At 71.1% G+C, this 56,231-nt stretch carries 51 protein-coding genes, 1 tRNA gene and 2 pseudogenes (2 of these 54 cut by a window edge); 20 read left to right on the forward strand and 34 right to left on the reverse strand.

All coding sequences use genetic code 11. From position 1 onward, the window contains the following. The 6 genes from ACGFH8_RS09000 to ACGFH8_RS09025 form a co-directional block, all read left to right on the forward strand. On the forward strand, window positions 1-1,196 hold the 3' portion of the coding sequence (locus ACGFH8_RS09000; RefSeq protein ID WP_393365423.1) for an ABC transporter substrate-binding protein. 184 nt of this gene lie to the left of the window's left edge; 1,196 of the gene's 1,380 nt are visible here — the last part of the coding sequence; the start codon falls outside the window, past its left edge; its stop codon occupies window positions 1,194-1,196. Between the two features lie 87 nt (window positions 1,197-1,283). Beyond that, window positions 1,284-2,240, forward strand: coding sequence for a carbohydrate ABC transporter permease (locus ACGFH8_RS09005; RefSeq protein WP_393365425.1), 957 nt, complete (start codon window positions 1,284-1,286; stop codon window positions 2,238-2,240). Window positions 2,241-2,251: 11 nt separating this feature from the next. Beyond that, window positions 2,252-3,139: a carbohydrate ABC transporter permease gene (locus tag ACGFH8_RS09010; protein ID WP_393365427.1), complete on the forward strand. Its 888-nt coding sequence runs from the start codon at window positions 2,252-2,254 to the stop codon at window positions 3,137-3,139. Window positions 3,140-3,279: 140 nt separating this feature from the next. Then, a complete protein-coding gene (locus ACGFH8_RS09015) occupies window positions 3,280-4,899 on the forward strand; it encodes a glycoside hydrolase family 13 protein (protein ID WP_393365429.1) in 1,620 nt (539 codons plus the stop codon). 144 nt (window positions 4,900-5,043) lie between these two features. Then, entirely contained in the window at window positions 5,044-7,959 is a 2,916-nt protein-coding gene (locus ACGFH8_RS09020) for a discoidin domain-containing protein (protein ID WP_393365431.1), read from the forward strand. Between the two features lie 189 nt (window positions 7,960-8,148). Continuing rightward, the gene (locus ACGFH8_RS09025) at window positions 8,149-11,853 is read left to right on the forward strand and encodes a discoidin domain-containing protein (protein ID WP_393365433.1); all 3,705 of its coding nucleotides are present in this window, start codon (window positions 8,149-8,151) and stop codon (window positions 11,851-11,853) included. A 1-nt stretch (window position 11,854) separates the two neighbouring features. Here ACGFH8_RS09025 and ACGFH8_RS09030 read toward each other — a convergent pair whose 3' ends face one another. After that, the gene (locus ACGFH8_RS09030) at window positions 11,855-12,655 is read right to left on the reverse strand and encodes a crotonase/enoyl-CoA hydratase family protein (RefSeq protein WP_393365435.1); all 801 of its coding nucleotides are present in this window, start codon (window positions 12,653-12,655) and stop codon (window positions 11,855-11,857) included. Between the two features lie 195 nt (window positions 12,656-12,850). On the opposite strand from ACGFH8_RS09030, the gene ACGFH8_RS09035 reads away from it, so the two are divergent. Continuing rightward, window positions 12,851-13,705 carry a DUF2231 domain-containing protein gene (locus ACGFH8_RS09035; RefSeq protein WP_393365436.1) on the forward strand — a complete coding sequence of 285 codons (855 nt, stop codon included), beginning with the start codon at window positions 12,851-12,853 and terminating at the stop codon, window positions 13,703-13,705. A gap of 513 nt (window positions 13,706-14,218) precedes the next feature. On the opposite strand, the pseudogene ACGFH8_RS09040 reads toward ACGFH8_RS09035, so the two are convergent. The 12 genes and pseudogenes from ACGFH8_RS09040 to ACGFH8_RS09095 all read right to left on the reverse strand — a co-directional run. Beyond that, a pseudogene (locus ACGFH8_RS09040) lies at window positions 14,219-15,298 on the reverse strand (LysM peptidoglycan-binding domain-containing protein); the annotation flags it as partial. Window positions 15,299-15,312: 14 nt separating this feature from the next. Then, window positions 15,313-15,759, reverse strand: coding sequence for a pilus assembly protein TadG-related protein (locus ACGFH8_RS09045; protein WP_393365438.1), 447 nt, complete (start codon window positions 15,757-15,759; stop codon window positions 15,313-15,315). After that, entirely contained in the window at window positions 15,756-16,223 is a 468-nt protein-coding gene (locus tag ACGFH8_RS09050; protein WP_393365440.1) for a TadE/TadG family type IV pilus assembly protein, read from the reverse strand. The genes ACGFH8_RS09045 and ACGFH8_RS09050 overlap by 4 nt, the downstream gene beginning before the upstream one ends. Further along, window positions 16,220-16,666 (reverse strand): TadE family protein, encoded by a 447-nt coding sequence (locus ACGFH8_RS09055; RefSeq protein WP_393365442.1) that lies wholly within the window; start codon window positions 16,664-16,666, stop codon window positions 16,220-16,222. Before ACGFH8_RS09055 ends, ACGFH8_RS09050 begins: the two co-directional genes overlap by 4 nt. 5 nt (window positions 16,667-16,671) lie before the next feature. Beyond that, the gene (locus ACGFH8_RS09060; RefSeq protein WP_393365444.1) at window positions 16,672-16,908 is read right to left on the reverse strand and encodes a hypothetical protein; all 237 of its coding nucleotides are present in this window, start codon (window positions 16,906-16,908) and stop codon (window positions 16,672-16,674) included. Window positions 16,909-16,933: 25 nt separating this feature from the next. After that, a complete protein-coding gene (locus tag ACGFH8_RS09065; RefSeq protein WP_393367035.1) occupies window positions 16,934-17,803 on the reverse strand; it encodes a type II secretion system F family protein in 870 nt (289 codons plus the stop codon). A 58-nt stretch (window positions 17,804-17,861) separates the two neighbouring features. After that, window positions 17,862-18,808, reverse strand: a pseudogene (locus ACGFH8_RS09070) (type II secretion system F family protein). Further along, window positions 18,769-20,310, reverse strand: coding sequence for a CpaF family protein (locus tag ACGFH8_RS09075; protein ID WP_393365445.1), 1,542 nt, complete (start codon window positions 20,308-20,310; stop codon window positions 18,769-18,771). The pseudogene ACGFH8_RS09070 and the gene ACGFH8_RS09075 overlap by 40 nt, the downstream one beginning before the upstream one ends. Further along, window positions 20,300-21,100, reverse strand: coding sequence for a ParA family protein (locus tag ACGFH8_RS09080; RefSeq protein ID WP_393365447.1), 801 nt, complete (start codon window positions 21,098-21,100; stop codon window positions 20,300-20,302). The genes ACGFH8_RS09075 and ACGFH8_RS09080 overlap by 11 nt, the downstream gene beginning before the upstream one ends. 2 nt (window positions 21,101-21,102) lie before the next feature. Next, window positions 21,103-21,762, reverse strand: a complete 660-nt coding sequence (locus ACGFH8_RS09085; protein WP_393365449.1) for an SAF domain-containing protein — start codon at window positions 21,760-21,762, stop codon at window positions 21,103-21,105. Continuing rightward, on the reverse strand, window positions 21,759-22,721 hold the full coding sequence (locus tag ACGFH8_RS09090) for a hypothetical protein (protein ID WP_393365451.1): 963 nt from the start codon (window positions 22,719-22,721) through the stop codon (window positions 21,759-21,761). Before ACGFH8_RS09090 ends, ACGFH8_RS09085 begins: the two co-directional genes overlap by 4 nt. Further along, window positions 22,715-23,281 (reverse strand): hypothetical protein, encoded by a 567-nt coding sequence (locus ACGFH8_RS09095; RefSeq protein ID WP_393365453.1) that lies wholly within the window; start codon window positions 23,279-23,281, stop codon window positions 22,715-22,717. The genes ACGFH8_RS09090 and ACGFH8_RS09095 overlap by 7 nt, the downstream gene beginning before the upstream one ends. A gap of 874 nt (window positions 23,282-24,155) precedes the next feature. On the opposite strand from ACGFH8_RS09095, the gene ACGFH8_RS09100 reads away from it, so the two are divergent. Next, window positions 24,156-24,830 (forward strand): prepilin peptidase, encoded by a 675-nt coding sequence (locus ACGFH8_RS09100; protein WP_393367037.1) that lies wholly within the window; start codon window positions 24,156-24,158, stop codon window positions 24,828-24,830. Between the two features lie 339 nt (window positions 24,831-25,169). On the opposite strand, the gene ACGFH8_RS09105 is transcribed toward ACGFH8_RS09100, so the two are convergent. Beyond that, entirely contained in the window at window positions 25,170-25,799 is a 630-nt protein-coding gene (locus tag ACGFH8_RS09105; protein WP_393365455.1) for a phosphatase PAP2 family protein, read from the reverse strand. Between the two features lie 170 nt (window positions 25,800-25,969). On the opposite strand from ACGFH8_RS09105, the gene ACGFH8_RS09110 reads away from it, so the two are divergent. Further along, on the forward strand, window positions 25,970-28,369 hold the full coding sequence (locus ACGFH8_RS09110) for a glycoside hydrolase family 65 protein (protein ID WP_393365457.1): 2,400 nt from the start codon (window positions 25,970-25,972) through the stop codon (window positions 28,367-28,369). Window positions 28,370-28,404: 35 nt separating this feature from the next. Here ACGFH8_RS09110 and ACGFH8_RS09115 read toward each other — a convergent pair whose 3' ends face one another. Continuing rightward, window positions 28,405-28,869, reverse strand: coding sequence for a hypothetical protein (locus ACGFH8_RS09115; protein ID WP_393365459.1), 465 nt, complete (start codon window positions 28,867-28,869; stop codon window positions 28,405-28,407). A gap of 173 nt (window positions 28,870-29,042) precedes the next feature. Here ACGFH8_RS09115 and ACGFH8_RS09120 point away from each other — a divergent pair, with 173 nt between their 5' ends. Next, a complete protein-coding gene (locus tag ACGFH8_RS09120) occupies window positions 29,043-30,206 on the forward strand; it encodes a low temperature requirement protein A (RefSeq protein ID WP_393365461.1) in 1,164 nt (387 codons plus the stop codon). On the opposite strand, the gene ACGFH8_RS09125 is transcribed toward ACGFH8_RS09120, so the two are convergent. After that, window positions 30,190-30,834: a TetR/AcrR family transcriptional regulator gene (locus ACGFH8_RS09125; RefSeq protein ID WP_393365463.1), complete on the reverse strand. Its 645-nt coding sequence runs from the start codon at window positions 30,832-30,834 to the stop codon at window positions 30,190-30,192. The genes ACGFH8_RS09120 and ACGFH8_RS09125 overlap by 17 nt on opposite strands. 80 nt (window positions 30,835-30,914) lie before the next feature. On the opposite strand from ACGFH8_RS09125, the gene ACGFH8_RS09130 reads away from it, so the two are divergent. Then, window positions 30,915-31,814 carry an alpha/beta fold hydrolase gene (locus ACGFH8_RS09130; RefSeq protein ID WP_393365465.1) on the forward strand — a complete coding sequence of 300 codons (900 nt, stop codon included), beginning with the start codon at window positions 30,915-30,917 and terminating at the stop codon, window positions 31,812-31,814. Window positions 31,815-31,840: 26 nt separating this feature from the next. Here ACGFH8_RS09130 and ACGFH8_RS09135 read toward each other — a convergent pair whose 3' ends face one another. Further along, window positions 31,841-32,713: a LysR family transcriptional regulator gene (locus ACGFH8_RS09135; RefSeq protein ID WP_393365467.1), complete on the reverse strand. Its 873-nt coding sequence runs from the start codon at window positions 32,711-32,713 to the stop codon at window positions 31,841-31,843. A gap of 130 nt (window positions 32,714-32,843) precedes the next feature. Here ACGFH8_RS09135 and ACGFH8_RS09140 point away from each other — a divergent pair, with 130 nt between their 5' ends. From ACGFH8_RS09140 to ACGFH8_RS09150, 3 genes are all read left to right on the forward strand, one after another. After that, on the forward strand, window positions 32,844-33,455 hold the full coding sequence (locus ACGFH8_RS09140) for a dihydrofolate reductase family protein (RefSeq protein ID WP_393365469.1): 612 nt from the start codon (window positions 32,844-32,846) through the stop codon (window positions 33,453-33,455). Then, window positions 33,452-34,399: a GNAT family N-acetyltransferase gene (locus ACGFH8_RS09145; RefSeq protein ID WP_393365471.1), complete on the forward strand. Its 948-nt coding sequence runs from the start codon at window positions 33,452-33,454 to the stop codon at window positions 34,397-34,399. The genes ACGFH8_RS09140 and ACGFH8_RS09145 overlap by 4 nt, the downstream gene beginning before the upstream one ends. Before the next feature lie 89 nt (window positions 34,400-34,488). Then, window positions 34,489-35,046 (forward strand): GNAT family N-acetyltransferase, encoded by a 558-nt coding sequence (locus ACGFH8_RS09150; RefSeq protein WP_393365472.1) that lies wholly within the window; start codon window positions 34,489-34,491, stop codon window positions 35,044-35,046. A gap of 85 nt (window positions 35,047-35,131) precedes the next feature. Here the strand turns inward: ACGFH8_RS09150 and ACGFH8_RS09155 are convergent, their stop codons facing one another. The 3 genes from ACGFH8_RS09155 to ACGFH8_RS09165 all read right to left on the reverse strand — a co-directional run bounded on the left by ACGFH8_RS09155 (window position 35,132) and on the right by ACGFH8_RS09165 (window position 39,848). Next, complete coding sequence (locus ACGFH8_RS09155; protein ID WP_393365473.1) at window positions 35,132-37,171, reverse strand: ABC transporter permease subunit; 2,040 nt, start codon at window positions 37,169-37,171, stop codon at window positions 35,132-35,134. Continuing rightward, entirely contained in the window at window positions 37,168-38,598 is a 1,431-nt protein-coding gene (locus tag ACGFH8_RS09160; protein ID WP_393365474.1) for an extracellular solute-binding protein, read from the reverse strand. The genes ACGFH8_RS09155 and ACGFH8_RS09160 overlap by 4 nt, the downstream gene beginning before the upstream one ends. Window positions 38,599-39,077: 479 nt before the next feature. Beyond that, the gene (locus ACGFH8_RS09165) at window positions 39,078-39,848 is read right to left on the reverse strand and encodes an IclR family transcriptional regulator (protein ID WP_393365476.1); all 771 of its coding nucleotides are present in this window, start codon (window positions 39,846-39,848) and stop codon (window positions 39,078-39,080) included. Window positions 39,849-40,123: 275 nt separating this feature from the next. Between ACGFH8_RS09165 and ACGFH8_RS09170 the strand changes: the two genes are divergently transcribed. The 4 genes from ACGFH8_RS09170 (at window position 40,124) to ACGFH8_RS09185 (ending at window position 43,027) form a co-directional block, all read left to right on the forward strand. Further along, window positions 40,124-41,407 carry an acyltransferase family protein gene (locus ACGFH8_RS09170; protein ID WP_393365478.1) on the forward strand — a complete coding sequence of 428 codons (1,284 nt, stop codon included), beginning with the start codon at window positions 40,124-40,126 and terminating at the stop codon, window positions 41,405-41,407. Next, the gene (locus ACGFH8_RS09175) at window positions 41,404-42,048 is read left to right on the forward strand and encodes a DUF3995 domain-containing protein (protein ID WP_393365479.1); all 645 of its coding nucleotides are present in this window, start codon (window positions 41,404-41,406) and stop codon (window positions 42,046-42,048) included. The genes ACGFH8_RS09170 and ACGFH8_RS09175 overlap by 4 nt, the downstream gene beginning before the upstream one ends. Before the next feature lie 279 nt (window positions 42,049-42,327). Continuing rightward, window positions 42,328-42,756: a DUF4279 domain-containing protein gene (locus tag ACGFH8_RS09180; RefSeq protein WP_393365481.1), complete on the forward strand. Its 429-nt coding sequence runs from the start codon at window positions 42,328-42,330 to the stop codon at window positions 42,754-42,756. A 196-nt stretch (window positions 42,757-42,952) separates the two neighbouring features. Beyond that, window positions 42,953-43,027, forward strand: a tRNA-Lys gene (locus ACGFH8_RS09185). A 135-nt stretch (window positions 43,028-43,162) separates the two neighbouring features. Here ACGFH8_RS09185 and ACGFH8_RS09190 read toward each other — a convergent pair. From ACGFH8_RS09190 to ACGFH8_RS09205, 4 genes are all read right to left on the reverse strand, one after another. Beyond that, complete coding sequence (locus ACGFH8_RS09190) at window positions 43,163-43,663, reverse strand: cupin domain-containing protein (RefSeq protein WP_393365482.1); 501 nt, start codon at window positions 43,661-43,663, stop codon at window positions 43,163-43,165. A gap of 145 nt (window positions 43,664-43,808) precedes the next feature. Beyond that, a complete protein-coding gene (locus ACGFH8_RS09195; RefSeq protein ID WP_393365484.1) occupies window positions 43,809-44,354 on the reverse strand; it encodes an SRPBCC family protein in 546 nt (181 codons plus the stop codon). Between the two features lie 7 nt (window positions 44,355-44,361). Then, window positions 44,362-45,306 (reverse strand): NADP-dependent oxidoreductase, encoded by a 945-nt coding sequence (locus tag ACGFH8_RS09200; protein WP_393365486.1) that lies wholly within the window; start codon window positions 45,304-45,306, stop codon window positions 44,362-44,364. A 71-nt stretch (window positions 45,307-45,377) separates the two neighbouring features. Further along, entirely contained in the window at window positions 45,378-46,232 is an 855-nt protein-coding gene (locus ACGFH8_RS09205; RefSeq protein ID WP_393365488.1) for a helix-turn-helix domain-containing protein, read from the reverse strand. A gap of 237 nt (window positions 46,233-46,469) precedes the next feature. Here ACGFH8_RS09205 and ACGFH8_RS09210 point away from each other — a divergent pair, with 237 nt between their 5' ends. Beyond that, on the forward strand, window positions 46,470-47,552 hold the full coding sequence (locus ACGFH8_RS09210; protein ID WP_393365489.1) for an NAD-dependent epimerase/dehydratase family protein: 1,083 nt from the start codon (window positions 46,470-46,472) through the stop codon (window positions 47,550-47,552). 9 nt (window positions 47,553-47,561) lie between these two features. Here the strand turns inward: ACGFH8_RS09210 and ACGFH8_RS09215 are convergent, their stop codons facing one another. The 8 genes from ACGFH8_RS09215 to ACGFH8_RS09250 all read right to left on the reverse strand — a co-directional run bounded on the left by ACGFH8_RS09215 (window position 47,562) and on the right by ACGFH8_RS09250 (window position 54,256). Then, on the reverse strand, window positions 47,562-48,764 hold the full coding sequence (locus tag ACGFH8_RS09215) for a hypothetical protein (RefSeq protein ID WP_393367039.1): 1,203 nt from the start codon (window positions 48,762-48,764) through the stop codon (window positions 47,562-47,564). Window positions 48,765-48,832: 68 nt separating this feature from the next. Further along, a complete protein-coding gene (locus ACGFH8_RS09220; RefSeq protein WP_393365491.1) occupies window positions 48,833-49,582 on the reverse strand; it encodes a ZIP family metal transporter in 750 nt (249 codons plus the stop codon). A 54-nt stretch (window positions 49,583-49,636) separates the two neighbouring features. Beyond that, complete coding sequence (gene eis / locus ACGFH8_RS09225; RefSeq protein ID WP_393365493.1) at window positions 49,637-50,827, reverse strand: enhanced intracellular survival protein Eis; 1,191 nt, start codon at window positions 50,825-50,827, stop codon at window positions 49,637-49,639. A gap of 59 nt (window positions 50,828-50,886) precedes the next feature. Continuing rightward, on the reverse strand, window positions 50,887-51,579 hold the full coding sequence (locus tag ACGFH8_RS09230; protein ID WP_393365495.1) for an ABC transporter permease: 693 nt from the start codon (window positions 51,577-51,579) through the stop codon (window positions 50,887-50,889). Further along, window positions 51,576-52,421, reverse strand: a complete 846-nt coding sequence (locus ACGFH8_RS09235; RefSeq protein WP_393365496.1) for an ATP-binding cassette domain-containing protein — start codon at window positions 52,419-52,421, stop codon at window positions 51,576-51,578. Before ACGFH8_RS09235 ends, ACGFH8_RS09230 begins: the two co-directional genes overlap by 4 nt. Next, entirely contained in the window at window positions 52,418-52,756 is a 339-nt protein-coding gene (locus tag ACGFH8_RS09240) for a PadR family transcriptional regulator (protein ID WP_393365498.1), read from the reverse strand. Before ACGFH8_RS09240 ends, ACGFH8_RS09235 begins: the two co-directional genes overlap by 4 nt. A gap of 103 nt (window positions 52,757-52,859) precedes the next feature. Continuing rightward, on the reverse strand, window positions 52,860-53,579 hold the full coding sequence (locus ACGFH8_RS09245) for a PP2C family protein-serine/threonine phosphatase (RefSeq protein ID WP_393365500.1): 720 nt from the start codon (window positions 53,577-53,579) through the stop codon (window positions 52,860-52,862). 116 nt (window positions 53,580-53,695) lie between these two features. Continuing rightward, complete coding sequence (locus ACGFH8_RS09250; protein WP_393365502.1) at window positions 53,696-54,256, reverse strand: helix-turn-helix domain-containing protein; 561 nt, start codon at window positions 54,254-54,256, stop codon at window positions 53,696-53,698. Between the two features lie 58 nt (window positions 54,257-54,314). On the opposite strand from ACGFH8_RS09250, the gene ACGFH8_RS09255 reads away from it, so the two are divergent. Continuing rightward, window positions 54,315-55,622: a benzoate/H(+) symporter BenE family transporter gene (locus tag ACGFH8_RS09255; protein ID WP_393365503.1), complete on the forward strand. Its 1,308-nt coding sequence runs from the start codon at window positions 54,315-54,317 to the stop codon at window positions 55,620-55,622. Between the two features lie 68 nt (window positions 55,623-55,690). Here the strand turns inward: ACGFH8_RS09255 and ACGFH8_RS09260 are convergent, their stop codons facing one another. Continuing rightward, complete coding sequence (locus tag ACGFH8_RS09260; protein ID WP_091395802.1) at window positions 55,691-56,062, reverse strand: hypothetical protein; 372 nt, start codon at window positions 56,060-56,062, stop codon at window positions 55,691-55,693. 102 nt (window positions 56,063-56,164) lie between these two features. Then, a protein-coding gene (locus ACGFH8_RS09265) for a hypothetical protein (RefSeq protein ID WP_393365505.1) crosses the window boundary here: on the reverse strand, window positions 56,165-56,231 show its end. The gene runs 185 nt beyond the window's last position; 67 of the gene's 252 nt are visible here — the last part of the coding sequence; its start codon lies off the right edge, out of view; its stop codon occupies window positions 56,165-56,167.

A 56,231-nucleotide genomic window follows, 5' to 3' on the forward strand; every position in this document is an offset into this window, starting at 1 on the left:
ACGTCGTCGAGTTCCAGCGGCAGAACCCGGACATCGTCGTCAAGAGCGTCAGCGTCGGCGAGCAGTGCAACAACCCGCCGGACTTCACCGCCCGCCTCGCCGGCGGCACCGTGACCGACGTGTTCTACGGCTACATGACCGACCTTCAGCAGGTGCTGGACTCGGGCCAGGCGATGGACATCACCCAGTACGCCAACAAGGACACGATCTCCACCTGGGACAGCGTCGACCCGGCGCTCAAGGAGGTCTTCACCGACGGCGGCAAGCTCTACGCCGTGCCGGTCAAGAACTACTCGATGGGTCTGGTCTACAACAAGGCCCTGTTCCAGCAGGCCGGGCTCGACGTCAACAACCCGCCGAAGACCTGGGCCGACGTCCGGGCCGCCGCCAAGAAGATCTCCGCACTCGGCAACGGCATCGCGGGCTACTCGGAGTACAGCGCCGGCAACACCGGCGGCTGGCACTTCACCTCCCTGCTCTACTCGCAGGGCGGCCGCGTGCTGACCGAGGACGGCAAGAAGGCCGACTTCAACAACGCCCAGGGCAAGCAGGTCCTACAGAACATCAAGGACATGCGGTACGGCGACAACAGCATGGGCGCCCGTCAGTTGCTGCAGTGGGGTGACCTGCTCACCAACGCCGGCGCGGGCAAGGTCGGCATGTTCATCGGCGCACCGGACGCCACCCAGGCGATCGTCAGCCAGTTCCAGGGAAAGTTCCAGGACTGGGCGATGGCTCCACTGCCTGGCCAGGACGGTGCGGCGAAGGGGACGCTCGGCGGCGGAGAGGGCTACTTCTTCAAGAAGGACCTGACCCCCGAACAGGTCAAGGCCGGCATGAAGTGGATCGCGTACCAGAAGCTGACGCCGGGCAAGGGCCAGTTCGACTACGTGCGGGCCAAGCCGCAGAACTACCCGGTGGGTCTGCCCCAGCCGCTGCTCTTCGCCAACGGCAGTGCGGCGCAGAAGCAGGAGCTGGAGCTGCGCAAGGCGAACGCGAACGTCGACACGGCGAACTTCGCGCTCTTCGAGGCCACCCCGGTGCCGATCAAGGGTGAGCCGCGCAACGCGCAGGCGGTCTACGCGGTGCTGGATGCCGCGATGTCAGGGGTGCTGACCAACCCGAACGCGAACATCGACGCGCTGCTCAAGACCGCCGAGGAGAAGGTCAACAAGCTCCTCGCCGCGGAGAGCTGACCGATCGTGTGGGGGCCGGGACGCCGACCCGGCCCCCACACCGTCCGCACCACGTCGTCGACGTCACCGACTCAACCAGGAGTTGCCTTGGCGATCACCACCGTCCCGGAGACCCCCAGGAAACCGGGCCGCCCGCCGTCGCCGTACTCGGCGGGGCCGCAGCGCACAAGCCTCGGCCGCAAGGTACGGGACAACCTCACCGGGCACGCGTTCCTGATCGGCGCGGTGCTCTGCTTCGTCGTCTTCTCCTGGTACCCGATGGTCCGCGGCGTCGTGATGAGCTTCCAGCGGACCCGGCGCGGCGAGACGACCTGGGTGGGCTGGGACAACTACTCCCGCATCATCGACGACCCCAGCTTCTGGACGGCCTGGCAGAACACCTTCTACTTCACGGTGCTCGCGCTCGTCCTCGGGTACGTGGTGCCGTTCTTCGTGGCGGTCCTGCTCAACGAGTTCCGGCACGCCAAGGGGTACCTGCGGATCCTTGTCTACCTGCCGGTGATGCTGCCGCCCGCCTCCGCGCTCTACCTCTTCAAGTTCTACGCGTACGACCCCAGCGAGGCGGGGCTCTTCAACGCGATCCTCAAGGCGCTGCACCTGCCCACCTCGCAGTGGATGCAGTCGCCGGAGATGACGATGCCGGCGATGGTGATCGCGTCGACCTGGATGAACATGGGCGGCGCCGTTCTCATCTACCTGGCGTCCCTGCAGGGCATCCCCGGTGAGCTCTACGAGGCGGCCGAACTCGACGGTGCCGGGATCTGGAAGCGGATCCGTCACGTGACGATCCCGCAGACCCGGCTGATCCTCGCGCTCCTGGCGATGATCCAGATCGTCGCCACGATGCAGCTCTTCATCGAGCCCCTGATCCTCGCCAACGGTGCGGGCGCGGAGGACTCCGCGACCACCGTGGCGTACCTCATCTACCAGCACGGGTTCTTCCAGAACGACCTCAACGGCGCCGCCGCACTGGGCGTGATCATGCTCGTGGTGCTGGCTGGCTTCTCCGCCGTGTACCTGCGGCTGAGTGCGAAACAGGACTAGGACGGCGAGGAATGGCACAGGAATCCGGCACCCGGACCCTCATCTCCCATGCCCAGCTCAGTCGGGGGCGCGGCAGGATCATCTACTGGACGCTGCTGGTCGTCGTCGTGGCGGGATTCACTCTCGTCTTCCTCGGGCCGCTCTACTGGATGGTGACCGGCGCGCTCAAGTCCGGCCAGGAGATCGCGCAGACCCCACCGACGCTGTTTCCGAAGGACCCCCAGCCGCAGAACTACATCGACGCCTGGAACAACCTGGAACTCGCCAAGCTGCTGTTCAACACGTTCTACTACGCGATCGGCGCGGTGCTGTTCCAGCTCGTCCTCGATGCGGCAGCCGCGTACTCCCTGTCCAAGCTCCGGCCGATCTTCGGCAACGTGATTCTCGCGCTGATGCTGGGCACGCTGATGATCCCGGCGATGGTTCTCATCGTCCCGCAGTACGTAACAGTTATCGACCTGCCGATCGTGCACCTCAACCTGCTCGACTCGCCGTTCGCTATCTGGTTGCCCCTGGTGGCGAACGCATTCAACATCTTCCTGTTGAAGCGGTTCTTCGACTCGATTCCGGAGGAGTTGATGGCCGCCGCCCTGGTGGACGGGGCGACGTCGCTGCGTACGCTCTGGTCGATCATCCTGCCGATGTCCCGCCCGATCCTCGGCGTCGTCGCGATTCTGGCCATGACGGCAGTCTGGAAGGACTTCCTCTGGCCGAAGCTGGTCATGCCCTCGCCGGAGACCCGGACGGTGAGCGTCGGCATCTACTCCTTCGCGGGCGGAACCCCCGAGAACGTGGTGATCGCCGCGTCGGTCATCGCCGCGATCCCGACAGTTATCGTCTTCCTGATCTTCCAACGCAACATCATGTCCGGTCTGACCACGGGCAGCATCAAGGGATAGCCGGCACCGCATCCTCCCGCGCGGCGAACAACGACAGTTCGCCCGACACATAACCAGGTCCGGCGAACCCGCCGACGTACTGACGCAGAAAGCAGGTGCTCGTGTCCACAGCTGACAGAAGTCCGTGGTGGCGTGGAGCCGTGATCTACCAGGTGTATCCCCGGAGCTTCGCCGACGGTAACGGCGACGGCATCGGTGACATCGCCGGCATCCGGTCCCGGCTGAACCACCTGTCCGCGCTCGGCGTCGACGCGATCTGGTTCAGTCCCTGGTATCCCTCGCCGATGGCCGACGCCGGCTACGACGTGTCCGACTACCGCGACATCGACCCGGTCTTCGGCAGCCTGACCGAGGTCGAGGCGCTGATCGCCGAGGCGCACGCGCTGGGCATCCGGACCATCGTCGACGTGGTGCCGAACCACTGCTCCGACGCGCACCCCTGGTTCCAGGCGGCGCTCGCCGGCGGGCCCGGAGCGCCGGAACGGGACCTGTTCTGGTTCCGGCCGGGCCGGGGCCCGAACGGCGACCAGCGGCCCACGGACTGGGTCGGCGAGTTCGGCGGCGAGACCTGGACCCGCACCACGAACCCGGACGGCACCCCCGGTGACTGGTACCTGCACCTGTTCGCCCCGCAGCAGCCGGACTTCAACTGGGACCACCCCCGGGTACGTGCGGAATTCGAGGACATCCTGCGGTTCTGGTTCGACCGGGGCGTGGACGGCATCCGGATCGACTCGGCCGGGCTCCTGGTCAAGGACGGCGAGTTGCCCGAGGTCCGACCGGACCACCCGCACCCGTTCCACGACCTCGACGGCGTGCACGACATCTACCGGGGCTGGCGTCGGGTCGCCGACGAGTACGCCGACCGTGCGTTGATCGGTGAGGTGTGGCTGCCGGACCGGCAGCGCTTCGCCAACTACCTGCGCCCGGACGAGCTGCACGCCGCGTTCAACTTCGACTTCCTCGGCTGCGCGTGGGACGCCTCGGCGCTGCGCGAGAGCATCGACGGGACGCTGAGCGCGCACGCGCCGGTCGGCGCACCGGCCACCTGGGTGCTCTCGAACCACGACGTCACCCGGCACGTCACCCGCTACGGTCGGGCGGACACCCGGTTCAGCTTCGCCGCCAAGCGCGAGGGGACCCCCACCGACCTGGAGCTGGGCACCCGTCGGGCCCGCGCCGCCGCGCTGCTCTCGCTGTCGCTGCCCGGCGCCGCCTACGTCTACCAGGGCGAGGAGCTGGGCCTCTACGAGGTCGAGGACATTCCGTACGCGCTGCGGCAGGACCCGATGTGGGAGCGGTCCGGCCGGATCGACCCGGGCCGGGACGGCTGCCGCGTACCCCTGCCCTGGGCCGGTGACGAACCGCCGTTCGAGTTCAGCCCCGCCGGCGCGGCGGCGCCCTGGCTGCCCCAGCCGGCCGACTGGAAGGACCGGACGGCACGCGCGCAGACCGGCGACTCCGCCTCGATGCTGGAGCTGTACCGGGCGGCGATCCAGGCGCGGAAGGCCGACCCGGCGCTCGGTGACGGTGAGCTGACCTGGCTGCCCGCCCCGGACGGGGTGCTCGCCTTCAGCCGTGGCGGTGGCTTCAGCTGCCTGGTCAACCTGTCCGCCGAGGCGGTGCCGATGCCAGTGCAGGGGGAGTTGCTGCTGGCCAGCGGACCACTCGACGACGGGTTGCTGCCGTCGGACACCGCGGTCTGGCTGCGTACCGCCGAATCCACCGACGTGCCGCGCGCGGCGGACGGCCCGGCCTGACCTGACTCTGCTCGCCGTGGTGCCGGCGGCTCGTCCCGGCCGCCGGCACCACCTCACCCACGGAAAGGAGGACCGGGGGGAACGCGTCACACCGCACCGACACGGGGGGATCTGGCCTGCCTGACGAAAGGGAGAGCGCAGCTCATGGCCAACCACACCACCGGCACCCCGCACCACCTCCGACACCCGACCCGGGCAGGGTTGGCCGCCATCGCCGCCACCCTGCTCGCCACCACCTCGGTGACAGTCCTCGCGGTCACCGGCACCGCGACTCCGGCCTCGGCGGCCGGGTTGTCCCCCTTCGATATTTCCGGCCGGGGCGCCACCGTCCCGTTCGTCGAGCAGGAGGCGGAGGAGGCCGCCCACAACGGCTCGAAGATCGGCCCGGACCGGCGCTACGGCACGCTGCCGTCCGAGGCGTCCGGCCGGGAGGCGGTCACCCTCGACAGCGTCGGTGAGTACGTCGAGTTCACCCTCACCGCTCCGGCCAACGCGGTCACCTTCCGGTACAGCCTGCCGGACAGCCCGTCCGGGACCGGCCGGGACGCCGCCATCGACCTGCGGGCCAACGGGTCGCTGCTGAGGTCGGTCCCGGTGACGTCGAGGTACGGCTGGTACTACGGCGGATACCCGTTCAACAACAACCCGGGCGACACGAACCCGCACCACTTCTACGACGAGACCCGGGCGATGTTCGGCAGCACTCAGCCGGCCGGCACGAAGATCCGGTTCCAGGTCTCCTCGACCGCCCAGTCGCCCTCGTTCACCATCGACCTGGCCGACTTCGAGCTGGTCGCCCCGGCGATCAGCAAGCCCTCCGGTGTGCTCGACGTGGTGACCGACTTCGGCGCCGACCCGAGCGGCGCGACCGACTCGACCGCGAAGTTCCAGGCGGCCGTCGACGCCGGCAAGGCCCAGGGCCGGGCGGTCTGGATCCCGACCGGCACGTTCACCCTCTGGGACCACGTGGTGGTCGACGGGGTGACCCTGCGCGGCGCGGGCCCCTGGTATTCGGTGCTCGGCGGCCGGCACCCCACCGAGCGCAACAGGTCGGTGGGCATCTACGGCAAGTACGTCCCCGGTGGCGGCTACACCGGCCCGGTCCGCGCGCACGAGGCGAACGGCCCGAGCCGCAACGTCACGCTGCGGGACTTCGCCATCATCGGCGACATCCGCGAGCGGATCGACGACGACCAGGTGAACGCCCTGGGTGGGGCGATGACCAACTCGGTGGTCGACAACCTGTGGCTGGAGAACACGAAGGTCGGGGCGTGGATGGACGGCCCGATGGACAACTTCACGATCCGCAACAGTCGCATCCTGGACCAGACCGCGGACGGGGTGAACTTCCACACCGGCGTGACCAACTCGACGGTGACGAACACGTTCGTCCGCAACACCGGCGACGACGCGTTGGCGATGTGGGCGCAGAGCGTGCCGAACGTCAACAACTCCTTCACCCACAACACCATCGGCGTGACCCTGCTGGCGAACCACCTGGTCAGCTACGGCGGTCGGGACATCAAGATCACCGATAACGTGACGGCCGACTCGCTGACCAACGGCGGCGGCATCCACGTCGCCAACCGTTATCCGGGCGTGCAGGGCGACACCGCGGTCCGGGGCACCTGGACGATCGCCCGGAACACGTTGATCCGCAACGGCAACTCGGACTACAACTGGAACTTCGGCGTCGGGGCGATCTGGTTCTCCGCCCTCAACGAGTCGTTCCAGCAGGCCACCATCAACATCACCGACACCGACATCCTGGACAGCTCGTACGCGGCGCTGCACTGGATCGAGGGCCAGACCAGCGGCATCAACCTCACGAACGTGCGGATCGACGGCGCCGGCACGTACGCGCTCCAGGTGCAGGCACCCAGCCAGGTGTCCTTCACGAACGTGCGGGCCACGAACATCGCGCAGAGCAACCCGATGCACAACTGCGTGGGCGGTGGCTTCCAGATCACCCAGGGCAGCGGCAACTCCGGCTGGTACACGTCGACCCCGTACTGCGGCCCGTGGCCGGACCCGCAGTGGGGCGGCGGACCCACCACGCCGCCGCCAACCAGTCCGGCACCGACCACGGCGGCACCGACCACCCCGCCGCCCACCACGCCGCCGCCCACCACGCCGCCGCCGACCAGCGGGGGGAACCTGGCGCTGAACCGGTCGGCGACCGCGACCAGCACCAACCAGAGCTACACGGCGGCCAACGTGGTGGACGGCAACGCGGCCAGCTACTGGGAGAGCGTCAACAACGCCTTTCCGCAGTCGGTCACCGTCGACCTGGGCTCGGCCCGATCCGTCGACCGGGTGGTGCTCAAACTGCCCAGCGGTTGGGAGCAACGCACCCAGACCCTGTCCGTCCTCGGCTCCACCGACGGATCCTCGTACGCCACCCTGGCGTCGTCCGCCGGTCGGGTGTTCGCCCCCGGCTCGGGCAACTCCGTGTCGATCGGCCTGCCCTCCGGCGACCGCCGCTACCTCCGGGTGACAGTCACCGGCAACACCGGCTGGCCGGCGGCCCAACTGTCCGAGGTCGAGGTGTACGGCGGCACACAGACCACCCCGCCGCCCACCACGGCACCGCCCACGACCGCGCCCCCGACCACGGCGCCGCCCACGACCCCGCCGCCCAGCGGCAACCTGGCGGCCGGAAGGTCGGTCACCGAGACCAGCCACTCCGACGTGTACGCCGCCGCCAACACGGTGGACGGCAACGCGAACACCTACTGGGAGAGCGCCAACAACGCCTTCCCGCAGTCGCTGACCGTGGACCTGGGCGCCAACCGGACGGTGTCCCGCGTCGTCCTGAAACTCCCACCGTCGTCGGCCTGGCAGACGCGTACGCAGACGCTCGCGCTGCTCGGCTCCACGAACGGCTCGTCCTTCAGCACCCTGAAGGCGTCCGCCGGCTACACCTTCAACCCGTCCAGCGGCAACACGGTCACCGTGACCTTCACGGCGACCAGCCAGCGGTACCTGCGGCTGACCGTCACCGGCAACACGGGCTGGCCGGCCGGTCAGCTCAGCGAGTTCGAGGTCTATTCCAGCTAGCTCGGGTGCCCCCGTCCGCCCAGGGCGGGGGCCACCCGATCCGGGCGGTCCGGGGCGACGCGGCCCCGGCCCGCCGACCCCGTCCCCCACACCGCACCGTCCCCCACCTGTCGCGGCACGACGGGCGTACCCCTGCACCCGTCACCGGGCAACGCACCCACACCACCCCCGAAAGAGGTGTAGCCAGCCATGTCGAGAAACGGCCCCACCCGAGGCACCCCACGTACCGGCTCGCCCGGTCCCGTCCCCCGAGGCGGCCGGCTGCCGGCCCGTCGCCGGTTGGTCGCCGGCGCGCTCGCCGGACTGCTCCTCGCCGCGGTCCCCGCCCTCACCCCCGCGACCGCGGCACCGGCGGCCACGCCGGCTCCGGCCCCGGCCGGGTCCGCCCGCGCGGCGCTGCTCGCCGGGCTCTCGGCCACCATGACCGCCAGCAGCTACAACCAGAACTACGTGGCGGGCAACGCCAACGACGGCAACGCGTCGACCTACTGGGAGAGCGCCAACAACGCGTTCCCGCAGTGGATCCAGGCCGACCTGGGCGCCACCGTCAACGTCGACCGGGTGGTGCTCAAGCTGCCGCCGTCGTCGGACTGGCAGACCCGCACCCAGACGCTGTCGGTGCTCGGCTCCACCAACGGCTCGTCCTTCAGCACCCTCAAGGCGTCCGCCGGCTACACCTTCAACCCGGCCAGCGGCAACACCGCGACCGTCAGCTTCACCGCCGCCAGCACCCGCTACGTCCGAGTGCAGGTCACCGGCAACACCGGCTGGCCGGCCGCGCAGCTCTCCGAGGTCGAGGTGTACGGGGCCACCGGCAGCACCGACACCCAGGCTCCCAGCGCTCCCGGCAACCTGGCGTACACCCAGCCCGCCAGCGGGCAGATCCGGCTCACCTGGTCCGCGTCCTCGGACAACGTCGGGGTCACCGGTTACGACGTGTACGCGGGCGGCGCGCTGCGCGGCAGCGTCAACGGCTCGACGCTCACCTACACCGACAGCCAGGCGGACAGCGCCACGGTCTCGTACTACGTGCGGGCCAGGGACGCGGCCGGCAACCAGTCGGCGAACAGCAACACCGTGACCCGGGCCGGCACCGGCAACCCGCCGACCGGGAGCAACCTGGCGGTCGGCAAGCCGATCACCGCCTCCGGGTTCGTGCACACGTTCGTGGCCACGAACGCCAACGACAACAACGTGGCCACCTACTGGGAGGGCAACGGCAACCCGAGCACGTTGACCGTGCAGCTCGGCGCGAACGCCAGCCTCAGCCAGGTCGTCGTGAAGCTCAACCCGGACTCGGCCTGGGGTGCCCGTACGCAGAACATCACGGTGCTCGGCCGGGACCAGGGCTCGTCGTCCTTCACCACGCTCGTGGGCGCGGCGAACTACTCCTTCAACCCGGGCAGCGGCAACACGGTGACCATCCCGGTCTCGGGCGCGGCGGCCGACGTCCGGCTCTCGATCGCCTCGAACACCGGCGCCCCGGCCGGGCAGGTGGCCGAGTTCCAGGTCTTCGGCACCCCCGCGCCGAACCCGGACCTGACCGTGACCGGCATGTCGTTCAGCCCGTCCGCACCGGTGGAGACGAGCACCATCACGCTCTCCGCCACAGTCCGCAACGCGGGCTCGACGGCCTCCGGCGCCACGAACGTCACCTTCTACCTGGGCTCCACCCGGGTCGGCACCGCGTCGGTCGGCAGCCTCGCGGCCGGCGCGTCGACAACTGTCAGCGCCAGCATCGGCACCCGGGACGCGGGCAGCTACCCGCTCAGCGCGAAGGTCGACGAGTCGAACGCCGTCGTCGAGTCCGACGACACCAACAACAGCTACTCCAACCCCAGCCCACTGGTGGTCAGCGCGGTCGCCACGTCGGACCTGGTCGCCTCGTCGGTGGCCTGGTCGCCGGGCAACCCGTCGGCCGGCAACACGGTCACCTTCTCGGTGTCGGTGCGCAACGCCGGCAGTGTGGCGTCCGCGTCCGGCTCGCACGGCATCACGCTCACCGTGCTCAACGAGTCCGGCACCGTGGTCCGTACCCTGACCGGCTCGTACTCCGGTGTGATCAACGCCGGCGCGACGGTCGGCCCGGTCAACCTGGGCACCTGGACCGCCGCGAACGGCAAGTACACCGTGCGGGTGGTGCTCGCGGCCGACGGCAACGAGCTGCCGGTCAAGCAGGGCAACAACACGAGCGACCGTCCGCTCTTCGTCGGTCGTGGCGCCAACATGCCGTACGACATGTACGAGGCCGAGGACGGTGCGGTCGGCGGCGGCGCCAGCGTCGTCGGACCGAACCGGGAGATCGGCGACCTGGCCGGCGAGGCGTCGGGTCGGCGGGCGGTGACCCTCAACTCGACCGGCAGCTACGTCGAGTTCACCACCCGGGCGAGCACCAACACGCTTGTCACCCGCTTCTCCATCCCGGACGCACCGGGCGGGGGTGGGATCAACTCCACGCTGAACGTCTACGTCAACGGCACGTTCCACAAGGCCATCGACCTGACGTCCCGGTACGCCTGGCTCTACGGCAGCGAGGCCAGCCCCGGCAACTCGCCGAGCGCGGGCGGGCCGCGGCACATCTACGACGAAGCCAACGTCATGCTCAACTCGACGGTCCCGGCCGGCAGCAAGATCCGCCTCCAGAAGGACGCGGCCAACACCACCAACTACGCGATCGACTTCATCAACACCGAGCAGGTGTCGCCGATCGCCAACCCGGACCCGACGCGCTACACCACGCCGGGCGGCTTCACCCACCAGGACGTGCAGAACGCCCTGGACCGGGTGCGGATGGACACCACCGGCAACCTGGTCGGCGTGTACCTGCCGGCCGGTAACTACTCCACCTCGTCGAAGTTCCAGGTGTACGGCAAGGCGGTGCAGGTGACCGGCGCCGGCCCCTGGTACACCCGGTTCAACGCCCCGTCGGGCCAGGACAACACCGACATCGGCTTCCGGGCCGAGAACTCGGCGGCGAACTCGTCCTTCAAGAACTTCGCCTACTTCGGCAACTACACCTCGCGGATCGACGGTCCGGGCAAGGTGTTCGACTTCTCCAACGTGTCGAACATCGTGATCGACAACATCTGGAACGAGCACATGGTGTGCCTCTACTGGGGCGCGAACACCGACTACATGACGATCAAGAACTCCCGGATCCGCAACATGTTCGCCGACGGCATCAACATGACAAACGGCAGCACCAACAACCTGGTCAGCAACAACGACGCCCGGGCCACCGGCGACGACAGCTTCGCGCTGTTCTCGGCGATCGACGCGGGCGGCGCCGACATGAAGGACAACGTCTACGAGAACCTGACCTCGACCCTCACCTGGCGGGCCGCCGGTGTGGCCGTCTACGGCGGCTACGGCAACACGTTCCGCAACATCTACATCGCGGACACCCTGGTCTACTCGGGCATCACCATCAGCTCGCTCGACTTCGGCTACCCGATGAACGGCTTCGGCGCCAACCCGCCGACCCGGTTCGAGAACATCTCGATCGTGCGGGCCGGTGGGCACTTCTGGGGTGGGCAGACCTTCCCGGCGATCTGGGTCTTCTCCGCCTCGAAGGTGTTCCAGGGCATCCGGGTCAGCGACGTCGACATCGTCGATCCGACCTACAGCGGCATCATGTTCCAGACCAACTACGTCGGCGGGCAGCCGCAGAACCCGATCACCGACACGGTCTTCACGAACGTCTCGATCAGCGGTGCGCGCAAGAGCGGTGACGCCTACGACGCCAAGTCCGGCTTCGCCGTCTGGGCCAACCCGATGCCGGAGGCCGGGCAGGGGCCGGCCGTCGGGTCGGTCACCTTCACCAACCTGCGGCTGAGCAACAACGCGGTGGACATCCAGAACCCCACGACAACCTTCACCATCAACCGCAACTGATCTAGCCAGCACCGGATGCCGCCGGGAGGTGCACCCCTCCCGGCGGCATCGTGCCGTGTCGGCCCTCGCCCGCCACGAACCGGGCCGCACCGGCGAACGCGTCGGTGGCCAGCGAATCCATCCCGTACGCCAACTCGGTAGCCAGCGCCTCCGGCTCGGGCCGTCCGGCGCCGGCCAGCACCGCCGCCCGGTCGTTGCGCAGGCAGGTCTGCGGGTGCCGGGCGATCGCCGCCGCCAGCTCCTCGGCCGCGGCCCGCGCCTGGCCGGGCGGCACCAACCGATTGACCAACCCCATCGAGTACGCCTCCTCGGCCGGCACCGGGCGGCCGGTGAGGATCAGATCCATGGCCCGGCTCTCGCCGATCAACCGGGGCAACCGCACGGTGCCACCGTCGATCAGCGGCACCCCCCAGCGGCGGCAGAACACCCCGAGCGTCGCGTCGCACTCGGCGACCCGCAGGTCGCACCAGAGCGCCAACTCGAGCCCACCCGCCACCGCGTACCCGGAGATCGCCGCGATCACCGGCTTGCTGAGCGTCATCCGGGTGGGGCCCATCGGGCCGTCCCCCTCCGGCTCGACCCGGTTGCCGCTCGGCGTACCGAGGGCCTTGAGGTCGGCTCCGGCGCAGAACGTGCCACCGGCACCCCAGAGCACGGCCACCGCGGCGTCCGGGTCGGCCTCGAAGGCCCGAAACGCGTCCGCCAAGGCCCGAGCCGTGGGCCCGTCGACGGCGTTGCGAACGTCCCCCCGGTCCAGCACCACGGTGCTGACCGCCCCGACCCGCTCCACCCGCACACCCATCCCGCCAGCATGCCCGCCCCGCCCCACCCCCACAATCTCCGTCGATCTCCGTCGATCTTGCACTTTCGGTTGCCGGTTCGCGGCTTGTGCCCCGGATTATCGGAACAGAAACTGCAAGATCGGCGGTGTGGGCGGTCCGGCAGGTTTGTTCCCGCCGACCGGTTTGCGACGGCGATCGCCGGGAAGTCGGTACCCGTGCGAGCACTTTTGACGAAAGTTGAGCAGGACGCCCGGCTGGACCGCGCGGGTGACCGGTTGCAGAAGGTCGTCCTGGGGACGCTGCGTCCGCGGCGGCTGCGGGACCTGCTGCACGGGGTGACCCTCGGGCATCCGCTACACCCGGCGATGGTGCAGGTGCCGGTCGGCGCGTGGATCAGCGCCGCGGTGCTGGACCTCATGCCCGGGCAACGTCGACCCGCCACCGTGCTTGTCGGCCTGGGCACCGTCAGCGCGCTGCCGGCGGCGGTCGCCGGGCTGAACGACTGGGCGGCACTCGCCCGGGACCAGCGCCGGGTGGGCCTCGTGCACGCCGCCGCCAACACCGTCGGCCTGACGCTGTACGCCGGCTCGCTGGCCGCACGGCTGTCCGGTCGGCACGGCGTCGGCCGCGCGCTCGGCTTCCTCGGGCTCTCGACCGTCAGCCTCGGGGCGTACGTCGGGGGTCACCTCGCGTACAAGCAGGGGGCGCAGGTCAATCAGAGCGTCTCCGAGTTGCATCGGATGACCGACGGCTGGCACTCGCTCGCCGACATGGCGACGTTGCCGCAGCGCACCCTGATCACCCGGGAGGTGGACGACGACATCTCGGTCATCCTCTACCGGCACGGTGACGAGGTGACAGTGATGTTGGAGCGTTGTCCGCACCAGAGCGGTCCGCTCGGCGAGGGCGAGGTGCAGGAGATCGACGGCCATGCCTGCGTGGTCTGCCCGTGGCACGGCAGCGCGTTCCGGCTCAACGGCGGCGAGGTCATGCAGGGGCCCTCCGGCAACGACCAGCAGATCCTGCCCACCCGGATCCAGAACGGCGTGCTCCAGACCCGCCTGCCCTGAACCGCCGGCTTTGAACCGCCGGCTTTGACCCGCCGGCTTTGACCCGCCGGCCCTGACCCGCCGGCCCTGACCCGCCGGCCCTGAATCGCCGGCTCGACGCCGCTGCGCCGCGACCGCCGTCGCCCAGTTCCGGGCGGGTCGCGCTCGACGTGCGGGTCAGCCGCGTCGGTGTCGACCGACCGACGGCCCGTCCGGTACCGAGTCCAGGCCGTGCCCGCCGTCGAACAACCCGCCGTCGGGGCTGCGACCGGCCCAACCCTCGTCGCCACCCCAGCCCGACGCGCCAGTGTGCGCTGTTCCGCTGCCGGGAGGTGCGATCCCGCTGCCGCTCGGTGCGGCGTCGCCGTCGCGAGGATGTGACGGTGCCGTGCCGTTGTCGCGCGTCGCTGGCGCTTCGAGGGCCGCGGCCGCCCGCCTGGCGGCCCAGGCGACACCACTTCCCGCCGACCCACCGGTCCGCGCCGCGCTGCCACCCCGGCTCGTGCTCGCGCCGACGCTCCGGGCCGCACCGCCCCGGGCACCGCGGGCGGACGCGGCCATCCGGGGAGCCGCGCCGGCGGTGGCCGGGCGGCGGCGCAGCCCCAGGACCGCGCCGATCTGCGCGCCGACGATGCTCGCCACCGCCAGGACGGCCGAGACGGCGAGCGGTCGGTTCACCCGGTCCTCGGTACCGGCTCGGGCTGCGCCGACGGTCATCGCGGGCGGTTGGCCCGCCGAATCCGTACCGCTTGTCGGTGGTGGGGCCGGCCGCTGCGGTGCGGCCCGTTCGGGCGCCGGCCGGGGCGCGGGTGGCTTCGGTGCCGCCGGCCGGTCGACGAGCCGTCCGGTGGCGTGCTGCCGGGCACCCTGGTCGGTGGCCTCCGTGGGCAGTCGGAGCAGCTGACCAGGGTGAATGCGGTCCGGGTCGTCGAGCTTGTTCAGCTTGGCGAGCTGCCGGTAGTCGCCGAACTCGTCCAGGTAACGCTCGGCGACCTCGCCGAGGTAGTCGCCCCGGGCCACCCGGTACACAGGCGCGGCCTCGTCGTTGGCGCTCGTGCCACCGGGTGCGGCGAACCCCGTCTCGGCCCTGCCGATCAGCCCGCTCCGCGCCAGCGGGGCCGCCGTGTCGGGCGTCGCGCCCACCCGGGTCGGCGCGGCCAGGGTGGCGGCGGCCGGTGCGTTCGTGCTCGCGTACACCGGGGCGCCGTAGACGGCCGCGGCGCTGGCGGCGGCCGGACTGGCCGCGAGGATCAGCGCGACCGAGCCGACGAGCGCGGCGGCGGCCTTCTGTTGGCGACTCATCCCGGGCAGCTTCGGCGCCGGGCGGCGCAGGGTCTGTGCCCCCAACTCCACGAGGACGGAGAAGGCGAACGTGGCCCAGCCGAACCAGCCGGCCACCGCCAGTGCCCGCAGAAAGAGCTGGCCGTCGTCTCTGCTGGTCAGCGTGGTGCCGATCTCGGCGACGGTGGGAAGGTGATCAGGGAGGGGATTGCCGGCGAAGGCCAGCAGTGCGATCGGCGCGCCAACCAGCAGCGCACAGAGCACGGCCAGTGCGCCGAGGCCGGTGAGGACGCGTCCGGTCCGCCGTACGACGGACCCAGCCGTTACGGGCATGGCTGCCTTCCTTCCTACGGTGCTGCTGCGGTGATGGCGCGCGCGGTCGCATCGCCGGTGACGGTGACCGACTTGTCGCCGACGAAGGGTCCGAGCATCGAGCGGTTGTAGGTGATCGTGACGGTGACGCGGATCAGGGTCTCCCCGGCGACCTCGGGGAAGCTCACGGTGTGGCCGCTGGTGCCCCCGGCGGCGGTCAGGTAATTGGCGACCGCCACCACCGCGTCGTCCCTGTCGATCCGGGTCGGCCGGCCATCGATCGCGGCCGCCCGGTCGATGGCCTGACCACCGGCGCGGGCAGCCTCGGCGGCCAGATTCTCGGCATGTTGCAGGGTGCGGAGCTGGCCGGCGCCGTCGAAGGAGAGACCCACGATGGCCAGCACGCCGATCATCGTCACCGCCAGGAAGATGCTCACCCGGCCGTGTTCGCCCGAGCGGGGGCGCCGGACATCCGCGGTCATTCCCGGCCCCGGTAACGGTCCAGTGGTGAGGTGAAGGCCGCCTCGATCTGCCGCTCGCCCGGCATGCCGGGCAGGACGTCGAGCGAGATGTCCCGGAACGACACCAGGCAGACGAGTGTCACCGTCACCGTCGCGTCCGCACCGATCCCGCTGGTGAAGGCGTCGTCGAACGGGGTGGGACTGCCGCCCACCCTGGCCGTGAGTTCCGGCTCCAGATCGTTGGCGCAGGCCAACCCACGCCAGTCCAGCTGATCCTGGATGGCCTTCAGCGCGGCTTGCCGGGCCGTGACCGAGTCCCGGGAGATCGACGCGGCGCGGGCGGCGTCGTGTGTCGCGGCGTCGATCGCCTCCGCCGCCACCGCGGTACGCCCGACGACGCCGGCCAGCACCATCAGCGCGATGAACGCGGGGGCGAGCACCGCCACCTCGATGGAGACCGAGCCCCGCTCGGCGGAGCGGTTCACGGCTCGGTCACCCGCTCCACCGTTCCGTGGGCGGTCTGCCGTATCGCGAAGTCCACGCCCGGCACCACCGACAGGGACCTGCCGTGCACCGTGCAGGTGACCTCGATCTCGTCGATGATCGCGCAGGTCGGGCCGGCGCTGTCCCAGCCCACCAGCCAGCCGCCGGCGACCTGGAGGAAGTGGGTCGCGCTGTCCACGCCGGCACCGTTGGGCGCCTGGTACGACCGTTGTGCGTTGACACCGCTCTGCGCGGCGTGCAGGGCGGTCGAGCGGGCGAGGAAGACGGCCGCGACCTGGACCGAGGCGAAGAGCAGCACCAGGATCAGCGGCATCATCACGGCCAGCTCCACCGGATTGGCGCCCCGCTCCCGGTCACCGCCCGTGAGGCGGCGCCGGGTGGCGGTGACCACCCGGCGCCACCCGGGGAACAGGGCTCGGCGCATCCCGGCTACCCGCCCGCGCCTTCGCCGGCGCCGGGGGCGGTGCCGCCGCCTGGGTGGTTCGGAATACCTGTCATCCAGTTGTCGGCCTTGGCCAGGGCCAGGGCGGTGACGGCGATGGCGACGGCGACCAGGCCGGCGATGATCACCGCGGTGGGCACCGGGCTGTCACCGCGCTCACCGTCGCGGCGCAGCTCGGCCAGGCGCGTCGTCAGCACGACGTGCAGGTAGCTGAGGATGGACATGGCGTTCTCCTTCAGGGGGAGGGCTTCAAACACGGGCGACGAACGGGTAGAGAACGAAGCCGAGCAGCACGAAGACCAGAAGTGCGCCCGGGATGTCGAGTCGGCTGGTCACTCCCTCGGCGCGGGCGAGGTTGTCGGTGCGGATCTGGTCGCGCAACGAGTCGGCCCGGCTGCGCAGGGTCTCGTGCACCTGCGCCCCCTCGCTGCCGGAGGAGCGCATGATCGCGCCGACGTCGCCCAGCTCCGGGATGCCGATCTTGTCGGCGAGGTCGCGCAGCTCGTCCCAGGGCGCGTGCATCTGCATCTGGGCGATCCGCAGCGACTCCTGGAGCCGGTCGAACACCCAGCCGTCGCAGACCGCCGCGGCCCGCTCCAGCGACTGCACCGGCCCGTGCGCGGCGGAGAGCTGCAACGCCACCAGGTCGAGGTAGGTGCACACGGCGGCGCGGAACTCGGCCCGGGCGGCCTCGGCCTTGGTCAGTACGGCCCGGTGTGCCAACAGCCCGCCGATCAGTGCCAGGCCGAGGCTGCCGAGCACAGGTACGACGAGCGGGAACGAGACGCCGAGCACCAGCAGCGCCACCCCGAGCAGGGTCGGCGTGGCCAGCCCGATCAGTGCGGAGAGCAGCACCGACAGCGCGTACTGCTCGGGGGTCTGGCCGATCAGGGCGAGCTGCCGGTGCGGCGGTCGCAACCAGCGGGACAACCCGGTCAGCGAGTCCAGTCGCCGGGAGGCGGGTGTGGCGGCCCGGCCGGTGCCCGGCGGCTGGTGCAGCCGGCGCAGCGCCGGCCCGAGCGCCGGGGTCGCCGGCACCAACTCCCGGACCACCAGGAACACGCCCAACCCGATGCCGGCACCACCACAGACCGCCATGGCGAGCTGCCAGTTCAGCATCATGGGAGCCGCCTTTCGTTCGCGACTGCGGGGCTCAGCTGCGCTGCACTCCTCGCGCTCACGCGATCACCTCGTCCGGGTCGGGCGCCGGCAGGAACCGGGACGGCCGCTGCGGCTGGCTCATCGACCGCACCCAGGCCAGCAGGCCGATGAAGGCCGCGCCGAGGGCGGCCATCACCACCTGACCCACCGGCGAGCCGTACGGCTCGATGTACTCGGCGTTGAGCAGCCCGTACGCCAGGGTGGCCAGGGTCATTCCGGTGAGGAAGCGGACCGCGAACCGGGGTTGCGTCCGCTTGGCCTCGATCTCGCGGCGGGTGGCCACCTCGGCGGATGCCGCGCCGGCGATGGAGCCCAGCACGTCACCCAGCCGTTCGCCCCGGTCCGAGAGGTGCAGGATCAGCGCCGCGACCACCTGGTCACCGACCGGGTCGGCGATCTCGTCGGCGAACGCCAGCAGCGCGGATCGGGCCAGCCAGCCGGCCTGTAGGCGGGCGGCGAGCAGTCGTACCTCGTCCTCGATGCCGGGTGGCACGCTGCCGATCGTGCCGATGATCGACTGTTGGAGGCCCTGCCCGGTGCCGGAGACGTCCTTGAGTCGGCGGGTCCACTCACCCACCGCCTCGATCCGGGCGATCGCCCTCTGCTCGGCCCTGCCCACCCCGAACAGCCACGGGGTGCCGGGCACCGCCACCGCCACCAGCAGACCCACCACCGGCAGCCCGGTCAGCAGGAACGCCAACGCGCCGGCACCGAGCGCGGCGACAAGCAGCGTCTGGTAGGCCCGCTGCTCGGCCACGGTGGCGCCCGGCCCACGCCACAGTCGACCGAGACCCGGCCCGGCTCCCGGACGAGGCCCGGGTGGCCGGCGGGTGCCGACGAGCGCGACCACGGCCAACAGCAACCCGGCCACACAGGCGGCCCCGGAGACCACCGCGATCAACTCAAGGCTGGCCAGCATCAGGTCACCGCCGGGCCAGTCGGGTCTGCCGGGGGCGTCGCCACGCGCCGGCGCCGGCCTCCACCCACCGGGTCAGCAACCGCACGTCGTAACCCACACGCAGCAACTGGTCGCGGACCCGCTCCGGCAGGTGCCGGGGGACCGCCCGACCGTCCGGGCCGGGCCCGAAGACCGTGGTGGTGGTGATCCGACCGGCCTCACCGGCCCCGATCACCTCCTCCACGTGGGAGACGAACCGGTGTTTCCGCCCGCCGATGGCGGTCTCGTCCTCAATGGTGACGTAGACGATCAGGTCCAGGGCGTTGCCGGCCATCCGGCGGGCCTGGTCGACTGTCATCTCGCGGCCGTGCGCCAACGCCAGCTCGACGATCCGTTCGCCAACCCCGGCGGCCGTACGGGCGTGGATTGTGCACATCGAGCCCCGGCTGGTGGTCATCGCCTGCAGCATCGGCACGATCTCCCGGGACCGCACCTCACCCACGATGATCCGCAACACGCCCATCCGCAGCGACAGGGGGATCAGGTCGGCGATCGTCACCTCACCGGCCGGACGGCCGTCGAAGCCGCGCTCCCCGTGCCCCTCCCGGGCCTCGAAGCTCATCACCGCCCGGTGCCGCTCCCGGCGGCGGGCCGGCAACAACTCGCGGCTCTCCTCCAGCAGGACGTACGGCTCGTCGGGCGGGATCTCGTTCATCAACGCCCGGATGATCGTGGTCTTCCCGGCGCCGGCCAACCCGGCGACCATGATGTTCAACCCGGCGCGCATCGCCGCGCGCAGGAAGTCGCGCAGCAGCGGATCGATCATCTCGTCGAGGTCACCCCGGGTGCCTGCGATGTCGTCGAGGCTCACGTCCAGCGTGTTGTGCTTGCGGATCACCGCGTACGGCCGGTGGCTGACCAGGAACACCGCCGCCAGCCGGCTGCCGTCGGGCAGTTGCAGGTCGAGGGTTGGCTTCACGGTGGACAGCGACCGCTCGGTCGCGCCCGCCCGGCGGGCTGCCGCCTGGAGGATCTCCACCAGTTCGGCGTCGCTGTCGGCGATCGGCTCGGCCCAGTCCACCCCACCGCCGTGCCTGGTGATGCGCACCTGGTCGCAGCCGAGGATGTGCACCTCCTCGATGGTGTCGTCGACGAGCAGCGTCTGTAGCCGACCGAGCCCCACCAGCTCGGCGGTCACCTGGTCGAGCAGCAGACGCTCGTCACCGGCAGCCATCGGGGTGCCGGCCCGGCGGACGAAGTCCGCGTACTGGGCGACCACCGTGACAGCCAGCCGGGCCCGTTCGGTGTCCTCCTCGTCGGCCGTGAACTCCCGGCCGCGCTGCCACAGGGTGAGCCGTTCGGTGAGTTCCCGGCGTAGCTCCCGGACCACCTGGAAGTCCATCCGGGGCCGCGGCGCCGATGCCGTCGGCGGTGTGGCGGCGGGCGTCGGCTGCGGCATCGGCACGGACTGTTGGTGCCGGCCGTTCGGCCCGGCCAGCGGCGGCTCGGTGGAGGTCGCGCCCGGTGGCTGTTGGCGAGGATCCGTGGAGACCGGCTCAAACCGCATCCGGGACCCCCTGCTGCACGGGCCACGCCAACCGGGCCTGCCGCCGGTCCAGGAGCGCGCCGATCGGCACCTCCAACGCGGCGGCCGCACGCATCAGCGGCCGTCCGGTCCGCACGGTCCCGCCCAGGGCGAGCACCCCGGCGGTACGCGGATCGTGTGGCAGCCGTGCGATGACAGGCAGTTTCAGGGCGCGGCTGATCTCGGCTCGCCCGTGTCCGCCGCCGACCAGCAGCAGCCGCAGGGTGCCGGGCGGCACCCGGTGCTCGGCGAAGTCCCGTTCGATCGCGGTGACCACCGCGCGGGTGCCGGAGAGGTCCGGCAGGTGCGCCCGGGTCACCAGCAGCACCACCGAGGCCGCCCGCAGCACCGGCCACGGTGGTCCGGTCACGTGCAACCGGCCGCAGTCGACCAGGACGTCGTAGCCGGGGGTGCCACGGTCGAGGGCGGTGAAGTAGTCGGCGAACCGCTGCCAGAGCGGGGTGACGCTGCCACCCTGGGCCGGGTCGACAAGCCCGGGCAGCAGCAGTCGTTCCCGGCGGGGAGCGTCCAGGTCGACCAGTTGCGACCAGAACGCGGTCTCCAGGTTGCCGTCGCGCAGCTCCCCCACGGCCAGTTCACCGATGCCGCGGGGGCCGTCCAACTGGCCGCCGAGGTAGCCGGCGAGGATCGAGCCGCCGGCCGGATCGCACTCGGCGAGCACCAGCCGTCGGTGCCAGGCCAGTGTGCAGGCCAGCGCGGAGGTCGTGACGCCGGGCGAGCCCTTCGCCGACACCAGCGCGATGATCGCCATGCTCAGGCCGCTTCGGTCAGCACGACGGCGATGCGCGCCTGCGCGGTGAGGGCCACCACCGCGGGCACGTCCCGGGTGGGCAGCGCCAGGTACAGCACCTTGGCGTCGTTGGCCGGGCTGACCATGTCGATCACGGTGGCCGGGAACCTCGTGCTGACGGCGGCCGGGTCCCCGTTGGTGCTGCGGTCCGGGGTGCTGATCAGCAGCACCTTGTCCCCGGGGTGCAGTTGCCGAGCCGGCACCTGGGCGGTCTTGAGGCCGAGCGCGATCTGCTGCTGGTCGGGGCCGAGCAGCGGATCGGCGGTGACCTGCCCCAGGGTGAGTAGGGTGCCCGGGACCAACTTCACCGCGGCCCGTTTGCCGACCACCTCGTCGAGCCGGCCGGCGGGCACCGGACGCAGCCCGTGGCCGCCGGCGACCTGCACGGTGATCAGGTCTGCGGCGCTGACCTCCCGGCCCACCTCCACCGGCCGGGCGACCGCGAGATAGCTGCCGGTGGCCCGGACCGAGGTGACGGCGAACGCCGCGCCCAGCCCACCAAGGGCGATCAGGAGTACGGCGAGGCCGAGCAACCCGGGGCGGACCCGACGTTGCCGGACCACCTTGGGCGGGTTGACGGGTGCGTCCACCGACCCGGTTCCGTTGCGCGTCGCGAGGCTCATCGGGTCACCACCTGGAGTTCGTTGATCTGGATCGGTACGACGCCGCTGTTCCGGGTCACCGGGATCTCTCCGCTCTGCCCGCCGCCGTTCCAGGTCACCTTCCAGTGCGTGGTGGCGGTGACGTCGTACTTACCGGCCTTCTGGTAGCCCTTGTGGTAGCCGCAGGTCGGGGAGGTGCGGCCAGCAAGGTCCTTGTCCGTTGCGACGTACGGGGTGCCTGCGTCGGGGCAGGACACGTGATCGCCGTTGCCCATGTCCCAGACGATCTCGCTGACCTCCGCCGTGATGTCGACCCTGACGTCCCGATCGGTCTCGTCGGAATAAAGCGGGCCGAAGTAGGAGGTCTTCTGCTCGGACCACATCCACACCGGCAGGCCGACCAGGCCGGGGCCGTTCTTCTTGCGGGGTGCGACCGCCAGCGGCGCCCGCTCCAGCGTGATCTTCGCCAGGGCGCGTCGGGCCAACTCCTCCGGATTGGGCGGCGCGCCGAAGCCGGGCGGCTCCTCCCGCAGCACAACGGTGATGTTGCCGACGTCCGTGCCGTCGTTGCAGGTCTGTACGTACCAGTGCTGACCCTCGGGCGCCTCGTTCTGCGGCTCGGCCAGCTCGTAGTAGCAGCCGTCGGCGCTGTTGAACCAGCCCTTGAGGTCGTCGTAGCAGGGCACGGTCCGCCCTTCCCACCGGCAGACGCCACCGCCACCGCCACCGCCGTCATCGTCGTCGCCGCCACCGCCGTTGTCGCCGCCGCCGCCCGGGTTGCCGGGTTCGTCGTCCCAGACGCTGCAGTCGGGCTGGTCGGGCGGGCAGTTGGCCCCCGGGCCGGCGCGCCGAGCGGCGGCGGCCGGCAGGGTCGTGCCGACCACCAGGAGGAGCGCGAGCCCGATCCCGGCGAGGGCCCGCCGAGCTGTCGAGGCCCGGGGGGTACGGGTGAGAACGTCCCCTCCGGCCCGGGTCAGCACGGCTGCTCCCGGTGCAACGCGCCCGAGTTGATCAGCCAGCGGCCGTCGGGATACCGGGTCGCCGTGGCGGTGGAGAGGTGCCTGCCGCCCCCGCTGCCCGGCACGACACGCTTGTCCTTGGCGTAGACCAGCCGGTAGCCGGTCAGGTCCAGGCAGTCCTGGATCTCGACGGTGGCCGGGTTCGCGTCCAGGCTCACGGCGGTCACGGTCGGGTCCGACTTCAACGTCCCGGTACGCACGGCACCGTGCTCCTTAGCGTCGCGAATGGACAATTGCACACGGGTCAGAAGTGGATCAGCGAGAAATCGGGACAGTTCCGGCGCGCGCGGATCACTGCGTCCACTCGCCGTCCGCGAGGCCGCCAGATAACCGGCGTACGCGTCGAGCGCCGCCTTTTCGGCAGCGTGTCGTTCACCGTCGGGAGTTGCCTGTTGTCCGTCGTCCTGGGCCGCCGCCGGCCTTTCGACGGCCTCCCGCCCGCTGGCGCAGGCGGTGACCGGCGCCGCCGCCACGACCGCCAGCAGGCAGATCGCCGCTCGTCTGAGCTGCCGTCCGCGCACCGTCGAGCCTCCTCGTGGTCGCCCGGCGTGGTGACGGATCACCGCCGCAGGGCATGCGGAAGCGCGCCCGGATCAGCACATCCGGAGCCGATCATTGCGCTTCCGCATTCACCGTTACGGATCTTCTACAAATGCAGGTCCCATGTCCTCGGGTGGTTAAGGTGAGGCTTGCGTCACACCCAAGGGGCGAGCATAGGCTGACGCTCGCCGATGCAACAGAGGCAATTCAATCGAACACTCTGCGTGATGAAGGGTGGTGGTGACAGGTGCCCGCGCTACGTCCGGCGCAATTGTGGTGCGAGCGATCGTCAGTGGCCGGGCGGCGTCGCGCCGGATCGGCCCGGCGGAGTCTCGTCACCGACCCTGGGAGTGGGACATCGCGGCCTCATCCCGGCATCCCGGCGGGGTTGTCGACCTGTCGACGACAGGCCCCGCCCGACGGAGTGCCCGGCCCCGATCCGGTGGAGGGTGCCGTGCGGTGGTCGGGTGAGCAGGTCGCTTTCCGCGCCATCCGCCACACCGCAGCGATCGTTCCGTCACGATCCGTGTTCGCCATCCCGGGGCGACCCCTGTGCGCGATGGCGGGGACATGGCGCTGACCGGCCCACCCGCAGCCGTCCCCGGTCGGGAAAACCCACCCGATCGGAGACCGGCGCCCCTGCCGTCCGGTGGCTCGGCGCCCCTGCCGTCCGGTGGCTCGGCGCCCCCGCCGTCCGGTGGCCCGGCGCCCCCGCCGTCCGGTGGCCCGGCGCCCCCGCCGTCCGGTGGCCCGGCGCCCCCGCCGTCCGGTGGCCTGACGGCACCCGCCGCGGCCGTGGCTCGCGTCCGCGTCCCGACCGTGCTCGCGTTCCTCACGGTCGGCCCGCTGCTGCGGATGGCCGCGCTGCGCTACGCCGTACCCCCGGGCCTGCCGGACCGGACCGGCTGCGACGCCTGCGGCGCCCCGGTGAGCCTGACCCGACCCTGGCCCGCGCTGGGCCCGGCGGCCCGGTGCGGGCGCTGCCGCGCACCTGTCGGCCCACCGCCGGGCACGGTCGAGCTGGCCGGGCTCGGCGCGGTGCTGCTGCTGGCACTCGTCGGCCCGCCGGGCGGGGCGCTGCCGGCGCTTGCCTGGTGGCTCGGCTGGACGATCCCGGCGGTCTTCGTCGACCTGGCCGTGCACCGGTTGCCGGATCGGCTCACCCTGCCGGCGGCGGCCGGTACGTGGCTGCTGCTCGGCGTCGCCGCCACCCTTGCCGGCGAGCCGGGGCCGTGGCTGCGGGCTGCCGTCGGCGGCGCGGGGCTGGCGCTGTTCTTCGCCAGCACCACGCTGCTGCTGGGCCGCCGCGGGTTCGGGCTGGGTGACGCCAAGCTGGCGCTCGGTGTGGGGGCGCTGCTCGGCTGGTACGGCTGGCCGGTGCTGCTGCTCGGGCTACTGCTCGCTTTCGGGCTGTCCGCGCTGGTGAGCGTGGGCCTGCTGGCCACGCGTCGGGCCCGCTGGAGCACGCACCTGCCGTTCGGCCCGTTCCTGCTGCTCGGCACGGTAGGCGCGCTCCTACTAACCCGCTGACGCCGCCCGCCGCCCGTCGCTGCGTGCTCGCCGCCCGTCGCTGCGTGCTCGCCGCCCGTGGCTGCGTGCTCGCCTCCCGACGCTGCGTGCTCGCCGCCCGCTCGCCGCCCATCCACACCCGCTCGCCGCCTACCGCTCACCTCCAAGATCGTGCTCGATCCTGGATCGAGTGGTATCGCGGCGGCCGGAGGCCACTACAACCAGGATCGAGCGTGACCTTGAACGGCGCGGAGGGTCGCTGGCGGGTGCGGCTCGCCGTCGAGCGTGACCTTGAACGGCGCGGAGGGTCGCTGACGGGTGCGGCTCGTCGTCGAGCGTGATCGTGGGCGGCGCCAGGGGTCACTGGCGGGTGCGGCTCGCCAGTTTCGGGACCGGGCGCTCGGCGCGGTCGGTCCGGCGGCGTAGCGCCTCGGCGGCCGGGCGCGCCAGTAGCGGGGTTGCCAGCACGGCGACCAGCGCGCCGAACAGCACGCCCGCGATCACGTCGTGCGGGTAGTGCACGCCCACGAAGACCCGGGAGAAGGCGCCCAGCGCGGCCAACGGCAACGCGACCAGGCCGAGTCGGCGGGAGAGCAGGAGCGTGGTCACCGCCAGCGCGCCGGCGATCGTGGCGTGGTTGCTGGGGAACGACCAGTCGCCCGGAGGTGGGCAGGCGCCCGCGATGATCGCCCGCCCGACGGCCCGGCAGGGGCGTTCCTCGTCCACCACGGTCTTGAACCATTCGCTGCCGGCGTACGCGAGCAGCGCCGGCAGGGGCGCGACCAGGGCGAGGGCCCGGTCGTGCGGACCGCCGGACCGACGGGTCAGCGCGGCCAGCACCAGCAGCGCGCCGAGCAGCAGGATCACCCCCTCGGTGGCGTGCCCGACGAACCACTGCACCGGCTCTGGGCTGCTGGCGGCGGCGTCGACGACATCGCGGTACCACTCAGCACTGATCTCCGGAACGTCCATGCTGCCGTTGGCGGCCATGCATCACCTCACCTCACGTTCATACCTTGTTCATCTCCGGGACACCCTAGGAACGCGGCAGCGGGTAGCGGAGCAGTCGAAGGTCGGTCGGGTCTCCCGACCTTCGTCCAGGGTTCGTTCAGCCGGATCTGCTTGGCTTGTCCAGGACGTCGGCATTCACGGGAGGCTTCGTGCACACCAGTTCGGCCACCGACCAGCCGCCGCCCGCCGGTGGAACGGCGTACGACGAGACCTGGCGGATCCGACGGACGAAGGCCGACCTGGACCGGCTCGGCGAGACTGAGTCGATCTTCGCGGTGGGCAACGGGTGGGTCGGTTGGCGTGGCGTTCTCGACGAGGGTGCGCCGTGCGGGATGCCGGGCAGCTACGTCAGTGGCTTCCACGAGCGGCGCGAGCTGGGCTATCCCGAGGAGGGGTACGCGTTTCCGCAGGCCAGCGACACCGTGATCAGCGCGCCGAACGCCGCTTTGATCCGGCTCTGGGTCGACGACGAGCCGCTGGACATTCGCACCGGGACGCTGCGCGGGCACGAGCAGGTGCTCGACCTGCGCGCCGGTGTGCTGCGCCGGGAGACCGAGTGGATCTCGCCGGCCGGGCGGGGAGTACGCATCCGCAGCACCCGGTTGGTGTCCCTGCCGCGCCGCCCGGTGGCCGCCGTCCAGTACGAGGTCGAGCCGCTGGACGGTCCCGTCGAGGTGCGGGTCTGCTCGGACCTGCTGGCCAACGAGACGGTGCCGGAGCGCTCGGACGATCCCCGGGCCGCCTCGGTGCCCGACAACCCGCTGACCGCCGAGGCGTACCGGGCGGATGATCTCGACGGGTTGCTTGTGCACCGCACCGAGCGCAGCGGCCAGCGTGTCGCGGTCGCGGTCAGTCACCTGGTGGACGGGCCGAGCACGGTCACCAGCACCGGTGACTGCACCCCGGACCGGGTACGGCTGACCGTGGCGGATCGGCTGCGCCCGGGGGAGCGGCTGCGGCTGACGAAGTTCGCGGCATACGAGTGGGCGGCGGTCGACGCCACCTCCGCCGACGAGTTGGCGGCCCTGGTCGCCGCCGAGGCGGACGCGGCCCGGGCGGACGGCTTCGACGCGCTGCTCACCGACCAGCGGGCCGCCCTGGACGCGGCCTGGCAGGTCGCCGACGTGCAGCTCGACGGTGACCCGGAGCTTCAGCAGGCGGTCCGGTTCGCGATGTTCCACCTGATCCAGGCCGGCCGCCCGGACTCCGACCGGACCATCGCGGCGAAGGGGCTGACCGGCAACGGCTACGACGGGCACGTCCTGTGGGACACCGAGACCTACGTCCTGCCGGTGCTCACGTACCTGGCCCCGGCGGTGGCCCGTTCGGCCCTCAGGTGGCGGCACGCCCACCTGCCCGAGGCCCGCGAGCGGGCCGCGGAACTACGGCTGACCGGCGCGACGTTCCCGTGGCGCACCATCGGCGGCCGGGAGTGCTCCGGCTACTGGCCGGCCGGCACGGCCGCGCTGCACGTGAACGCCGACATCGCCGACGCGGTACTGCGCTACCTGGCGGCCACGGATGACGAGCGGTTCCTCGCCGAGGCGGGGCTGGAGTTGCTTGTGGAGACGGCCCGGCTCTGGCACGGCTTCGGGCACTGGTCGGACGACTCGCGCTTCCACCTGCACGGGGTGACCGGCCCGGACGAGTACGCCGCGCTTGTCGACGACAACGTCTTCACGAACCTGATGGCCCGGCGCAACCTGCGGGGTGCGGCGGACGCCGCCGAGCGCCACCCCGACCTGGCCGGCCGACTCGGTGTGGACCGCGACGAGATCGCGCACTGGCGGTCCGCCGCCGATGCGATTGTCGTTCCGTACGACCGGAAGCGCGGGGTGCACCAGCAGGCCGCCGGGTTCACCGAGCAGCCCGAGTGGGACTTCGCGAACACGGGCGACGACGACTATCCCCTGCTGCTGCACTTCCCCTACCTGGAGTTGTATCGCAAGCAGGTGGTGAAGCAGGCCGACCTGGTGCTCGCCATGCAGCTCTGCCCCGGCGAGTTCAGCGCCGCCGAGAAGGCCCGCAACCTGGCCTACTACGAGGCCCGTACCGTCCGGGACTCGTCGCTGTCGGCGGCCCCGCAGGCGGTGCTGGCCGCCGAGGTCGGGCACCTGGATCTGGCGTACGACCTGTTCGCCGAGTCGGTCCTGCAGGATCTGGCGGACCTGGGGGACAAGACCGCCGACGGGCTGCACCTGGCGTCGCTGGCCGGTGCGTGGCTGGCGCTGGTGCGGGGCTTCGGCGGGCTGCGCGACGACCGGGGTGTGCTCTCCTTCGACCCCCGGCTGCCGCGACAGATCGACCGGCTGGCGTTCAGCCTGCGCTGGCGTGGCCACCGGCTGCGAGTCACTGTGACTCCGACCGAGGCCCGCTACGAGCTGCCCGGCGCCGGCCCGGACGCCGAGGTCGAGCTGTGGCACCACGGTGAGTCGCTGCGGATCACCGAGGCCGAGCCGGTCACCCGGCCGATGCCGCAGGTGCCCGATCCCGGGCCGGAGCCGCTCTCCCCGCCCGGTCGCCGCCCCACCCGCCGCTCGGCCGGCTGAGTCACGCCGGCCCGGCCCGGGTTCGCGCGGAAGGCTCAGGTCGGCCCGGGGTGGCCGGCCATGCGCTCGCGGACGGCCTCCAGCGCCTCGAAGGCGTACGCCCAGTTGTGGCACTTGAAGCTGCGCAGGCCGTCGATCGCGGTGTGGCAGTCGGAGCAGCGCACGCCGGCGATGGCTGCCGGGATCTCGGTGTTGACGTACTTGCGCTCACCGAGGATGACGGTGGCGATCATGGCCTTGTCGTGCAGGCCGGAGACCGCCGACGAGACGATGTCGTACCAGGTGATCCGTCGGCCGCACTTCGGGCAGTCGGGTTCGTCGCCGCTGACCCAGAGCGGGGCGCCGATGCTGCGCGCCGGCATGCCGAGCAGCTTTTCCAGCCGCCGGACGTCCGACTCCGGGGTGGTCCAGCGGTGTCGGCCGGGCAGTGCCGCGGGCGAGTCGTACACCGCGCGGAACAGGTCGTGGTCGACATGCACGGTCTCCCGCTGAGCGGTCATCGTCGTCCCCCTCGTTGAGTAGGTGCCCCCACCGTGGTCAGCGACGACTGTGGGCGCTGCCGGATCAACGACACGAGGGGTCGGCGGGTCGTCCCCGCTGACCCGCTTTCGCCTCCGGCGGCCCACCCGAGGTGGTACGACGGACGCAGGGCGGGCCACCGGGAGGAGCGCCGATGGCGAGCAGGCCCGAACGGGTGCTCCGGGGCGATGACGCACCGCTGAGCGCCTCGTTCCTGGAGCTGTTCTTCGACCTGGCGTTCGTGCTCGCCCTCAGTCAGCTCGCGGAGCATCTGCTGCACGACCTCACCCTGCCCGGGGCGCTGCGTACCGCCCTGCTGTTGGCCGGGGTGTGGTGGATCTGGGTGACCACCACCTGGTTCGCCGACTGGTACGACCCGGACAGCCCGTGGGTCCGGTGGCTGCTGGTCGCTGCCTCGCTGGGCAGCCTGCTGGCCGGGGTGGCGATTCCGCAGGCGTTGGACGGGCGGGGCCTGCTCTTCGCCGGTGCGTACGTCGCGGTCCACATCGCCCGGGGCGCGGTGACCGCGTTCGCGCTGCGCGGTCACCCTCGACAGAAGAGGGCGCTGCGGATCCTCTCCTGGTTCAGCGTCTCCGCCGTGCCGTGGCTGGTCGGTGGGCTCCGGCCGGAGTGGCGGGCGCCGCTCTGGCTGTTCGCTCTCGCGATCGACCTCACCGGCCCACGAATCGGCTGGCCCACTCCCCGGCTGGGACGGACGTCCCGGCCGGAACTGCGCCTCGCCAGTGAACACTTCGCCGAGCGGTACCAGCAAATCATGATCATCGCGCTCGGTGAACTCGTCCTGGTCGCCGGCCTCTCGTACTCCGGTACCCACCTCGACCCCCCGCAGACCGCCGCCTTCCTGCTGGTCTTCGCCGCCGCCGTGCTGATCGGTCTGCTCTACGTGACGCCCGCCGGTCAGCGCCTGCGCCCGGCCATCGAGCGCGCCGACCCGTCCCGGCTCGGTGTCATCACCGGCTACCTGCACCTCGTGATGGTCGCCGGGTTGGTGGTCACCGCCGTCGGGGCCGAACTGAGCATCGCCCACCCCACGGAGGCGAGTGACCTGACCTCGGCCGTCGTCATCCTGGGCGGTCCGACGCTGTTCCTTCTCGGGCGGACCCTGTTCTCGGTGGCGATCCACCGGCGACTCTCCTGGCCCCGGGTCGCCGCCCTGTTCGTGCTGTCCGGTGCGGCGGTCGTCCTGCGGCTGCCGCTGCTGGCGGTCAGCGCGGTCGCCACCGGGGTGGTGCTCACAGTGGTCGTCCTGGACCACGCCGGCATCCGCTCCTATCGCCGGATCAAGAATCCTGACTGACGTCAGACGGATGGGCTCCGGGCTCATGCGACCCCCGGCCATCAGTGGCAGCGGGTGCCGGGGAGGGGTTACGGGCGGCGGCTGCGGCGACGGTTGCCAGGTCTTCGCTCGAGAAGCCCGTGCGGCTCAGCACCGCCAGGGACTTGTTCGTCGCCAGCGTGCACAACGCCAGCTCTGCCGCCTCCTGCTCACCGGCCCCCGCCGCCAGCAACGCCTGCCGCAGCATCGCCCGCAAACCGTCGATCATGGCGCGGACCATCGCCTGCCCCTCCGCGTCGAGGGCCGGGAACTGCGTTGCCGACACCGTGAGCAGGCAGCCGTCCGGGACCGACGGGTCGGCGATGCGGTTCAGGGTGACCTGCAGGTAGGCGGCCACCACGGCGTTCGGGCTCGGGTGGGGGCCGGACAGGGCCTGCTCGTACAGCGGGTGGTAGGTCTGCGCGTACCGCTGGAGGCTTTTGCGGAAGAGGGTGCTCTTGTCGCCGAAGGTGCCGTAGAGCGAGCCCCGGCCCAGGCCCGTGCCCTCGGTGAGGCGATCGATCGACGCCTCCGAATAGCCCCAGCGCCAGAAGACGTGCATCGCGCGTCGTAGCGCCTCGTCCACGTCGAATTGCTTGCGGCCCGCCATGGTTCGTCAGCCTACACATCTTGTACCGATCGTTCCAAAGGTCTTGTACTGATCGTTCCAAGATGCGTAGGGTGGTCGACATGACATACCTGAGTTCGCTACGACTGCCCGACGGGTTCACCGACGTCTTCACCAGTCGCCTCGTGGAGGTGAACGGGCTGCGGCTGCACGCCGTCACCGGCGGGGACGGCCCGCCGCTGCTGCTTGTCGGCGGGTGGCCGCAGACCTGGTACGCCTGGCGGCACGTGATGCCCGCGCTTGCCCGCCAGCACACCGTCGTCGCCGTCGACTCACGCGGCGCCGGGCTCTCCGACAAGCCCGACGACGGTTACGACGCCGGCACCCTCGCGGCCGACCTGGTCGCGCTGATGGCCGCGCTCGGGCACGACCGGTTCGACGTTGTCGGCCACGACATCGGCATGTGGACCGGATACGCCCTCGCTGCCGATCACCCCGAACGGGTGGACCGGCTCGCCGTCGTCGACGCCATCATCCCCGGCCTCACGCCGACCCCGTCGGTCTTCAGCCCGGCAGCGGTCAACCAGCGGCTCTGGCACTTCGGCTTCAACCGGCTCACCGACCTCAACGAGGAACTGGTCCGGGGGCGGGAGCAACTCTTCTTCGGCTACCAGTTCGCCAAGAAGGCCGCCACCCCGGACGCGATCCCCGCGTACGCCGTGGACGTCTACGTCGACGCGATCGTCGCGGACCCGCGCGGGCTGCCGGCGAGCTTCGCGTACTACCGGGCGCTGGACGAGACGATCGCGCAGAACGAGCAGCGCAGGAAGACCCGCCTGACGCTGCCGGTGCTCGCCGTCGGCGGGGCGCGGTACAGCGGCGCGGCGCCCGCCGACACGATGCGGCTGGCGGCCGACGACGTCACCGGCGTGATCGTCGACGACTGCGGCCACTACGTGGCCGAGGAGCAGCCCGTGCGGTTCACCGAGATCCTGGAGGACTTCCTCGTGGCAAACCGGTAGCGCTCGCCTTCGAGAAGCAGGTGAAGCTAGCTGAGGCGGTGTGCGGTGTCGGCGAACGAGCGGATCAGCTCCGTCTCGTTGCCGGTGCGCCAGATCAGGCCCCACCGGCCGGGCGGGGCGTCGCGAATCGGCACGTACGCGATGTCCGGCCGCGCGTAGTAGCGGGCGGCCTGGGCGTGGACCGGTGAGACGGCTTCGCCGGTGACGAGGATCGGGATCATCTCCTGGAAGTTGGAGACGGACGGGCCGATGCGGATCAGACGTCCACTCGGTGTGCGCAGGGGCACCAGGATCTCCCGCCAGTAGTCCGGCCGGGCCCCGCCCATCACCGTCACGTCTGCCAGGTCCTCGTAGCAGACCGACTCACGGGTGGCGAGCGGGTGGCTCGCCCCGACTGCCAGCACAATGGGTTCGGTGTAGATGACCGGGCCGACGGTGAGGTCCGGCTCCTGGACGGGCAACCACACGATCTGCACGTCGATGTCGCCGGCGCGGAGCTGACCGAAGGGGTCGCCGAAGTCGACGTGCCGGAGCTGTACCTCGCACTCGGGGTGGCCCTGTGCGAACGCGGTGAACAACTCCCGGAAGTCGTGCAGGTTGACGGCGATCGAGCCGACCCGCAGCACCCCGGTCCTGCCGCGTGCGGCGCGCCTGGCCCGATCCATCCCCTCGCACAGGCCCCGGTACATCGGCTGGATGTCGTCGAAGAGCCGCTGGCCGATCGGTGTCAGTGCCACCCGTCGGTTGTTCCGCTCGAACAGGGGGGCGCCGATCCGCCGTTCCTGTTTCTTGATCGCCTGGCTGACCCGCGCCTGGGTCACGTGCAGTCGCTGCGCGGTGCGGGTGAAATGCAGCTCCTCCGCCAGGGTGAGGAAGATTTCGATGTCCCGAAGCTCCACCGCTCATCTCGTCTCGTGAATTAGCGAAGGGTTATGGCACGTTACCAGAAGTGATCTTGTGGACGAGGGTGTCAGCACGCAGGCTTGTCGACGTCGGAGCGAGGAACACGCCTCAGCCAAGGAGTCGCTCGTGCGCAAGCTCGTCTACTACATCGCCGCCACCCTGGACGGCTTCATCGCCGGTCCGGACGGCGCCGACCCCACCGGCCCGGACGGATTCTGGCCCATCCCGGACGACTACCTGCACCACCTCGTCGCCGAGTATCCGGAGACCCTGCCCTGCCCGGCCCGGCAGGCGTTCGGCATCACCGACGAGGGCAGCCGCTTCGACACCGTCCTGGAGGGGCGGCACTCCTACGAGGTGGGTCTGCGGGCCGGCATGACCGACGCGTACCCGCACCTGCGCCACCTGGTGTTCTCCCGCACGCTCGGCGACAGCCCGGACCCGGCCGTCGAGGTCCTGGCCACCGACCCCATCGCCACGGTACGAGAGCTCAAGCGGCACGACGGCAAGGACGTCTGGGTGATCGGCGGCGGGGCCCTGGCCGGTGCCCTCTACTCCGAGATCGACACGTTGATCGTCAAGCTGGCCCCGTTGACCATCGGCGCCGGCATCCCGCTCTTCGGCCGCGACGCCGTCTTCGCACCGCGTACCTGGCGTCTGACCGACCACACCGTCCTGGACAGTGGCGCGCTCTTCCTCACCTACACGCACGCCCAGACCGGAAACGAGTCCGCATGAGCACACTCCCCGACACCCTCACGATCCGTCCCATCACCGGGCCGGACGAGATCGCGCTGTTCAACCGTCTGCCGTACACCATCAACCACGAACTCGCCGACGACCTCGCCGCGCACCGCCGCCGACCGGAGTGGATGTGGGTGGCGCTGCACGGGGACCGCCTGCTCGCCAGGGTCGCCTGGTGGGGCCGCGACGGCGACAGCAGCCCGCTGCTCCTGGACATCCTCGACGTCGACGACGGCGCCGAAGACCTGACCGAGGTGGCGCGGGCGCTGTACGAGACGGCCGCGACGCAGGTCCTGCCAGCGGGAGGCACCCCACCGGAGTACGGCCGCTTCATCCCGGCGGACTGGCGTGCGGACCCGGACACCCACCGGGCGGTGCGCACGAGGATGAGCGTCCTGGAGAGCACCGGCGCACGCCTGACCGTCGAACGACTACGCCTCCAGTGGAGTCCCGACAGCGGTCTGCCCGCACCCGACCCGCGCCTGGCCTTCCGTCCGGCCCTCGACACCGACGAGCTGGTCGCGCTGATGACCCGTGCGCTGGACGGCACCCTGGACGCGCACAGCCGTACCGACCTGGGGCTGATGTCGCCGCACGAGGCCGCCGTCAAGCACTACGAGCAGGAACTCGCCACGTACTCCAGCCCTCGCGAATGGTGGCGGATCGGCACGGTGGGCGAGCACGGTGAGCCGGTCGGGTTCGTCATCCCAGCGCGCAACGCGTACCACCCGGTGATCGCCTACCTCGGCGTCGTACCGGAGCACCGGGGCCACGGGTACGTCGACGGCCTCCTCGCCGAGGGCACCCGAATCCTCGCCGCCGAGGACGTCCCCCGCATTCGCGCCGCCACCGACCTGGGCAACGTGCCCATGGCGGCGGCGTTCGCCCGCGCCGGCTACGTCAACTTCGAACGGGCCGTCAACATGGCCTGGCAGTGAGTGGCGGCCCTGCCGCCGCCGAACCTGTTCCCCCGCTCGGCGGGATAACGGCGCGCGGCGACTGCGGTCGGGGCTCTACGCTCCGCACCATGTTCGCACCGGTGCAGATCGTCTCGGGTGGTCTGGAGATTCGTGAGTTCGGGCCGCAGGACGCCGCTCAGGTGGCGGAGTTCGTGGCGGCGGACGATCGGACGGCACTGCCGCCAGGCTCACCGCACACCGTCGCGGACGTCAACGAGTGGATGACCAGGATCGTGCGCCGACGGCTGGACGGCGACGGTGTGCTCCTGGCACTCGTGGACGTGGCCGGTGGCGAGATCGTCGGCAGCATCGGGTTGCGTGACGTCGACTGGAAGGCCGGACGCGGCGAAATCGGCTACGGGGTGCGGGCCAGTTGTCGTGGCCGAGGCCATGCGAGCACCGCGGCTCGCGTGGTCGGCCGGTGGGCGCTCACCGACGGCGGACTGCGACGCGTCCAGTTGCACGCCCGGCTCGACAATTTCGCCTCCCTTCGGGTCGCGGAGAAGGCCGGTTACCAGCGGGAGGGCACCTTACGGATGGCCGACTGGGATGGCGAGAAGGCGCACGACCTGGCCGTCTTTTCGATGATCGCAACAGATGTCGAAACGGGCGACGCCACGCGCTGATCCGGCGCAGGCGGGAGCCGTCGTGGGTCTCCGGTGCCGGGCCGCTGGTGCCCGATCGGCGCCAGCGGCCCGTTCGTACGCTCGATCAGCCCTTCACCGCGCCTGCGGTGAGCCCTTCGGTGAGGAAGCGCTGCCCGAAGGCGTACATGACCACCACGGGGATGCTGACCAGCAGCGACGCGGCGGCGAGTTGGCCTTGCGGCACCACATCTCCGGCGATCATCGACTGCATCCCCACGGGGAGCGTCTTGTACTCGTCCTTGGTGATGAACACGAATGCGAAGAGGAACTCGTTCCAGGCGTTGGTCAGGGTGAAGAGCGCGACCGCCAGCAGGCCTGGCTTGGCCAGCGGCAGCACCACCCGGCCGAACGCCTGGATGCGGCTGCAACCGTCGACGAGCGCGGCCTCCTCCAACTCGACGGGGATCGACGAGAAGTACCCCACCAGCAGCCAGGTGGCGAACGGCAGCGTGAAGGTCGGGTACGTCACCACCAGGGACCACAACGAGTCGGTCAGCCGGGCGCCGATGAGCATCTGGTACAGCGGGATGAACAGCAGCGCGCCCGGCATCACGTAGGTGAGCAGCACCGTGACGGTGAAGCCCTGCGCCCCGCGGAACCGCAGGCGGGCCAGCGCGTAGCCCGCCAGGGCGGCGCAGACAAGCGCCACGGCTGTCGACGCCGCGGACACCAGCAGGGTGTTGAGGTACCAGCGGCCGAACGGCTGGTTGTCGAACAGCGCGCCGAACTGCTCGAGCGTCCAGGGCGTCGGCCACAGGTCGTCGGTACGCATGACGACCTGGCCCTCGGACTTGAAGGCCGTGACGGCGATCCAGTACAGCGGGCCCAGCACGAAGAAGAGCAACCCGGCCAGCGCGGTCCAGGAACCCAGGCCCGACACCACTGACGACGACCGGCGACCGCCTCGGGACTGAAGGGTCGAGACGACCCGGCCGACCGCCGCGGCGATCAGCAGGATCACCCCGAGGACCACCGCCGCCTTCCAGAAGATCTGCGGTGAGGCCCAGGCCAGCAGACCGGTGACGAGCGCGGCGACGACCCACGGCAGGGCCTTCCGCGCCGTCGGAGCCCACCGCCGGGTCCCGATCCACAGTGCTGTCCCTCGGCGCCGCCGGGGCAGTTTGATGTTGGTGTCCTGGCGCAACAACCGGACCAGGACGAACACCAGCCCGCCGATGATCGGCAGCATGACGAGCGTGACCGCCGCGCCCGCGCCGTACTGGAGTTGCAGGATCGCCTTCGAGTAGGCGATGAGCACGTACGGCGCGGTCACGTCGCCCGGGCCGCCCTGCGTCAGCAACCAGACGAGGTCGAAGTTGTTGAACGTCCAGATCGACGACAGGGTCACCGTCACGGTGATCACGTGACGCAGTCCGGGCAGCGTCACGTTTCTGAACCGCTGCCACGCCGAGGCGCCGTCGATTGTCGCCGCCTCGTAGAGGTCCGCCGGGATGGCCTTCAACCCCGCGAGGAAACACACGGTGAAGAACGGCACTCCCTTCCAGACGTTGACGAGGATCACCGAGGGCATGGCCAGCTCCGGGTCGGACAACCAGCCCGCCGGCCAGCTGTCGACCAGGTGCGCGCTGGCCAGCAGCGGCCCGATCCCGGTGGCGGTGAGCAGCGTGTTGACGCTGCCGAAGATCGGGTCGAGCAGCGCGCGCCAACTGAACGCCGTGACCACCGTCGGCACCACCCACGGCACCAGGAGCAACCCGGCCAGCACGGCCCGCCCACGGCGTCGATGGTGCAGCAGCAGGGCCGCGGCCAATCCCAGCACGACCTTGAAAACCTCGGCGTACGCGGTGAAGACGAACGAGTTCACCACGCCGGTGTGGAACTGCTCGTCGCCGGCGAGGGCGAGGTAGTTGTCCAGGCCGACGAACACGCTGTCCTGCCCGTGCCGCTCGGTGGTGCTGGTGATGATCGACCGGGCGATCGGCACGAGAACGAGCCCGCCGACCAGCACGGCCATCGGTGCCAGGAACAGTGCCGCCAGCCGCCAGTCACGCCCCAGTCGCCGCTGGACCGCCGTGAGGGAGCCAGGCCCCGGCGGCGAGGACTTCCGCGCCGCCGGGACCCGCGCAGGACGGAGCGAGCTCACTGCCGCAGCCCCTGCTGGTTGAAGATCTGCACCATCTTCGCGTGGGCGGCCGTCACGGCCTGCTGCGGCGCCGCTCCCTGCACGACCTGCTGCATCATGTCGGTGAGGACGTAGGCCGACCCCACCGCCTGCTGGCCCGCGCTGGCCTTCTGCGGGAAGGCCAGGCCGTTCTTCGTGTTCAGCGGCAGCTTCAGTTCGGTGATTCTGCGCAGCATGGGGAACGCCGCGTCGCCGCTGGTGAAGAACGGGTCGGCATCCCAGACCTTCTCCCAGGCGGGCATCACCAGGCCGGGCGCCTCCTTCGCCACCCCGAGCAGCGCGGGTGCGCTGACCAGGTACTGCGCCAGGAGCTTGGCGAGCGCCGGGTTCTTGGCGCCCTTGAAGACGACGAAGCCCTGCGACTGGCCGAGGAGCAGCGGATTGTCGGTCGCCGGCCCGATGCAGTCGGAGAACACGTGGGTGTTGGCGTGCACCGGGTTCTTCTTGGTCCGCGAGTCCGCGTAGACGCTGAACTGGTTGCGGGTGTAGCCGAGGATTCCGGCGAGCCAGTTCTCGTTGTTGCTGGTGTCGGTCCAGCTCGCGATCCCCGGAGGCAACATCGGCTTGTACTTGGGGTTCGTGTAGATGTCACCGAGGAAGGCAACCGCCTGCACCGTCTCCGGGGAGTTGAAGGTGACCTTCCGGCCGTCGTTGGAGGCGATCGACCCGCCGTACGCGTTGATCAGCGCCTCGATCATGCCGTTGCCGTCACCGGAGCGGTTCACCGTCATGCCCCAGCCGAACCGGCGCTTGGTCGGATCGGAGATCTCCAGGCACAGATCCCGCAGTTCCTCCCAGCTGTAGATGTCCTTGGGAGTGATGCCCTTGTCCTGCATCCAGTCCTTGCGCAGGAACGACCCGATCCCGATGAAGTGGTACGGGATCGCGAACCACTTGCCGTCGAAGACGCAGTAGTTCTTGGCCTCGGCGCAGGGTTCGCCGTACCTGGCGGTCAGCGCCGTCACGACGTCCGTCACGTCCTCCAGGTCACCGAGCGCCTGGAACTGTGCGACGAACCGGGAGTCGGTCATGAACGCCAGGTCGCGCGCCACCCCGCCCTTGACCTCGGCGTCGATCTTGGCCACCACGTCACCGGCGTCGGCCTGGACCAGACTGTTCTCGATCTTCGTGCCGGTGGTGTCGGCGAACTTCTTGATCGAGCTGTCGAGTGCCTCGTTCGCGGCCGTCGAGTAGAGCTTCTGCGACAGCATCCCCATCGAGGAGCCCTTCATCGCCGCCGCGGCGTCGATCAGCTCCTGCGGAACCTCCGGCTGCACCTTGCTCTTCGACTCGGAGCCGCCCCCACACGCGGCCAGACCGGCCGCGCCGAGCACCCCCACCCCCATCCCGAGAAAGCCGCGCCGAGACCACGCCGGGTTGTCCTCCATGGACCATCGCCTCCTTCGTTTCGGCACCGCTGGACGCCGAAGGAGTGCATGGCGAACAGTGCGATGCTCGTGCTCCAAGGTGTGTCTCTGGTCGGCGACCGCGGGCACGTCGCCGCATCGATCAGTGCGATCGCGTACTCGTCGTCGGAGCTGGTGGGGTTGCCACGGTGGCGTCGGGCCCGCCCGTGCCGCCGTTCACCGTCGGAAGTCCGTTCGTGCACGCTCTGCGTGTGCGTCCGAGCGAGCCGCGGGAGAGATGTCGCGTGCCGCTCGCCGGGTGGCACGTCGGGGTTGGGGTGGTCGGCGACCGGGCCGAGAAGGTGGCGCTGACGTTCCAGTTCGGTCGGGCCACGGGACCACCACCGTTCGAGATTTCGAACTGAGTTCGAGATACCGTATCGAGTGGTCGCGACGCTAGAGCAGCATTCTGACAGATGTCAATGTTTCGATGGTGTTTCGAACCGAAAGCGCGAGGCTGGCTATCGAGGCTGAGCCCGGTAGCCCATCCGGGCGGACAGCGCGGCGGCACCCTCGCGAACCAACCCCGTCCACCGCACGTGCGCCTGGGGTGTCCAGCGGATGATCGGCGCGGACAGGCTCATCCCGGCGATCGTCGTACCGGAATGATCGCGGATCGCCGCGGCGACGCAGCGCATGGCGCTGTCCGACTCGCCGACGTCGACCGCGACGCTCTCCTCCCGGACACGTTCGAGATGGGCGCGCAGGCGGTCCGGGTCGGTGATGCTGTCCGGCGTCATGCCCGGCAGGTCGCCCTTCTTCAGGACCTCGTCCAGCGCGGCCTGATCGAGCCCCGACAGCAGTATCTTGCCGACCGCCGTGCAGTGCGCCGGGAGTCGCCGCCCGACCGCGGAGACCATCCGGACCGGGTGGGTGCTGTCGAACTTGACGAGGTAGATGACGTCGGCGCCGTCGAGCACGGCCACGTGGACCGCCTCGTCGCACGCGGCGGCCACGTCCCGCGCGACGCACTGCGCCTCGCGGACCAGATCAAGACGGCCGGCGAACGCCGCGCCGAGCTGGAACAGCGGCATGCCGAGCCGATACTGCACCGGCTGGCCCGGTACGGAGATCAGGTACGAGCGGGCCTCGAGCGTGACGAGCAGTTCGTGAACTGTGGTGCGGGGCAGGTCGAGCCGCTCCATCACCTGACGGGCCGACAGTTGGGGATGGTCCAGGAACAGTTCGAGGATGTCGAGTGCGCGGATGACCGCCGATACCACACGGGGCATGTCGATAGTCCCTTCGAAATGCCGGACCCGTGTCAGCGCGCCGCACACGGACCAGCACCTGAAGAGGATAACTGCGTCAACGCCGGTACGGGACGCGGCGACCAGCGTGCCGCCCGGTTGGCGCGTACCCTCCGCACGTCAGGGCTTTTGGTCGACTTCCTCGACGGCCAGGTCGCGGACCGGCCCCTCTGCCACGGCAGATGGAAGCCTGGCATTATGCCTGGAGCGCCAGCCGACCCTCGGTCAGGCCGATGCCCAAAAGGTGCCAGATCACGATGAATTCTCACAAAGAACGCATGCCTCGGGTCGAGTCACTGACCGGGCTGCGCTGGTTCGCCGCCTTCGCCGTGTTCCTGTTCCACGCGAACCAGATCATCAAGCTGCCCACGGTCTACGGCATCAAGCTCGGCGACTTCTTCCGATTCGGTGACGCCGGGGTCACGTTCTTCTACGTTCTCTCCGGCTTCGTGCTGACCTGGTCGTTCTCTCCCACGGTGGGCACCGGGACGTTCTACTGGCGCCGCTTCGCCCGGGTCTGGCCCGCGCTCGTGGTCAGCACCGCCATCGCCTGGGTCAGTTTCGACCAGGTCTGGCACTCCTGGAAGCGCACCCTGCTGAGCCTGTCGCTGACCGAGTCGTGGTTCCCGCCGGCGGCGCATCTCGTCGCCAACCCGGTGGCCTGGTCGGTCTCCTGCGAGGCCTTCTTCTACCTGCTCTTCCCGTTCGTCATCCGGCCGCTGCTACGGCTGCGGCTGCCGGCGCTCGCGATCATCGCGGCGGCCGGCCTGTTCGTCGAGTGGGCGTACTGGTTCTTCGTGCAGGATCTGATCGACCCGAAGGAGTACTGGATCCAGCTCTCCTGGTTCCTCCGCTTCCCGCCGATCCGATTCATCGAATTCCTGCTGGGAATGATCGCCGCCGCCGCACTCCTCCGTGGCTGGCGACCGAAACTCAATCTGTGGGTCGCCCTCTCCACGGTGCCCGCCTCGGTGCTGCTGCTGTGGTGGGGTGCGCAGCTGGGCTGGTGGGGTGCGCACTGGTCGCAGCAGGGCCTGGTGCCCGCCTGCGTACTGGTGGTGCTCGCGGCAGCGATCCGCGACATCTCCGGACGCCCCTCGATCTTCCGGAGCAAACCACTCGTCGCCCTCGGCGCCTGGTCCTACGCCTTCTACCTGGTCCACCTGTCGGTCATCCACTGGCTGATGGGCACGGTGAAGGCCGGCCCCGCGAGCTGGACGAACCTCAAGGTCCTCCTGATCTGGACGGTGCTGGGCATTGCCCTGGCCTGGGCCTGCTACCGCTGGGTCGAACACCCGGTGGAGAGGTACCTGCGCAATCTCTACCCGCGCCGGGCACCGTCCGCGCCGCCGGCACCGTCCGCGGCGCCCGCACCGCCCTCGGCGCCCGCGCCGCCCTTGGCGCCCCCGGCGCAGGAGCCGCAGGATGTGGCTGTCGTGGCCGAGCAGCCCACCGAAGTCGTCCTGACCGGGCGCGGGGTCGTGAGTCAGGAATTCGAGCCAGGCGTCTACCGGAGCACCGGGAGCTTCGACGCTCGATGACCCAGTCGACGACTGGCACTGAGGCTCCCACTCGCCGTAGGTCGGTCTGGGCGGGTTATGCCGCCGCGATCTGGGCCCTGCTGTTCGCCATTCGCGGCATCTACTGGGCGCTCGGCGGAAGCGTCGGACTCGCGACCCTCTCCGAGGGGATCAAGGACCTGCACGCACAGGGCGACCGAATGCTCTTCGCGGCTCTGTGGATGACAGTGGTGCTGGAGCTGTTCGGCGTTGTGCTGGGCCTGGCGCTCGTGCGTCCGTACGGCCTGGTGTTTCCGCAGTGGGTGCCGGTGCTGGCGAAGCGACGGGTCCCGAACTGGTTGCTGCTCGTGCCCAGCTCGGGCGCCTCCGCCCTGCTGCTGGCCCACGGTGGCACGTTCGTTGGCTTCGGACTGAGCGCCCTGTTCACGGGTGAGACGATGACCACGGAACTCCGCTGGTACGCGATGTTCTGGGGTCCCTGGTTCATGCTCGGAGGAGTCCTGTTCGGTGCCGCGGCGCTCGCGTACCTGCGGGGAACGTCGGAACGACGCTCGTGGCGACGCCGGATCGGGGTCGCCGCCAGCGTGCTCGCCTTCTTCGGTGGTCTGGTGGCCGCCGCCGCGCCGTTCATCGTCACCTGGCTGGCATCCGGCAGCGAGTAGTGGGCACGGGCCGACGCGCGCCTTTACGGTCGCCGGCCTGGTCGGCGTCCCTCGACCGGCGCGGGTCCTGAGTGGAACGGCCGCCCGGCGACGAGCGTCCCGAGTAGCAGGGCTGCCGGGCGACTGTTGATCGAGTGCATACCATCGTCGAATGGAGGGGACCCTGTGGGGACTCGGCATGTTTCTCTGCGCCGGGTTCAGTTGTCTGATGCTCTGTGCTGTCGTAGCGGCGCTCGCCGCCTGGCCACGAGGCGAGAGTAAGGGCTGGTAGGCGAAGTCATGCGGGTACACCAGTACGCGTACTTCTCGTTGCGTTCGGACCAGCTCTCCGCGCGCGAGATGGCGACGCGGCTAGGCATGGAGCCGGACGAGACAAGCGTCAAGGGGAGCAGGAGGGCGAACCCCCCGGTGCCGCGCGTCCATTCGTGGAGGGTGATGTGTCGGGACAGCGGCTTGACGGTCGATGAGCAGGTCGACCGCCTGATCGACCGCCTTGAGCCTATCGCTGATGAGATCGCGGCCCTCGTCAGAGCGATCGACGAGTCGGAGGGGGAGGGCCTAACCTCGACACTCCAGGTGGTGCGCTACTTCGGTGACGACGATGGCGCCCAGCATCAACGTCTCGGCTGGCACCTCGATCGCCGAGCCGTGGCGTTCCTCCAGCGCACCGGGGCCGAGCTGGACGTGGACGAATACGGGGATGACTGAGGGCGGTCACGTAGCGGCGATGTTCGTCCCTCACTGCGGCGTGCTTCTCGGCGAGGGTCATCCGCACCTCATCCCGGCGCGCGGCTGCCCGTCATCATCGCTTACGAACCTCGGCCAACGTAGATCAGCTTCGCTCGTCTGGACCGGGGGCGGACATCAACCCGGGCACAGGTGGTCGGGTAGCCTGAAGCGCAGAGGGCTGTTAGCTCAATGGTAGAGCTGAGGACTTTTAATCCTTAGGTTCTGGGTTCGAGTCCCAGGCGGCCCACCAACGCCAGGTGAACTGGGAAAACGCAGGCCGCGAGGGGTCCCAGCCGCATACCTGCGGCTCGGACCCCTTCCGCAGTCAGCCCGACGGGTGCTGCTGCTCGGGCTCGATATCGTCAGAGCGCCAGCGGTTGGCCGCTCACAGGAACTCGCTGCGATAGGTCGAGGCCAGCTCCGCCCCGCGGCGACGGCGTTCGGCGAGTTCGTCAGGTGAGAGCTGCGGCGGCGGTGCGTCCCTGCCCGCGACGACGTCGCCGATCCGGGTGAAGTACTCGTCCTGCCCGGCCGGGGTGCACATGCAGAGCATGTGGGCCGGCGCACCGGAGGTGTTGCGGAAGTTGTGCGGCGCGTTGGCCGGGATGTTGATCGTGGAGCCGGCCCGCACGACGTGCTTCTCGCCGCGGAAGGTGAACTCGATCTCGCCCTCGAGGATCGTGAACATCTCCTCGAAGTCGTGCCGGTGCGGCGGCGGGCCGCCGCCGTCGGGGACGCGCATGTCGATCAGGCAGTACGCGCCGTTGGTCTGCTCGCCCGTGATCAACATGCCGTAGGTGTTCCCCACCAGGGAGATGTAGGTGGTGTCGGGATCGTCGGGGTTCGCCACGGTCAGCGAGCGAGTGGGATCGTCGTCGGGAATCATCGTGATCGTCTCCTGGGGTGTGCGGTCGGTTGGTTCGATCGGTGGGCAACGGCGCGTCCCACGGAGGCAATTCGACGGGGCCGCTCGTTTGATCCTCGCGGAGAGCCCGCCACCTCGCGTGCTTTCCGGTGGCTGGCCGGCACTGTTACCGCTGCGGCTGCTGCGCCTCGACCACCTGCACGCACCGGCGCAGGGCAGCCACCATGTACCGGCGCCACAGGGGGGCGAAGGGACCGGCGAGGATGGGGCGCCGGCCGGGGAGCGGCTTGAACTCGTAGGTCCAGCGGATCAGGGTGCCGTCCCCGTCGGGGTTGAAGTTGAACTCGCCCCGCACTCCGGCCGCGAGGCGAGAGAGGACGTTCGTGAACCCGCTGAGTTGGTACGCGAAGATCGAACCCTCCGTGTACTCGGTCAACTGCTCGTTGGCCTGTGACCCGTCCTCGAACTGCGGGTTACGGGTGGGGCCGACGTGATCCCAGGCCTCCGTCTGGTTGGCCACGCCCCTGACGCCGGGGAACGGCCCGACCCGGTGGAAGACGCTCGGCAGGTCGATCGGCGCGATCACCCGGAACGCGGTGGCGGGCGCCACCCGAGCGCGTTGCTGGACCGTGATCGAAACCGTGCGGTCGGTCGGGCTGATGAGCAGCGGTATGGCCGGAGTGCCTGACGGGTTCGTGCGGCTGTCGGTCATCGGGTGGTCAGGCCGTGGGCGCGAGGACGACGGTCTTGCCCGGCAGTTCGCCCGCGCCGGCCCGCGCGTGGAGTGCGGGCAGGTCGGCCAGCGCCACCCGCTGGGCGACCTCGACACGCAACTCACCGGTGCTGATCCGAGCGGCCAGGTCGGCGAGTTGGTCGGCGTCGCTGCGGACGAACAGGTCCACGCCCCGCACATCGCGCGCCTCGTCGGAGGGGGCGGGCATCCAGACGGTGGTGTTGACCAGGGTGCCGCCGTCCCGGATCAGCGTGACCAGCGCAGCCAGCTGGTCCGGGGAGACAGGCGCGAGGTTGAGTACGAGGTCGACCGGCTCGGTCACCGCCGCGGTCACGTCGGTGGTGGTGTGGTCGATCACCTCGTCGGCGCCGGCAGCCCTGACCCGCTCGGCGCTGCGTGGGCTGGCCGTGGCGATCACGTGGGCACGGACCTCCTTGGCCAACTGCACCGCGTATCCGCCGACCGCTCCGCCGGCGCCGTTGATCAGCACCCGCTGACCGGCGGTCAGCTTGCCGTGGTCGAACAGGGCCTGCCACGCCGTCAGACCCACAAGCGGGAACGCCGCCGCGTCGGCCAACGGGATGTTCCTGGGTGCCCCCGTCAAGATCTCCGCCGGCGCGATCACATATTCCGCGGCCGCCCCGGTCCCCGTCATCGGCAGAAAGCCGACGACCCGGTCACCGACCGCGACGTCGTCCACGCCGTCACCGAGCGCGTCGACCGTGCCGGCGACGTCGAGACCGGGAGTGTGCGGCAGCTCCACCGGGATCGGGCCCTGCATGTAGCCCGCGCGGATGTTGCCGTCGACGCCGTTGAACGACGTCGCGGCGACACGGATCCGGACCTGTCCCGCGCCGGGGGTGGGCTGCTCGACGTCCTCGTAGCGGAGGACCTCAGGACCGCCGAACTCGTGGAAACGTACTGCCTTCATCGCTGAACCTGCCTCTGTGAGCGCCGTTGATGTGCTTCAGACGTCACTCACCTTCACAGGATCCGGCGCGGTTAGCCTGGGCCGGGCTGGCCCACCTTGGTGATCGTCGGTTCCCCGGCAACGTCGACGATCTCGGCCAGACGCGCCGCGTCGGCCGAGCCGGGCGCGGCGGTGAGCATCAGAGCCGCCAGGTCGTCGCCCGGGATGGCGAGCAGGCTGCCGACGAGCGTGACGGCTCCGCCGTCCGGATGGATGAACGCGGCGCTGCTCTCGTAGGCCGCCACCGGTCGTGGCGCGCGCCACAGGGTGTCGAACAGGCGGCTTCGGCTCCGCATCTCGTCCACGAGCGCGGCAAGCGACGCGTCGGCGGGGTAGCGCAACAGCGCGCCCTGCAGGCGGGCCGCGAGGATCGCTTGATGATCGGTCGCGTCATCCGTCGACTGCTCGAAGCCATGGAACGGCTCGCAGAACGTACGCCACGCGATGTTCCACTCCCAGGGTCGCCCGGTGAGATCCCAGTGCCCCAGGGCCAGGAACGCGCTGTTCACGGCGACGAGATTCATCGCCGCGTCGGAGACGAACATCGGAGTGTCGGTGAACCGCTCCAGCAGCCGCAGCGCACCCGGACCGATCTCGTTCGGCACCTGCCCGTCCGCGGCGGCGTACCCGGCCAGCGCGCAGAGCCGCTCGTACTCCGCCCGCCCGATCCGCAACGCTCGGGCGATGGCGTTCACGACCCCGGCTGACGGATGGCTGCGACCCTGCTCCAACCGGCGTACGTAGTCCGCGGACATCCCCGCCAGCTCGCCGAGCTCCTCCCGCCGCAGCCCCCGCACCCGGCGACGACCGATCGGCAGCCCGACAGCCGCAGGCGCCGTGCTCTCCCGCAACTGGCGCACCGCGGCACCGAACTCGTGACGTTCCACGGCCCAATTGTGCCCGGCCGGTCCGGACGGCACGGCTCCCCTCGCCCTTGATCGACTCGCGATGCCGGAAATCGGGCTGTCCGGCCCGCCCTGACACCGCGACTTTCCGAAAGCCGAGTGGATCAAGCCGCGGGCCGCCCGCGGGCCGCCCGCGGGCCGTCCGCGAGGCGCTCGCGAGGCCGCCGGCACGGGCGGCGTGGGCGATTGAGCGGCTGCTGGGCGGGTACGGGGTCGAGTATGCGGATCGTTGTGGTGGGGGCGAGCGGCAATGTCGGTACGGCGGTGCTGCGGCGGCTGCGCCAGGAGCGGGACGTGGAGTTGGCCGGGGTGGTCCGGCGGTTGCCCGCCCCGGATGCCGGTGAGCCCTACGACCAGGTGCGGTGGCACTCCTGCGACGTCGGGGCGCCGGGCGCCGCGGCGCAGCTCGTCGAGGTGTTCTCGGGTGCGGACGCGGTGGTGCACCTGGCCTGGCAGATCCAGCCCAGCCACGACCAGCGGGTGTTGCGGCGGACGAACGTCGAGGGCAGTCGGGCGGTGTTCGAGGCGGTGATCCGGGCCGGTGTGCCGGCGTTGGTGTACGCCTCGTCGGTAGGCACCTACGCCCCTGGCCCGAAGGACCACCCGATCAGTGAGCGGTGGCCGGCGACGGGGGTGCCCGGCTCGTCGTACAGCGAGCACAAGGCCGAGGTGGAGGCGCTGCTGGACGGGATCGAGCGTGATCACCCGACGCTGCGGGTGGTGCGGATGCGACCCGGGCTGATTTTCCAGCGGGCCGCCGGTGCGGAGATCACCCGTTACTTCCTCGGCCCGCTGGCGCCGGTGCGGCTGCTGCGCTTCGGCCGGCTCCCGCTGGTGCCGACGAACCGCCGGTTGCGGATGCAGGCGGTGCACGCCGACGACGTGGCCGACGCGTACGCCCGGGCGGTCGTGAGTGATGTGCGCGGCGCTTTCAACGTCGCCGCGGACCCGGTGCTCACCCCGGAGCTGGTGGCTCGGCATTTCCACGGTTGGACGGTGCCGGTCGCCGCGCCGGTGCTGCGGGTGGCGGCGGCGCTGACCTGGCGGGCGCGGTTGCAGCCGGTCGACGCGGGCTGGGTGGAGCTGGGTCTGAACGCGCCGCTGATGTCGAGCGAGCGCGCGGAGACCGAGTTGGGTTGGCAGCCCAGGATCAGTGCGCTGACGGCGCTCCAGGAACTCTTCGCCGGAATGGCCGACGGCGACCACACGGCAAGCCCACCGATGTCCGGTGCACGGGACCTGCCCGGCCGCCCCGCCGCCCTCCTCCACGCTCGCCCGCCCGGCGAGGGGAACCCCTACTGACCTCTCCGGTCAGGAGAGCGTGGAGCCGGTCACCGTGGGGTTCTGGGCACCCAGGAAGAAGATGCCGGGGAAGCCGCGCGTCTCGAACTTTCCGCTGGGGTTGCGGCGCAGGGTCGAGCTTTCGATCTTCATCGTGCCGGTGCGGTTGTTGCTGACGAAGAAGACCGCACCGCCGCCCTCGTTGGCCTTGTTGTTCTCGATGATCGTGCCGGCGATCCGTACGGTGAACTCGTTGCCGTCGCAGTAGATGGCGCCGCCGCTGCCGCCGCCGGGCGTGCCGGACTTGGCCGGGTTGGCGCCGCTGCCGATCGCCTCGTTGTGGCTGAGCACGCTGTTCAGCACCACCCAGGAGACGCCGATGCTGCTCAACGCGCCACCGTTGGAGCAGGAGCCACCCTGGCCGGACGCGCCGCCGAAGGTGCTGCTCACGACGTACACCGGTTTGTTCTCGAACTGGCTCAGCACCCGGATGGCCGCGCCGCCCAGGTCGGGGCCGGTGCGGTCGCAGCGGTTGCGGACGAAGCGCGAGTTGACCACCTTGAACCGCCCGCCGCGTACGAAGATCGCCCCGCCGCCGCCACCCTCGGCCTTCTCGCCCGTGGAGTTGCCGTCGGCGAAGGTCAGGTTCTGCACGGTGAGCTGCGGGTGGTCCTGGTTCTGGCAGTGCGAGGTGGTGAAGCCCTGGGCCTCGTCGCAGGTGTTCAGGTAGAGGATGCGGCGCTGGCCCTGGCCGCTCAGGGTGACCTTGCCGCCGCCGTCCAGCACGACCTTCGGCCCGTTGGCGTTGCGGACCTTCGCGGTGGCGGTCATCTTGATCGTCACCGGGGCGGGTCCGCAGTTGAACGTGATGACACCGCCGGCCGCGACGGCCTTCACGACCGCCGCGGAGGTGCAGCTCGCCGGGGTGCCGGTGCCGATGGTCCGGGTCGGCTTCGAGGTATCCACCGCCCGGGCCTCGGCCGGCACGGTGGCCCTGCCGTTCGGGTTGCCGGCCGCGAGCACCTTCGCGGCGGGCTTCGGGCTCGCGCTGGCTCCCGGGCCACCGAGGCCGTCGCGGGTCTGCGGCACCTCGGTCGGGGCAACCGTCGGCGCGGCCACCGGCGAGGCGGACGAGCCGGGTTGGAAGGCGGGGGCCGGCTCGGCGGGCGACGCGCAGGCGGGCAGGGTCGCGGTGGCGACACCGAGGACGAGCAGGGCGGCAACCGACGTCATGCGCACCCCGTGATGCTAAGGCCTGTTTCAGCAGAACTGGCCGGACCCCGGGGGGCCGGGGCCGGCGGTCAGGCGTGGGAGAGGGCGAAGGCGGTCAGGAAGCCGGCGACCGTGATGAGACCGACGAGCAGGTGGGCGTTCTCGAACGCCTCCGGGATCATCGTGTCGGTGATCATGGCGAGGATCGCCCCGGCGGCCAGCGCCGTGATTCCGGCCAGCACCTCCGGCGGCGCACCGCCCAGCAACGTGTTGCCGAGCAGCGCGGCCACCCCGCTGACCAGCGCGATCCCGATCCAGAGCAGGAAGACGTACCGCCGGGATCGGCCCGCCTGACGCATGCCGGCCGCGCTGGACAGCCCCTCCGGCACGTTGCTGAGGAAGACCGCCGCCACCGTGACCAGGCTTACCGCGCCGCCGCCGAGCAGGCTCGCGCCGATCACCACGGATTCCGGTACGCCGTCCAGCAGTGCGCCAACCGCGATCGCCGACCCCGAGCCGGGCTGCTCACCCTCGGAGGGCTGCTGGTCGCCGGAGCGTTTCCGGTGCCGCGCGCCGTGCCGGGCGAGGCCCAGGTTGGCCAGGGTGTAGACGAGCGCGCCGCCGCCCGCGCCGAGCGCGGTGGGCAGCAGCCCGCCCTGCGCGTGTGCCTCGGCGATCAGCTCGAACGACACGGCGGAGAGCAGCACCCCCGCCCCGAACGCCATGATCGACGCGATGACGCGCTGCGGCACCCGGGCGAACCAACCGACCGCCGCCCCGACCAGCAGGGCCGACCCGGCCAGCAGCCCCCACCCACCCGCCTGTAACCACTCCGGCATTCGCGGGACCCTACCCACGGCCGCCGGGCCGACAAACCCGATCGTGAGGGTGACTCAGAAGTCGGCGAAGAGGTACGGCACGCGGCGGGGGAAGATGCTGCGCAACTCCGCGGCGGCGTCCACCGGCACCACACCCAGATCCCGCAACGGCAGCTCGGCCGGATCGAGCACCCCGTACGCCAGGGCGGAGAGCCCGGCCGCCGTGAGGGTGGCGGTCGGCGCGCGGCCGGCGGTGTCGGCGACCAGCTCCAGCGCGCCGGTCGTGCCGTCGAGCAGATGGGTGCCGGCCAGCCAGCGGTCCCCGGTCAGCTCGACCCGCACCCGACCGGGACCGGCCGGCAACCCGCTCAACGCGTCGAGCGACAGCAGTCGGGCCATCGGGGCGGACGAACCCGGAATCGCTGTCCTGGCCTCGACGTGCACGTCCAGGTCGGTCAACCACAGCTCCGGCAGCTCGTCCGGCGGGATCTGGACGGTGACCCGCTCGACCTGGTCGACGTGCCGGGCGAAGAACTGCAACAGCAACACGCGCGCGAGCGGATCGCTGACCAGCAGCTCGTTGCCGTGCACTGTGCCGCCGTGCTCGTCGATCCGGTAGGTCACCGCGCCGGTGACCTCGCCGTCGACGCGGGCGGTCAGCAGCCAGTACTCGTCCCGGTCGCGCATCCCGTTCGCCCGGTAGTCCGGGAAGAGCGCGAAGCCGTGCCGCTCCCGCAGGCAACGCTCGGTGAACGCGCGCCACGCCGGGTAGCCGGCGGCGATGCGCTCCCAGCCCACCTCGCCGGGCAGGTCCACGCGCAGCAGCGAGCCCAGGTGGGCCGGGGAGAAGGTGACCCTGCGCGCCTTGGGCAACCCGACGTAGCCGAACCGGGCGTAGAAGCTGGGCCGGAACGGGTAGAGCGCGCTGACCGGATGCCCCTCGTCGCGTACCTCGTCGAGGAGTTGGTGCAGCAGCGCCCGTACGTGCCCCTGCCGGCGGGCCAGCGGGTGGGTGGCGACCCCGGCGACGCCCGCCATCGGCAACACCGCCCCGCGCAGGTTCTGTCGCATCGGGATGGACGAGACGGCGGCCAGCGTGACGCCGCCCTCCTCGGCGACGAGCGTCCGGTTGCCCTGGTTGTAGGGCAGGTAGTCGCGGAACTCCTCGGTTCGAGCAGCACCGAGCGGCGACGACTCGAAGGCGTACGCGGCCAGCGGGAAGCTGGTGGTGAGACGCTCGTCGGCGGTAACCCGGCGGATGGTCATCCGCCCATCTCAACCTGCCGTGCAGGCCCCGGCAACCGGATTCGCGGTATCCGCGCCGGTCATCCGACCGGCAGGTGTCGCAGGTGCCGGCGGCGGCGCAGGCGGATGCTGACCACCGCGGCCACACCGATGACGAGCAGGGCGGTGACGGCGAGACCGTGCAGCACGCCACGGGACAGGTAGCCCTGGTCGGTGTGGTCCACCGCCCAGGTGGCGATCTCCCGGGTCGACCAGAACGGCGTCAGCTTCGCCCCGGACCCGGCCGGGTCGATCAACATCTGCACCGTCACCACGGTGAGCAGCAGCAGCGTCCCCTCCATCTCGCGGGGCAGCAGTGCGCCGATCAGCATCCCGAACGGCGCCGCCACCGCGACGGAGCAGAGCAGCGCGGCGGCCAGACCGCCGTACCGCAGGTCCGCGCCGTCGAGCATGGGGAGCAGGAAGAACGGCACGGAGATGACCAGCCCCACCGTCCACAGGCCGAGCACCCGGCCGAGGTAGAGATGGTGTGGCCGGTAGCCGGCCAGCCGCAGCCTCGGCTCCAACTCGCGGGCCGCGGTGGTGGCGAACAGCGCGGCGGTGCTCACCGCCCAGCCCACGCCCAGCAGCAGCGAGCGGACCGACTGCCCGAGGTAGGCGTCCCGCCGGATCAGGTAGAAGGTCAACGGCATCGACAACAACAGCAGGAGTACGCCCCGACGCCGCAGCAGCTCCCGCAGGGTCATCTCGGCGACGACGACGAGCCGGTTCACCGGCGGCCTCCCTGGACACGTGGCGCGTGCCACCCGGCCTCCTGCGTCGGGGTCAGGTCGAGCACGAGGTCCACGCGGTCGAGTTGGTTGAGCAGGTGGGTCACCACGACGATGGCCGCGCCGCCGTCGCGCAACCGACTGAGCTGGTCCCAGAGGTTGACGTAGGTGCCCTGGTCGAAGCCCTGGTACGGCTCGTCGAGCAGCAGCACGTCCGGGGCGCTGAGGGTGGACATGGTCAGGTTGAGCTTCTGCCGGGTGCCGCCGGACAGGTGCCGGGCCTGCACGTCCCCGCCGGCCTCCCAACCGAGCTGCCGCGCCGCCGCCCGACCGGCCCGGCGCGCCGGCCCGCGGGCCACGCCCCGACCGGCGCCGACGAGCACGAAGTGTTCGTCGGCGAGCAGGAAGTCGGCGGTGCCACCGGACTGCGGGCAGTAGCCGAGCCGGCCGGAGACGGTCACCTCGCCGGCGTCGGGTGACATCAGGCCGGCGCAGATCCGCAGGAAGGTGCTCTTGCCGCAGCCGTTCGCCCCGACGACGGCGGCGATCTGTCCGGCCCGGACGGTGAGCGTGGCGTCGTGCAGCACCGTCTGTCGCCCGTACCGCTTGGTGATGCCCTCGGCGTGCAGCCGGACCGGTCCGGGGCGTGGTCCGGGCGCGGTGCCGATGCTCTCCACGACCGCGCCCGCGTACTGCTGGGGTGGGCCGAAGACGACCCAGGGGTCGCCACCACCCTCGCGCAGGTGTGTGGCCGCCTCGGCGACCACGTGCCGGGCGGCGTCCGCCGCGACCCGGCGCTGGTGCAGCTCGGCGGTGAGCGTTCGCAGCCAATCGTCGGCGTTCACCGGGTGACCCCCTTCGTGACGATGTCGTTCACCGGCTGGACGAAGGTGAGCCAGGCGCTGCCGCCCGCGCGGAGTGCCGCGTACCCGTCGTCGGTGAGCCGGTAGTACTTGCGGGCCGGACCGGCGCTGCCCTCCCGCCACCGCGCGGTCACCAGGCTGGTCTTCTGCAGGCGCAGCAGCACGGGATAGAGCGTGCCGCCCTGGATGGGCCCCATGCCCGCGGCGTCGAGCGCCTGGGCGAGCTGGTAGCCGTAGGACTCGCCGTCGGCCAGTAGGGCCAGCACGCAGATGTCGAGCACCCCCCGCAGCCACTGCCCGCGCCTGTCGGAATCCACGCGTCGGACAGTAGCGGTGCAAGCTAGATGGCACAACTACCTACTATGGCCGGCGGTACCCGAACCGGTTGGTTCGGGTGAGCCGCCGAGGGAGCCGTCCCGGTCAGCGGGCGACGACGTCGGAGACCACGACCGTGACGTTGTCAGGTGCGCCGGCGTGGTGCGCGAGCTTCACCAACTGCTCGCCGCACTGCTGGCGGTCGGCGTACATGCCAAGCGTCGCCGCGATGGCGTCGTCCTCGACGTAGTCGGAGAGCCCGTCGCTGCACAGCAACAGCCGGTCGCCGGGGACCACGGCGAGCACACCGACCGCCGGTGGGGTGTCGGCGCCCTGCACGGCCCGGGTCACCAGGGACCGCTGCGGGTGGTGGCGGGCCTGCTCCGGGGCGAGGGTGCCCTGGTCGACCAGGGCCTGGACGAACGTGTCGTCCCGGGTGAGCTGGGTCAGCTCCCCGTCGCGCAACAGGTAGCAGCGGGAGTCGCCGACCTGGGCCAGGACCAGCGTCTCGCCGGCCAGCAGCGCCGCGGTGAGCGTGGTGCCCATCCCGTCGCGGCTCGGGTCGACCGTGATGGCGGCGTGGATGCGCTGGTTGGCGGTGCTGACCACGGCACGCAGGGCGTCGGCGGCGCCGTCGGGGTCGGTGGGCGGGGTCAGCTCGTCCAGGATCCGGATCACGATCTCGCTCGCCACCTCGCCCGCGGGCAGCCCGCCCATGCCGTCGGCGACGGCGATCAGGCGGTCACCGGCGAGGGCGGAGTCCTCGTTGTTGGTGCGGACCAGGCCGATGTCGTTGAGGATGACCGAGCGGAGGATCAGCGTCATGGGGTCAAGCTTGCCAAGAACACCCCGCCTTCGTCTCTACGCCTCCTGCGTGCGTCGAGAAATGATTGCGATTTTCGTCGACGAACCCAACGGTGCGTGACCGATCGGCCGAGCCCTCAGCGCTGCGGGTAGCGCAGCAGGAGGCTGGCGGCGACCTCCTCGTCTCCCACCGCCGCGTAGCTGTGCGGGACGTCGGACACCCAACGGAGGTGACCACCGGCAGGCGCGGTCAGTGGCGCGTCGGTCGGACCGGCGCGCAGCACCCCGGCGAAGACGGTGACGTGCTCGGTGACCCCGGGCTGGTGGGCGGGGGAGACCTGCCCGGGGCCGGGCGTGACCCGCATCCGGTACAGCTCGTAGGTCGCGTCGGTGTCGGTGAACACCTCCAGCAGGGTGGCGGTGACCGCGGTGCCCTGCGCGGTGGGCCCGGCGGTCGGCTCGGCCAGCAGGGCGGTGAACGGTACGCCGAGCTGCGCGGTGACCGCCCAGAGCGTCTCCAGGGTCGGGTTGCGGGTGCCGTGCTCCAGGCCGGAGAGGGTGGCCTTTCCGATGCCGGCGAGCCGGGCCAGGGTGGACAGCGAGATCCCCCGCTCCTCGCGCAGGGCGCGGACGCGGCGGCCGACGACGGCGGGATCCACGTCGAGGCCGGGGCGGCGGGCTGGTGGTGGCTGCGGCACCCGGCTATCGTGCTACAGACTGTTGTTCCGTAAACGGAACACTCCGGGGGGGGTGGACATGGCCGGACGCGTCCAACCGGTGTTGGCCGGCGTGGTGACCGCCCTGGTCGGCTTCGCCAGCTCGTTCACAGTCGTCCTGGCCGGGCTCCGGGCGGCCGGCGCGTCGGACGCGCAGGCCGCCTCCGGCCTGCTCGCCCTCTGCGTGGCGTGCGGGCTCGCGGCGGCCTGGCTGGGCTGGCGGCACCGGATACCGATGAGCGTGGCCTGGTCCACGCCGGGCGCGGCGCTGCTGGTGGCCACCGGCGCGCCGCCTGGCGGTTGGCCGGTCGCGGTGGGCGCCTTCCTCGTCTCCGGTGCGCTGATCGTGGCGGCCGGGCTGTTTCCGCCACTCGGCCGTGCGGTGGCCGCCATCCCCAAGCCGGTGGCCGGCGCGATGCTCGCCGGGGTGCTGCTCCCGTTGTGCACGGCCCCGGTCCGCGCACTTGTGGAGCTGCCCCGGGTGGCGGGTCCGGTGGTGGTCGGCTGGCTGCTGCTGCACCGGTTCGCCCGCCGCTGGGCGGTGCTCGGCGCGTTGCTGGTGGCGGTGGTCGCGATCGCGCTGACCGCGCCGCCGGCCGGACTGGCCGGCGCCGCGCTGGCCCCGTCGATCACCCTGACCGCGCCGGCCTGGGACGCGTCGGCGCTTGTCGGCCTCGCGCTACCGCTGTTCCTGGTCACCATGGCCGCGCAGAACGTTCCCGGCATGGCGGTGCTGGCCGGTTACGGTTACCGGCCGCCGTTCGGCGCCGCGCTGCGAGCCACCGGCCTGGCCAGCCTGCTCGCCGCCCCGGCCGGTGGGCACGCGGTGAACCTCGCGGCGATCACCGCCGCGCTGGCCGCCGGCCCGGACGCCCATCCGGACCCGGAGCGCCGCTGGGTCGCCTCGGTCACCGCCGGTGCGGGGCTCGCCCTGCTCGGCCTCGGTGCGGGCGTGGCAACCGCGCTGGTCGCGGTCGCCCCGCCGATCCTCATCGAGGCGGTGGCCGGGCTGGCCCTCCTGGGCGCCCTCGCCACCGCGCTCGCCGCGGCGGTGACCGATCCGGCGACCCGGGAGGCCGCCGTGGTCACCTTCGTGGTGACCGCCTCCGGGGTGACCCTGATCGGCGTGGGCGGGGCGTTCTGGGGTCTGATCGCGGGCTGCCTGATGCTGCTGCTCTTCCACCGCCGCCCACCGGCCCCGCAGGACCAGCCCGCCCTCGCCGCACCGGAGCAGCCCGCCCCCGGCGCGCCGGATCAGCCAGCCCTCGCCGCGCCGGACCACGCCGCTCCCGCGGTGCCAGACCAGCCCGCTCCCGCGGCGCCGGAGAGATCCACTCGGGTTTCATGACGTCGGGTTGTCCCGAGGCTCCGGACGCCCCGATTTCCGTGAACCCGGAGTCGATCAGGGCGGTGGGGTCACTCCTCGGGCGGCAGGTCGGCCACACCGACGGCCAGGAGGACCCGGCCGTCGGCCACCGACCCGATCCGGTCGGCCGGCACGTAGACCGCGCCGGTACGGGTCAGGTCGGTCGAGACCTTCAGATAACCGCTGTGCAGCAGCCGCGCCGCCAGATCGGCCGGGACGTCGGGCTCCTCGACCGCGGTCGCCTCGATCAGCTCGTCCAGGCTGCTGCCCGGGTCGGCGGTCGGTGTCTGGACGGTCACCGCGTTCGGATCACCCCGCTGGACGAGGTCCACGGTCCCGACCTCGGTGCCGGCTGAGTCGATCACCGGCATCCCGGTGGTGATCCGTGAGATGGTCGCCTGCTGCTCGTCCTGCTGGTCCATCCCGCTGCGGTTCCCAGGGCGGCGCGCCGCTAAACGCCGGCCCGCTCCGCGCGGAGGCGGTGGGATCCATGGCTGGGCCGGAGCGTCACGCCGCCTGGCTGCTCAGCCGTTCGGGAGGGTCCAGCCGCCGGGCGGGCGGGGGGACAACTCCCGCCAGGTGTCCGGACCC

This window comes from Micromonospora sp. NPDC049175 (assembly GCF_043197345.1).
GTDB lineage: Bacteria > Actinomycetota > Actinomycetes > Mycobacteriales > Micromonosporaceae > Micromonospora.

Excerpts from the sequence above, each read along its gene's own strand:
- ACGFH8_RS09220 (WP_393365491.1), bottom strand. The coding sequence starts at position 49,582 with ATGCCGGAGTGGTTACAGGCGGGTGGGTGGGGGCTGCTGGCCGGGTCG.
- ACGFH8_RS09130 (WP_393365465.1), top strand. The coding sequence starts at position 30,915 with ATGACATACCTGAGTTCGCTACGACTGCCCGACGGGTTCACCGACGTC.
- ACGFH8_RS09145 (WP_393365471.1), top strand. The coding sequence starts at position 33,452 with ATGAGCACACTCCCCGACACCCTCACGATCCGTCCCATCACCGGGCCG.
- ACGFH8_RS09075 (WP_393365445.1), bottom strand. The coding sequence starts at position 20,310 with ATGCGGTTTGAGCCGGTCTCCACGGATCCTCGCCAACAGCCACCGGGC.
- ACGFH8_RS09010 (WP_393365427.1), top strand. The coding sequence starts at position 2,252 with ATGGCACAGGAATCCGGCACCCGGACCCTCATCTCCCATGCCCAGCTC.
- ACGFH8_RS09100 (WP_393367037.1), top strand. The coding sequence starts at position 24,156 with ATGGCCGCGCTGCGCTACGCCGTACCCCCGGGCCTGCCGGACCGGACC.
- ACGFH8_RS09215 (WP_393367039.1), bottom strand. The coding sequence starts at position 48,764 with ATGACGTCGGTTGCCGCCCTGCTCGTCCTCGGTGTCGCCACCGCGACC.
- ACGFH8_RS09080 (WP_393365447.1), bottom strand. The coding sequence starts at position 21,100 with ATGGCGATCATCGCGCTGGTGTCGGCGAAGGGCTCGCCCGGCGTCACG.
- ACGFH8_RS09175 (WP_393365479.1), top strand. The coding sequence starts at position 41,404 with ATGACCCAGTCGACGACTGGCACTGAGGCTCCCACTCGCCGTAGGTCG.
- ACGFH8_RS09065 (WP_393367035.1), bottom strand. The coding sequence starts at position 17,803 with ATGCTGAACTGGCAGCTCGCCATGGCGGTCTGTGGTGGTGCCGGCATC.
- ACGFH8_RS09115 (WP_393365459.1), bottom strand. The coding sequence starts at position 28,869 with ATGACCGCTCAGCGGGAGACCGTGCATGTCGACCACGACCTGTTCCGC.
- ACGFH8_RS09245 (WP_393365500.1), bottom strand. The coding sequence starts at position 53,579 with ATGACGCTGATCCTCCGCTCGGTCATCCTCAACGACATCGGCCTGGTC.
- ACGFH8_RS09045 (WP_393365438.1), bottom strand. The coding sequence starts at position 15,759 with ATGACCGCGGATGTCCGGCGCCCCCGCTCGGGCGAACACGGCCGGGTG.
- ACGFH8_RS09105 (WP_393365455.1), bottom strand. The coding sequence starts at position 25,799 with ATGGCCGCCAACGGCAGCATGGACGTTCCGGAGATCAGTGCTGAGTGG.
- eis (WP_393365493.1), bottom strand. The coding sequence starts at position 50,827 with ATGACCATCCGCCGGGTTACCGCCGACGAGCGTCTCACCACCAGCTTC.
- ACGFH8_RS09195 (WP_393365484.1), bottom strand. The coding sequence starts at position 44,354 with ATGACCGACAGCCGCACGAACCCGTCAGGCACTCCGGCCATACCGCTG.
- ACGFH8_RS09210 (WP_393365489.1), top strand. The coding sequence starts at position 46,470 with ATGCGGATCGTTGTGGTGGGGGCGAGCGGCAATGTCGGTACGGCGGTG.
- ACGFH8_RS09060 (WP_393365444.1), bottom strand. The coding sequence starts at position 16,908 with ATGTCCATCCTCAGCTACCTGCACGTCGTGCTGACGACGCGCCTGGCC.
- ACGFH8_RS09190 (WP_393365482.1), bottom strand. The coding sequence starts at position 43,663 with ATGATTCCCGACGACGATCCCACTCGCTCGCTGACCGTGGCGAACCCC.
- ACGFH8_RS09160 (WP_393365474.1), bottom strand. The coding sequence starts at position 38,598 with ATGGAGGACAACCCGGCGTGGTCTCGGCGCGGCTTTCTCGGGATGGGG.
- ACGFH8_RS09085 (WP_393365449.1), bottom strand. The coding sequence starts at position 21,762 with ATGAGCCTCGCGACGCGCAACGGAACCGGGTCGGTGGACGCACCCGTC.
- ACGFH8_RS09025 (WP_393365433.1), top strand. The coding sequence starts at position 8,149 with ATGTCGAGAAACGGCCCCACCCGAGGCACCCCACGTACCGGCTCGCCC.
- ACGFH8_RS09180 (WP_393365481.1), top strand. The coding sequence starts at position 42,328 with ATGCGGGTACACCAGTACGCGTACTTCTCGTTGCGTTCGGACCAGCTC.
- ACGFH8_RS09170 (WP_393365478.1), top strand. The coding sequence starts at position 40,124 with ATGAATTCTCACAAAGAACGCATGCCTCGGGTCGAGTCACTGACCGGG.
- ACGFH8_RS09165 (WP_393365476.1), bottom strand. The coding sequence starts at position 39,848 with ATGCCCCGTGTGGTATCGGCGGTCATCCGCGCACTCGACATCCTCGAA.
- ACGFH8_RS09255 (WP_393365503.1), top strand. The coding sequence starts at position 54,315 with ATGGCCGGACGCGTCCAACCGGTGTTGGCCGGCGTGGTGACCGCCCTG.
- ACGFH8_RS09150 (WP_393365472.1), top strand. The coding sequence starts at position 34,489 with ATGTTCGCACCGGTGCAGATCGTCTCGGGTGGTCTGGAGATTCGTGAG.
- ACGFH8_RS09260 (WP_091395802.1), bottom strand. The coding sequence starts at position 56,062 with ATGGACCAGCAGGACGAGCAGCAGGCGACCATCTCACGGATCACCACC.
- ACGFH8_RS09030 (WP_393365435.1), bottom strand. The coding sequence starts at position 12,655 with ATGGGTGTGCGGGTGGAGCGGGTCGGGGCGGTCAGCACCGTGGTGCTG.
- ACGFH8_RS09200 (WP_393365486.1), bottom strand. The coding sequence starts at position 45,306 with ATGAAGGCAGTACGTTTCCACGAGTTCGGCGGTCCTGAGGTCCTCCGC.
- ACGFH8_RS09120 (WP_393365461.1), top strand. The coding sequence starts at position 29,043 with ATGGCGAGCAGGCCCGAACGGGTGCTCCGGGGCGATGACGCACCGCTG.
- ACGFH8_RS09055 (WP_393365442.1), bottom strand. The coding sequence starts at position 16,666 with ATGCGCCGAGCCCTGTTCCCCGGGTGGCGCCGGGTGGTCACCGCCACC.
- ACGFH8_RS09020 (WP_393365431.1), top strand. The coding sequence starts at position 5,044 with ATGGCCAACCACACCACCGGCACCCCGCACCACCTCCGACACCCGACC.
- ACGFH8_RS09125 (WP_393365463.1), bottom strand. The coding sequence starts at position 30,834 with ATGGCGGGCCGCAAGCAATTCGACGTGGACGAGGCGCTACGACGCGCG.